The sequence below is a fragment of the Pseudomonas citronellolis genome, assembly GCF_001586155.1.
Classification (GTDB): domain Bacteria; phylum Pseudomonadota; class Gammaproteobacteria; order Pseudomonadales; family Pseudomonadaceae; genus Pseudomonas; species Pseudomonas citronellolis.
Genome location: NZ_CP014158.1, coordinates 2,760,787 through 2,816,835 on the forward strand (window position 1 = coordinate 2,760,787; position 56,049 = coordinate 2,816,835).

Annotated in this window: 49 protein-coding genes, 1 tRNA gene and 1 pseudogene (2 of these 51 cut by a window edge); 21 read left to right on the plus strand and 30 right to left on the minus strand. The window is 67.0% G+C overall.

From position 1 onward, the window contains the following. The 17 genes from PcP3B5_RS12250 to PcP3B5_RS12325 all read right to left on the minus strand — a co-directional run. A protein-coding gene (locus PcP3B5_RS12250) for an ABC transporter ATP-binding protein (protein ID WP_061561380.1) crosses the window boundary here: on the minus strand, positions 1-53 show its 5' end (the start). The gene continues 1,765 nt to the left of window position 1, outside the view; 53 of the gene's 1,818 nt are visible here — the first part of the coding sequence; it begins with the start codon at positions 51-53; its stop codon lies off the left edge, out of view. 15 nt (positions 54-68) lie between these two features. Further along, entirely contained in the window at positions 69-200 is a 132-nt protein-coding gene (locus PcP3B5_RS32320) for a hypothetical protein (RefSeq protein ID WP_256204820.1), read from the minus strand. 16 nt (positions 201-216) lie between these two features. Further along, a complete protein-coding gene (locus PcP3B5_RS12255) occupies positions 217-1,656 on the minus strand; it encodes an MFS transporter (RefSeq protein WP_061563241.1) in 1,440 nt (479 codons plus the stop codon). 11 nt (positions 1,657-1,667) lie between these two features. Beyond that, positions 1,668-2,870, minus strand: a complete 1,203-nt coding sequence (locus PcP3B5_RS12260) for an acyl-CoA dehydrogenase family protein (protein ID WP_061563242.1) — start codon at positions 2,868-2,870, stop codon at positions 1,668-1,670. A gap of 25 nt (positions 2,871-2,895) precedes the next feature. Further along, on the minus strand, positions 2,896-4,296 hold the full coding sequence (locus tag PcP3B5_RS12265; protein WP_203228546.1) for an LLM class flavin-dependent oxidoreductase: 1,401 nt from the start codon (positions 4,294-4,296) through the stop codon (positions 2,896-2,898). Beyond that, positions 4,274-5,935: a dipeptide ABC transporter ATP-binding protein gene (locus tag PcP3B5_RS12270; protein ID WP_061561382.1), complete on the minus strand. Its 1,662-nt coding sequence runs from the start codon at positions 5,933-5,935 to the stop codon at positions 4,274-4,276. Before PcP3B5_RS12270 ends, PcP3B5_RS12265 begins: the two co-directional genes overlap by 23 nt. Beyond that, positions 5,932-6,819 (minus strand): ABC transporter permease, encoded by an 888-nt coding sequence (locus tag PcP3B5_RS12275; RefSeq protein ID WP_145923890.1) that lies wholly within the window; start codon positions 6,817-6,819, stop codon positions 5,932-5,934. The genes PcP3B5_RS12270 and PcP3B5_RS12275 overlap by 4 nt, the downstream gene beginning before the upstream one ends. 13 nt (positions 6,820-6,832) lie before the next feature. Beyond that, positions 6,833-7,891, minus strand: a complete 1,059-nt coding sequence (locus tag PcP3B5_RS12280) for an NADP(H)-dependent aldo-keto reductase (protein WP_061561383.1) — start codon at positions 7,889-7,891, stop codon at positions 6,833-6,835. A 20-nt stretch (positions 7,892-7,911) separates the two neighbouring features. Next, on the minus strand, positions 7,912-9,258 hold the full coding sequence (locus PcP3B5_RS12285; protein WP_061561384.1) for an LLM class flavin-dependent oxidoreductase: 1,347 nt from the start codon (positions 9,256-9,258) through the stop codon (positions 7,912-7,914). Beyond that, a complete protein-coding gene (locus PcP3B5_RS12290) occupies positions 9,255-10,631 on the minus strand; it encodes an acyl-CoA dehydrogenase family protein (RefSeq protein ID WP_082816295.1) in 1,377 nt (458 codons plus the stop codon). The genes PcP3B5_RS12285 and PcP3B5_RS12290 overlap by 4 nt, the downstream gene beginning before the upstream one ends. Positions 10,632-10,633: 2 nt before the next feature. Further along, positions 10,634-11,566 carry an ABC transporter permease gene (locus tag PcP3B5_RS12295; protein ID WP_061561385.1) on the minus strand — a complete coding sequence of 311 codons (933 nt, stop codon included), beginning with the start codon at positions 11,564-11,566 and terminating at the stop codon, positions 10,634-10,636. Then, positions 11,563-13,335, minus strand: coding sequence for an ABC transporter substrate-binding protein (locus PcP3B5_RS12300; protein ID WP_061561386.1), 1,773 nt, complete (start codon positions 13,333-13,335; stop codon positions 11,563-11,565). The genes PcP3B5_RS12295 and PcP3B5_RS12300 overlap by 4 nt, the downstream gene beginning before the upstream one ends. Before the next feature lie 62 nt (positions 13,336-13,397). After that, positions 13,398-15,461: a TonB-dependent receptor family protein gene (locus PcP3B5_RS12305; protein WP_237143085.1), complete on the minus strand. Its 2,064-nt coding sequence runs from the start codon at positions 15,459-15,461 to the stop codon at positions 13,398-13,400. A gap of 676 nt (positions 15,462-16,137) precedes the next feature. Further along, complete coding sequence (locus PcP3B5_RS12310) at positions 16,138-17,850, minus strand: dipeptide ABC transporter ATP-binding protein (RefSeq protein WP_061561387.1); 1,713 nt, start codon at positions 17,848-17,850, stop codon at positions 16,138-16,140. Then, positions 17,850-18,707, minus strand: coding sequence for an ABC transporter permease (locus tag PcP3B5_RS12315; protein WP_061561388.1), 858 nt, complete (start codon positions 18,705-18,707; stop codon positions 17,850-17,852). Before PcP3B5_RS12315 ends, PcP3B5_RS12310 begins: the two co-directional genes overlap by 1 nt. After that, complete coding sequence (locus tag PcP3B5_RS12320; RefSeq protein WP_061561389.1) at positions 18,704-19,687, minus strand: ABC transporter permease; 984 nt, start codon at positions 19,685-19,687, stop codon at positions 18,704-18,706. Before PcP3B5_RS12320 ends, PcP3B5_RS12315 begins: the two co-directional genes overlap by 4 nt. Continuing rightward, complete coding sequence (locus PcP3B5_RS12325; RefSeq protein ID WP_203228547.1) at positions 19,684-21,336, minus strand: ABC transporter substrate-binding protein; 1,653 nt, start codon at positions 21,334-21,336, stop codon at positions 19,684-19,686. Before PcP3B5_RS12325 ends, PcP3B5_RS12320 begins: the two co-directional genes overlap by 4 nt. A 367-nt stretch (positions 21,337-21,703) precedes the next feature. Between PcP3B5_RS12325 and PcP3B5_RS12330 the strand changes: the two genes are divergently transcribed. Further along, complete coding sequence (locus PcP3B5_RS12330) at positions 21,704-23,821, plus strand: TonB-dependent receptor family protein (RefSeq protein WP_082816297.1); 2,118 nt, start codon at positions 21,704-21,706, stop codon at positions 23,819-23,821. A 37-nt stretch (positions 23,822-23,858) separates the two neighbouring features. Here the strand turns inward: PcP3B5_RS12330 and PcP3B5_RS12335 are convergent, their stop codons facing one another. Together PcP3B5_RS12335 and PcP3B5_RS12340 are read right to left on the minus strand one after the other, a co-directional pair. Further along, on the minus strand, positions 23,859-24,419 hold the full coding sequence (locus tag PcP3B5_RS12335; RefSeq protein WP_009619641.1) for a TetR/AcrR family transcriptional regulator: 561 nt from the start codon (positions 24,417-24,419) through the stop codon (positions 23,859-23,861). Positions 24,420-24,532: 113 nt separating this feature from the next. Next, positions 24,533-25,717, minus strand: coding sequence for an acetyl-CoA C-acyltransferase family protein (locus tag PcP3B5_RS12340; protein ID WP_043318908.1), 1,185 nt, complete (start codon positions 25,715-25,717; stop codon positions 24,533-24,535). A 101-nt stretch (positions 25,718-25,818) separates the two neighbouring features. Here PcP3B5_RS12340 and PcP3B5_RS12345 point away from each other — a divergent pair, with 101 nt between their 5' ends. The 3 genes and pseudogenes from PcP3B5_RS12345 to PcP3B5_RS32330 all read left to right on the plus strand — a co-directional run bounded on the left by PcP3B5_RS12345 (position 25,819) and on the right by PcP3B5_RS32330 (position 28,062). Next, positions 25,819-26,877: an AraC family transcriptional regulator gene (locus tag PcP3B5_RS12345; protein WP_061561392.1), complete on the plus strand. Its 1,059-nt coding sequence runs from the start codon at positions 25,819-25,821 to the stop codon at positions 26,875-26,877. A 423-nt stretch (positions 26,878-27,300) separates the two neighbouring features. Next, positions 27,301-27,645 (plus strand): annotated as a pseudogene (locus PcP3B5_RS32325) (AraC family transcriptional regulator ligand-binding domain-containing protein); the annotation flags it as partial. Further along, complete coding sequence (locus tag PcP3B5_RS32330) at positions 27,625-28,062, plus strand: helix-turn-helix domain-containing protein (protein WP_256204832.1); 438 nt, start codon at positions 27,625-27,627, stop codon at positions 28,060-28,062. The pseudogene PcP3B5_RS32325 and the gene PcP3B5_RS32330, both read left to right, overlap by 21 nt. A gap of 245 nt (positions 28,063-28,307) precedes the next feature. On the opposite strand, the gene catA is transcribed toward PcP3B5_RS32330, so the two are convergent. Continuing rightward, positions 28,308-29,231: a catechol 1,2-dioxygenase gene (catA, locus tag PcP3B5_RS12355; RefSeq protein WP_024128350.1), complete on the minus strand. Its 924-nt coding sequence runs from the start codon at positions 29,229-29,231 to the stop codon at positions 28,308-28,310. Between the two features lie 170 nt (positions 29,232-29,401). Continuing rightward, positions 29,402-31,099, minus strand: a complete 1,698-nt coding sequence (locus PcP3B5_RS12360) for a sigma-54-dependent Fis family transcriptional regulator (protein WP_009619650.1) — start codon at positions 31,097-31,099, stop codon at positions 29,402-29,404. Between the two features lie 384 nt (positions 31,100-31,483). Here PcP3B5_RS12360 and PcP3B5_RS12365 point away from each other — a divergent pair, with 384 nt between their 5' ends. The 7 genes from PcP3B5_RS12365 (at position 31,484) to PcP3B5_RS12395 (ending at position 37,046) form a co-directional block, all read left to right on the plus strand. Further along, on the plus strand, positions 31,484-31,735 hold the full coding sequence (locus PcP3B5_RS12365) for a phenol hydroxylase subunit (RefSeq protein WP_009619653.1): 252 nt from the start codon (positions 31,484-31,486) through the stop codon (positions 31,733-31,735). 49 nt (positions 31,736-31,784) lie between these two features. Continuing rightward, positions 31,785-32,780: an aromatic/alkene monooxygenase hydroxylase subunit beta gene (locus tag PcP3B5_RS12370; RefSeq protein WP_009619655.1), complete on the plus strand. Its 996-nt coding sequence runs from the start codon at positions 31,785-31,787 to the stop codon at positions 32,778-32,780. Further along, positions 32,777-33,046, plus strand: a complete 270-nt coding sequence (locus tag PcP3B5_RS12375; protein ID WP_009619657.1) for an MmoB/DmpM family protein — start codon at positions 32,777-32,779, stop codon at positions 33,044-33,046. Before PcP3B5_RS12370 ends, PcP3B5_RS12375 begins: the two co-directional genes overlap by 4 nt. A gap of 34 nt (positions 33,047-33,080) precedes the next feature. Continuing rightward, on the plus strand, positions 33,081-34,580 hold the full coding sequence (locus PcP3B5_RS12380; RefSeq protein WP_009619659.1) for an aromatic/alkene/methane monooxygenase hydroxylase/oxygenase subunit alpha: 1,500 nt from the start codon (positions 33,081-33,083) through the stop codon (positions 34,578-34,580). A 56-nt stretch (positions 34,581-34,636) separates the two neighbouring features. Beyond that, complete coding sequence (locus tag PcP3B5_RS12385; protein WP_058489763.1) at positions 34,637-34,996, plus strand: phenol hydroxylase subunit P4; 360 nt, start codon at positions 34,637-34,639, stop codon at positions 34,994-34,996. Between the two features lie 10 nt (positions 34,997-35,006). Continuing rightward, on the plus strand, positions 35,007-36,068 hold the full coding sequence (locus PcP3B5_RS12390; RefSeq protein WP_009619663.1) for an NADH:ubiquinone reductase (Na(+)-transporting) subunit F: 1,062 nt from the start codon (positions 35,007-35,009) through the stop codon (positions 36,066-36,068). Between the two features lie 78 nt (positions 36,069-36,146). Beyond that, on the plus strand, positions 36,147-37,046 hold the full coding sequence (locus PcP3B5_RS12395; protein ID WP_009619665.1) for a SphA family protein: 900 nt from the start codon (positions 36,147-36,149) through the stop codon (positions 37,044-37,046). Positions 37,047-37,064: 18 nt separating this feature from the next. Here the strand turns inward: PcP3B5_RS12395 and PcP3B5_RS12400 are convergent, their stop codons facing one another. From PcP3B5_RS12400 to PcP3B5_RS12425, 6 genes are all read right to left on the minus strand, one after another. Continuing rightward, positions 37,065-37,442, minus strand: a complete 378-nt coding sequence (locus tag PcP3B5_RS12400) for an NUDIX hydrolase (protein WP_009619666.1) — start codon at positions 37,440-37,442, stop codon at positions 37,065-37,067. A 404-nt stretch (positions 37,443-37,846) separates the two neighbouring features. Then, entirely contained in the window at positions 37,847-39,463 is a 1,617-nt protein-coding gene (locus tag PcP3B5_RS12405; protein WP_061561393.1) for a gamma-glutamyltransferase family protein, read from the minus strand. Between the two features lie 16 nt (positions 39,464-39,479). After that, positions 39,480-40,259 (minus strand): amino acid ABC transporter ATP-binding protein, encoded by a 780-nt coding sequence (locus PcP3B5_RS12410; RefSeq protein ID WP_043318903.1) that lies wholly within the window; start codon positions 40,257-40,259, stop codon positions 39,480-39,482. 1 nt (position 40,260) lies between these two features. Next, positions 40,261-41,031, minus strand: a complete 771-nt coding sequence (locus PcP3B5_RS12415; RefSeq protein ID WP_009619669.1) for an amino acid ABC transporter permease — start codon at positions 41,029-41,031, stop codon at positions 40,261-40,263. A 16-nt stretch (positions 41,032-41,047) separates the two neighbouring features. Continuing rightward, positions 41,048-41,857, minus strand: a complete 810-nt coding sequence (locus PcP3B5_RS12420) for an ABC transporter substrate-binding protein (protein ID WP_061561394.1) — start codon at positions 41,855-41,857, stop codon at positions 41,048-41,050. Positions 41,858-41,917: 60 nt separating this feature from the next. After that, positions 41,918-42,586: a GntR family transcriptional regulator gene (locus tag PcP3B5_RS12425; protein ID WP_043318899.1), complete on the minus strand. Its 669-nt coding sequence runs from the start codon at positions 42,584-42,586 to the stop codon at positions 41,918-41,920. 538 nt (positions 42,587-43,124) lie between these two features. On the opposite strand from PcP3B5_RS12425, the gene gacA reads away from it, so the two are divergent. The 6 genes from gacA (at position 43,125) to PcP3B5_RS31815 (ending at position 49,013) form a co-directional block, all read left to right on the plus strand. Then, positions 43,125-43,769, plus strand: coding sequence for a response regulator transcription factor GacA (gene gacA / locus PcP3B5_RS12430; protein ID WP_009619673.1), 645 nt, complete (start codon positions 43,125-43,127; stop codon positions 43,767-43,769). Further along, entirely contained in the window at positions 43,770-45,596 is a 1,827-nt protein-coding gene (gene uvrC, locus PcP3B5_RS12435; protein WP_061561395.1) for an excinuclease ABC subunit UvrC, read from the plus strand. A 34-nt stretch (positions 45,597-45,630) separates the two neighbouring features. Next, entirely contained in the window at positions 45,631-46,191 is a 561-nt protein-coding gene (pgsA, locus tag PcP3B5_RS12440; protein ID WP_009619678.1) for a CDP-diacylglycerol--glycerol-3-phosphate 3-phosphatidyltransferase, read from the plus strand. Between the two features lie 65 nt (positions 46,192-46,256). Further along, positions 46,257-46,332, plus strand: a tRNA-Gly gene (locus PcP3B5_RS12445). 223 nt (positions 46,333-46,555) lie between these two features. Beyond that, positions 46,556-48,382: a tyrosine-type recombinase/integrase gene (locus tag PcP3B5_RS12450; RefSeq protein WP_061561396.1), complete on the plus strand. Its 1,827-nt coding sequence runs from the start codon at positions 46,556-46,558 to the stop codon at positions 48,380-48,382. 250 nt (positions 48,383-48,632) lie between these two features. Next, positions 48,633-49,013: a hypothetical protein gene (locus PcP3B5_RS31815; RefSeq protein ID WP_061561397.1), complete on the plus strand. Its 381-nt coding sequence runs from the start codon at positions 48,633-48,635 to the stop codon at positions 49,011-49,013. A 92-nt stretch (positions 49,014-49,105) separates the two neighbouring features. Here the strand turns inward: PcP3B5_RS31815 and PcP3B5_RS31390 are convergent, their stop codons facing one another. The 3 genes from PcP3B5_RS31390 to PcP3B5_RS31400 all read right to left on the minus strand — a co-directional run bounded on the left by PcP3B5_RS31390 (position 49,106) and on the right by PcP3B5_RS31400 (position 52,117). Next, positions 49,106-49,996: a DUF6602 domain-containing protein gene (locus PcP3B5_RS31390; RefSeq protein WP_145923891.1), complete on the minus strand. Its 891-nt coding sequence runs from the start codon at positions 49,994-49,996 to the stop codon at positions 49,106-49,108. Positions 49,997-50,140: 144 nt separating this feature from the next. Next, on the minus strand, positions 50,141-50,833 hold the full coding sequence (locus PcP3B5_RS31395; RefSeq protein ID WP_145923892.1) for a hypothetical protein: 693 nt from the start codon (positions 50,831-50,833) through the stop codon (positions 50,141-50,143). Positions 50,834-51,145: 312 nt separating this feature from the next. Then, positions 51,146-52,117 carry an HNH endonuclease gene (locus PcP3B5_RS31400; protein ID WP_145923893.1) on the minus strand — a complete coding sequence of 324 codons (972 nt, stop codon included), beginning with the start codon at positions 52,115-52,117 and terminating at the stop codon, positions 51,146-51,148. A gap of 187 nt (positions 52,118-52,304) precedes the next feature. Between PcP3B5_RS31400 and PcP3B5_RS12460 the strand changes: the two genes are divergently transcribed. The 4 genes from PcP3B5_RS12460 to PcP3B5_RS12475 form a co-directional block, all read left to right on the plus strand. Further along, entirely contained in the window at positions 52,305-52,703 is a 399-nt protein-coding gene (locus tag PcP3B5_RS12460; RefSeq protein ID WP_061561398.1) for a calcium-binding protein, read from the plus strand. A 444-nt stretch (positions 52,704-53,147) separates the two neighbouring features. Continuing rightward, the gene (locus PcP3B5_RS12465; protein ID WP_061561399.1) at positions 53,148-53,969 is read left to right on the plus strand and encodes an aspartate/glutamate racemase family protein; all 822 of its coding nucleotides are present in this window, start codon (positions 53,148-53,150) and stop codon (positions 53,967-53,969) included. Next, positions 53,966-55,336 carry an FAD-dependent oxidoreductase gene (locus tag PcP3B5_RS12470; protein ID WP_061561400.1) on the plus strand — a complete coding sequence of 457 codons (1,371 nt, stop codon included), beginning with the start codon at positions 53,966-53,968 and terminating at the stop codon, positions 55,334-55,336. Before PcP3B5_RS12465 ends, PcP3B5_RS12470 begins: the two co-directional genes overlap by 4 nt. 10 nt (positions 55,337-55,346) lie before the next feature. After that, a protein-coding gene (locus PcP3B5_RS12475; RefSeq protein WP_061561401.1) for an electron transfer flavoprotein subunit beta/FixA family protein crosses the window boundary here: on the plus strand, positions 55,347-56,049 show its 5' portion. Its footprint extends 80 nt past the window's final position; 703 of the gene's 783 nt are visible here — the first part of the coding sequence; the start codon lies at positions 55,347-55,349; its stop codon lies beyond the right edge, outside the window.

The window sequence follows — 56,049 nt, forward strand, 5'->3', positions numbered from 1 at the left end:
TTCCAGGCGTGGGCCTGGCGTTCGCCGGCGGTGTCGTCCGGGGTGTGGCTCATGGCGGGTAGGGTCCTTCAGGCATGGGTCAGGGGCAGCAGGTAGCGGGTCACCGGGAAGGCCGTGCCGTCCTCCCCGAAGACCCGCGAGGCGTTGCTTTGCGGGGTGAAGCGAACGGCGTGGATCAGCGCGGGAATGGGCTCAGCCATGGGCGGTCTCCTTGGGTCATGGGTTATCGGCGAGCGAGGGCCTGGCGTGGCCGCTGATGGAGGCTCCGGCGGTCTCGCCCAGGCGACGGAACGACAGCGCCGAGGCGGCGCACAGCACAGCCCCGGCGAGCATCGCCAGGGACAGGTCGGCGACCTGCGGCTGGGCATGGCCCTGGGCGTGCATGACCAGCCCCAGCAGGCTGGCGGCCAGGCCCACCGCCAGGCTCATGGCCAGTTGCATGGACATCGCCGACAGGCTGCTGGCGCGGCTGGCCAGCTCGCGCGGCACCTCGCAGAAGGTCAGGGCGCCCAGGGTGCTGAACTGCAGCGAGCGCAGCAGGCCGCTCAGGTACAGCAGCCCCAGCAGCAGCCACAGGGGTGTGTCGGCGCGCAGTAGGGCGCAGCCGACGATGGACAGGGCGCAGAGCAGCGCGTTGCCGACCAGGGTGCGGCGGAAACCCAGGCGCTGGACGATGCGCACCGAGAGGAACTTCACGCTCAGCGCGCCGGCGCCGCCGGCGAGGGTCAGCAGCCCGGCGTCCAGCGCCCCCAGGCCGAAGCCCAGCTGCAGCATCAGCACCATCAGGAACGGCTGCGCGGCGCTGCCCAGGCGGAACAGGTTGCCACCCCAGATCGCTGTGGCGAAGGTGGGGATGCGCAGCAGGCCGAGGTCGATCAGCGGCGCTGCGTGGCGCCGGGCATGGCGCCAGTAGGCCAGCGCGGCGCAGGTGCCGGCGGCCAGCAGCGCGGCCACCGCCGGCAGCGGCAGCAGGCGGTGGCCCAGGGCCTCGAAGCCGAACACCAGCGCCGCCAGGGCGCAGCCGCTGAGCAGGAAGCCGCGGCGGTCCAGGCGCCGCTGCGGATCGCCCGGGAAGTCCGGGATGAAGCGCAGGATCAGGACGATGCCCAGTGCGCCTATGGGCAGGTTGACCAGGAAGATCCAGTGCCACGACAGCAGGTCCACCAGCAGCCCGCCCAGCGGCGGGCCGAGCAGCGGCCCGACCAGCGCCGGGATGGCCAGCGCGGCCATGTTGCGCAGCAGGGTGTCGGGCGTCGACCAGCGCAACAGCAGCACCTGGCCCACCGGCGCCATCAGCGCCCCGGCGGCGCCCTGGGCCAGGCGCGCCAGGGACAGCTGCAGCAGCGAGGTGGAGGCCGCGCAGGCCAGCGAGGCGAGCATGAACAGGCCGATGGCCGCCAGCAGCACCCGGCGCGGGCCGAAGCGGTCGGCCACCCAGCCGCTGACCGGCACGAACAGCGCCACCGCCAGCAGGTACAGCGACACCACCAGGTTCATGCGCACCGCGGCCTCGCCGAAGTCGGCGGCCATCTGCGGTAGCGCGGTGAGCACCGCGGTGCTGTCCAGCAGCTCCATGAACAGCGCGGCGCCGGTGATCATCGGCACCAGGCGGCCGCCGCGCGCCGGGGCGTCGGTAGCGGGGAACAGGGGGCGCATGGCTGCGCCCATCAGAACAGCCCCGAGGTCGGCGGCTCGCTGCCCTTCAGGCGCCAGGCGCCGACCACCGCGGCCTTCCAGTGGCGCGGGTTGTGGTTGGCCAGGGTGCGGGCGTTGCGCCAGTGGCGGTCGAGGTTGTGCTGGCGGCCGGTGGTGGAGGCGCCGCCGACGTCGAACAGCAGTTCGGCGGCCTTGAGCGCCGATTCCACGGCGATGTACTGGGCCTGGGCCACTTCCACGGCGGCGAGGTTCACCGCGTCGTGGTCGAGGCCCGCCGCCCAGGCTTCGTCGAGGCGCTCGGCGGCGCGCAGGATCACCGCCTCGGCAGCCAGGGCGCGGGCGGAAATCTCGCCCACGGCGAATTCCACGTAGGGGTCGTCCACCGAGCGTTGCGCGCTGCTGTGCTTGATCGGCCGGGCGTGGTCGCGGGCGAAGGCCACGGCGTCGGTCAGGGCGTTGCGGGCGATGCCGGCCTCCACCGCGCCGAGGAACAGCTGCAGGAAGGGTGTGACGATGGAGCGCTGGCCTTCCTCCACCACCCGCGGGCGGATTTCCCCCGGCTGCACCAGCAGGTCGTTCAGGCGCGTGGTGCCGCTGGCGGTGAGGCGCTGGCCCATGGCGTCGAAGTCGTCCAGCAGTTCCAGGCCCTCGCGGTCGCGCGGGACCACGAAGGACACCGGCCTGTCGTCCTCGTCCAGGGCCACCGCGCTGACCCAGTCGGCGTACAGCGAGCCGGTGCTGTAGAACTTGCTGCCGCTGGCGCGGAAGGCCTCGCCGTCGCGGCGCAGGCGCGCGCTCACCGCGCCGTTGGCGCCGCCGACCTCCCAGCCGGCGTTGCCGAACACCTCGCCGGCGAGGAAGCGCGGGAACCAGCGCTGCTGCTCGGCCTGGTCGCCGCGGGCGAGCAGGCCCTCGATGAAGGCGAAGCTGGGGCGCAGCGACTGGGCGACGTTGGAGTCCACCGCGGCCAGGTCGATGACGAACTGCACGGTGTCGCGCACGCTGGCGCCGCCGCCGCCGTATTCGGCGGGGATACGGAAGCACAGCAGGCGGTCGGCGGCCAGGGCGCGCACCTGTTCGTGGGGCAGCTGGCGCAGGCGCTCGCGTTCGGCGGCGCCCTCGGCGATGGCGGCCAGGCGCGGCACGGCGCGGCGGCGCAGCTCGGCCAGGTCGAGGGTTGCGGGGGGCAGGGCGGTTGCGGCGGATGTGGGCATCTTCAGGTCCATCTCTGGAAAGGGATCAGGCTGGCGCCTGGGCGAAGCGCAGCGGCGCGCTGGCCTGGCGCAGGGCCGCCGGGTCGCGGTAGCGGGCACCATGGTGGTCGGCGGGCAGGCGCGCGTGGCCGGCGCCGAACAGCCGTTCGCGCAGGGTCTCGCCGTTGTAGGCCTCGCGGAAGCGCCCGCGGCGGCGCAGCTCGGGCACCACCAGTTCGATGAAGTCGCGCGCTGTGTGCGGGGTGAGGAACTGGCGCAGGTTGATGCCGTCGATACCGTCCTCGTCGAGCCATTTCTCGATCTCGTCGGCCACCACCTTCGGCGTGCCGGCGACGAAGAAGCGGCCCTCGTCGAAGCCGCCCAGGCGCTTCACCAGCTGGCCCACGGTGGCCTGCGGGTCGCTGGCCAGCAGCGCCGCCCAGGGCCCGCCGCCGGGCAGCTCGGCCAGCGGCGTGTGCGCCGGGAAGGCGGCCAGGTCGACGCCCGACTGCATGTGCGCCAGGGCGCCGTCGAGGCTCTGCAGGCGCCGGTAGTCTTCCAGCTTGGCCTGCACTTCCAGGTCGTTGCGGCCGACGATCACCGCTGCCTGGACGATGAACTTGATACCCGCCGGATCGCGCCCGTGGGCGCGGGCGCGTTCGCGCATGTGGGCGATGTTGCGGCGCACCGCTGCCGGGGTGGGGCCGCCGGTGAACACCACTTCGGCGTGGCGTCCGGCGAACTCGGTGCCGGCCGGCGAGCCGGTGGCCTGGAACAGCACCGGGGTGCGCTGCCGCGAGGGCTGGCAGAGGTGCGGCCCGGCGACCCTGAAGTGCTCGCCGACGTGGTCGATGTAGCGCACCTTGGCCGGGTCGGTGTAGATGCGCCGCTGGCGGTCGGCGATCACCGCGTCGTCGTCCCAGGAGCCTTCCCAGAGCTTGTAGAGCACGTCCAGGTATTCGTCGGCGATCTCGTAGCGGCGGTCGTGGGGCACCTCGTCGTCCAGGCCGAAGTTGCGCGCGGCGTTGGGCAGGTAGGAGGTGACGATGTTCCAGCCGACGCGGCCGCGGGTCAGGTGGTCGAGGGTGCTCATGCGCCGGGCGAAGGCGAAGGGCGGCTCGTAGGTGGTGGAGAAGGTGGCGCCGAAGCCCAGGTTGCGGGTCACCGCGGCCATCGCCGGGATGACCAGCAGCGGGTCGTTGCTGGGCACCTGCACGGCTTCGCGCAGGGCCGTCTCGGGGCTGCCGCGGAAGCGGTCGTAGACGCCCACCACGTCGGCCAGGAAGACGCCGTCGAAGGTGCCGTGCTCCAGCAGTTGCGCCAGTTCCGTCCAGTAGTCGATGTCGTTGAAGCGGTGCCGCTGGTTTTCCGGGTGGGCCCAGAGGCCGTGGACGATGTGGCTGACGCAGTTCATCTCGAACAGGTTAACGTGCAATGGCTTCGACACGGATGCGGCGCTCCCGGGGTTGCGGCAGGTGGGGGATGGCGCCCAGCAGGGCGCGGGTGTAGTCGTGCTGCGGGCGGGCGAAGACCTCGCGCACCGGGCCGCTCTCGACGATGTGGCCGTCCTTCATCACCAGCACGCGGTCGCTGACGTGGCGCACCACGCCCAGGTCGTGGGAGATGAACAGGCAGGCCAGGCCCAGGCGCTGCTTGAGGTCGGCCAGCAGGTCGAGGATCTGCGCCTGCACCGAGACGTCCAGCGCCGACACCGGCTCGTCGCACACCAGGATTTCCGGCTGCGCCGCCAGGGCGCGGGCGATGGCGATGCGCTGGCGCTGGCCGCCGGACAGCTCGATGGGCCGGCGCTGCAGCATGCCCGCCGGCAGGCGCACCAGTTCCAGCAGTTCGCGCGCCCGCTGCTGGCGCTCGGCGCGGCTGCCGCCGGCCCGGGCCAGGGCCTCGTCGAGGACGCGGGCCACGCTGTAGCGCGGGTCGAAGGAGGCCAGCGGGTCCTGGAACACCACTTGGATGCGGCGCCTCTCGCGGCGCTGGGCGAGGGCGTCGAGGGCGCTCCAGGCCTGGCCGCGCAGGTACACCTCGCCGCTGTCGGGGCGCTCCAGGCCGAGGATCATGCGGGTGAGGGTGGTCTTGCCCGAGCCGGATTCGCCGACGATGCCCAGGGTCTCACCGGCGCGCAGGGTGAAGGAGGCGTTGGCCACCGCCTGCTGCGCCGCGCCGTTCGGGCCGCGGAAGTGCTTGGCCAACTGCCGCGCCTCCAGCACCACCGGCTGGGTGCCGAGGCTGGCCGGCGGCGGCTCGCTGGCGGCGGGCTGCGGCGCATGGCTGAGGTGCACCGCGGAGGCGGCGCGCAGCAGCGAGCGGGTGTAGGGGTGGCGCGGGTCTTCCAGCACCTGGTCGACCGGGCCTTCCTCGACTATCACGCCGTGCTGCATCACCGCCACGCGGTGCGCCAGGCGCGCCACCACCGCCAGGTCGTGGCTCACCACCAGCATGGCGCGGTTGCGCTGGCGCAGGCTTTCCAGCAGGTCGAGGACCTGCGCCTGGACGGTGGCGTCCAGCGCCGTGGTGGGTTCGTCGGCGATCAGCAGGTCGGGGTCGCAGGCGATGGCCGAGGCGATCAGCGCGCGCTGGCGCAGCCCGCCGGAGAGCTGGTGCGGGTACTGGCGGGCGCGCAGCTCGGCCTCGGGCACGCCCACCGCGCGTAGCAGGTCGAGCACCTTCTGCTGGCGCCGCTCGCGGTCCAGGGACGTATGCAGGCGCAGCGGCTCGTCGATCTCGCGGCCCACCTGGCGCAGCGGGTCGAGCGAGCCGAGGGCGTCCTGCATCACGAAGCCGATGCGCGAGCCGCGCAGCTCGCGCCACTGGCGGCCGCCTAGGTTCAGCAGGTCCTGGCCGTCGAAGGCCAGGCGCCGCGCGCGGATCTGCGCGCCGGCGCCGGTGAGCCCGGCCAGGGTGCGCGAGGTGACGCTCTTGCCCGAGCCGGACTCGCCGACCAGGGCCAGGCATTCGCCGGGGAAGAGGCTGAAGGACACCTGCTGCAGTACCGGCTGGGCGCGGCCGAAGGCGACGTCGAGGTCGGCCACTTCCAGCAGCGGGCGGAACGGGTTGATCAGGGTGGTCATGGGCGTTTGCCCTCGCTGTAGCGCAGCAGGGCGCGGCCGAGCACGGTCACGGCGACCACGGTGAGGGTCACCGCCGTGCCCGGTGCCGCGACCAGCCACCAGGCGTTGGAGAGGAAGTTGCGGCCGACCGAGAGCATCGAGCCCCATTCGGGCGCCGGCGGCGGCGCGCCGAAGCCGAGGAAGCTCAGCGAGGCGCCGGCGGCGATGTTGGCGCCAATGCCCAGGGTGGCCAGGATCAGCACCGGTCGGATGGCGTTGGGCAGCAGGTGGCGCCAGATCACCGCCGGCCGCGACAGGCCCAGGGTGACCGCCGCCTCGACGTAGGCGGCGCCGCGCACCACCTTGGCCTGGGCCCGCACCAGGCGGGCGTAGCGCGGGATGCCGGCGATGCCCACGGCGAGCATGGCGTTGACCAGCCCCTGGCCCCAGAAGGTGATGATGACCAGGGCCAGCAGCAGTTCCGGGAAGGCCAGCAGCACGTCGATGCCGCGCATGGCCGCGGCGTCCAGCCAGCGCGGCCCGAGCCCGGCGGCCAGGCCCACGGCGATGCCGCCGAGCAGGCCGATGGCGGTGGCCGCCAGGCCCATCAGCAGCGACGGCCGGGCGCCGTGCACCAGGCGTGCGAGCACGTCGCGGCCGTTCTCGTCGGTGCCCAGCCAGTGCGCCGCGCTGGGCGCCTGGAAGGCGTGGCGGGCGCTGGCCAGCAGCGGGTCGGTGGCCGCCAGCCAGGTCGGCGCCAGGCTGGCGAGCACCAGCAGCGCCAGGAACACCCCGGCCAGCGTCAGGCCCGGGCGGGCCAGGGCCGCGCCGAGGAAGGCGGGCAGCTGGCGGCGCCGCGACGGCGCGGGCAGCAGGCGGGGCAGTGCGGTCGACGGACCGGCCATGGGCGTTCTCCTCTCAGGGCGCCGGGTTCGGCAGGCGCGCGTGGATGGCGTCGATGGCGGCGAGCGCCTCCGGCGTCAGCTGCAGCTCGGCGGCGTCGAGGTTCTGCGCCAGTTGCTCCAGGCTGGTGGCGCCGTTCAGCGCGCTGGCCACGAAGGGCTTGGCGATGACGAAGGCCAGGGCCAGTTGCGCCGGCGCCAGGCCCAGCTCGCGGGCCAGCTCGACGTAGGCGCGGGTGGCTTGCTGCGCCTCGGCGCTGGCGTAGCGGGCGAAGCGGCCGTAGGCGGAGCCGGCACTCAGGCGCGCGCCGGCCGGCTGGGCGCCGTCCAGGTATTTGCCGCTGAGTACGCCGAAGGCCAGCGGCGAATAGGCCAGCAAGCCGATGCGCTCGCGGTGGCTGAACTCCGCAAGTCCCGTTTCGTACTGGCGGTTGAGCAGGCTGTAGGGGTTCTGCACGCTGAGGATGCGCGGCAGGCCCAGGCGCTCGGACTGTTTGAGGAACTCGGCCACGCCCCAGGGCGTTTCGTTGGACAGGCCGATGTGGCGCACCCGCCCGGACTTCACCAGTTCGGCCAGGGCGGCGAGGGTTTCGCCGATGTCGTCGCTCTGCTCATCGTCCACCCAGGGGTAGTCGCGGGTGCCGAAGAAGTTCGTGCTGCGGCTGGGCCAGTGCAGCTGGTAGAGGTCCAGGTAGTCGGTCTGCAGGCGGTCGAGGCTGCCGTCCAGGGCGCTGCGCAGGGTGGCCGGGTCGAAGCGCGTGGCGCCGCCGCGGATGTGCTGCATGTGTCCGCTCTGGCGCGGCGGGCCGACGATCTTGCTGGTCAGGACGATGTCCTGGCGGCGTTTGCTGCGCGAAAGCCAAGTGCCGATGAAGCGCTCGGTGTCGCCCCAGGTGTCGGCCCGGGACGGGGTGGGGTACATCTCGGCGGCGTCCACCAGGTTGACCCCGCGTGAGAGCGCGTAGTCGAGCTGGCGGTGGGCGTCGGCCTCGCTGTTCTGGTGGCCCCAGGTCATGCTGCCGAGGCCGATGACGCTGACCTTGAGGTCGCTGTTGCCGAGTGGGCGGTAGTTCATGCCAGTGGTCTCTCGCAGGTTCAGGCCGAGGCGGCCGCGGGTTGTTCGTAGCGGCTGGCCGGGTAGGGCAGGCCGAGGTGTTCGCGCAGGGTGCTGCCCTGGTATTCGTGGCGGAACAGCCCGCGCTTGCGCAGGCGCGGCACCACTTCGTCGACGAAGCTCTCCACGCCCGAGGGGAAGCTGTCGGGCATGATGTTGAAGCCGTCGGCGGCGCCGGCGAGGAACCATTCCTCCAGGCTGGCGGCGACCTGCTCGGGGGTGCCCACCAGCAGCCGGTGGCCGACCAGGATGCGCCGCGACAGCTGGCGCACGCTGAGGTTCTCGGCGCGGGCCAGGTTCAGCTGGGCCTCGAGGAAGCCGTGGGAGCCCTTCTCGAATTCGTTGACCGGGCCGATGCGCTGCCAGGGCAGCGGCGCGTCCGGGTCCAGCTCGCTGGCGTCGATGCCGATGCGCTGGGCGATCTGCCGCAGCAGGCCGCCTTCGCCCAGGTAGCCGTTCAGCCGCTCGAAGCGCTCCAGGGCCTCGGCCTCGGTGCTGCCGATCACCGTGGACAGGCCGGGCATGATCTTCAGGTGCTCGGGGTTGCGTCCCCACTGGCGGGCGCGCTGCTTCATCTCGCGGTAGAAGGCCTGGCCGTCGGCGAGGGTGGTCTGGGTGGTGAAGATGGCGTCGGCGAAGCGCGAGCCCAGGGCCTTGCCGCCCTCCGAGGAGCCGGCCTGGAACAGCACCGGGCGGCCCTGGGGCGAGCGCGGCACGTTGAGCGGGCCCTTGACCGAGAAGTAGCGGCCGACGTGGTCGATGGCGTGCACCCGGGCCGGGTCGGCGAAGCGCCCGGAGGCGGCGTCGCCGAGGATGGCGCCGTCTTCCCAGCTGTCCCACAGCTTGAGGGTGACGTCGACGAACTCCTCGGCGCGGGCGTAGCGGTCCTCGTGCAGCGGCGCGCCGGCCAGGCCGAAGTTCTGCGCGGCGGCGTCGCCGGCGTTGGTCACCACGTTCCAGGCCGCGCGGCCGCCGCTGATGTGGTCGACCGAGGCGATGCGCCGGGCCAGGTTGAAGGGTTCGTTGTAGGAGCTGGAGGCGGTGGAGATCACGCCGATGCGCTGGGTGGCCAGGGCCACCGCGGTGAGCAGCACGGTGGGCTCCAGGCGCCCGGCCGGCTGGCGGCCGACGTCGCCGGCCAGGGCCGGGCCGTCGGCGAGGAAGATGGCGTCCAGGGTGCCGCGCTCGGAGATGCGCGCGATGTTCTGGTAGTAGCCCACGTCCAGGTAGGCGGTGGGCGGCGCCTCGCCGGTGCGCCAGGCCGCGGCGTGGGCGCCGAAGCCGAGGATGTTCATGCCGATGCTCATTTGCCGCTGTGCGTTGCTCATGCCGGGGTCTCCTCGGTGCTAGGGGCTTGCTGTTGCGCGGCCTTGGCGGCGGCGAAACGCTCGCTCCAGGCCTCGCTGGGAAGGGTGCCGTTGAGGTGGTAGTCGCCCAGGTAGGCCTCGCGCAGAATCGCCGGGTTGTGCGAGGCCAGGGTGCGGGCGTTGCGCCAGTGCCGGTCGAGCCGGCGGCCGCTGCTGGTGGCCGAGGCGCCGCCGACCTCGAAGAGCAGGGTGGCGGCCTCCAGCACCTGGGGCAGGACGATCTGCTGCGCCTGGTAGGCGTGGATGTCGGCCTCGGCGTACAGCTCGCGGCTGGCTTGGCCTGCGCGGTGCGCCTGCCAGGTGCGTTCGAGGGTGGCCGAGACGGCTTCCACCAGCGCCTCGGCGGAGAACGCCAGGCTGCCCAGGCGGCCCACCACGCGCTGCACCAGCGGGTCCTGGCGCGGCTCGGAGCGGCCAGGAATGCCGAAGGCGCGGGTGCGGCCCTGGACGAAGGCGACGGCGTCGCGCAGCACCGCCCGGGCAATGCCGGCCAGGGTGGCCAGGTGCACCTGCTGGTAGAAGGCGGTGATGTAGCTGTCGCTGCGCCCTTCGCCGAGCTTGAAGCGGCGGAACAACTGGTGTTCCTCGACGCGGACCTTGTCGAAGCGGGTGGTGCCGCTGCCGGTCAGGCGCTGGCCGAAGCCGTCCCAGTCGTCCAGGCGGGTGACGCCGGGCGCGTCGGTGGCCACAGCCACGGCGACGTGCTCGTCGCCGTCGCTGGCCGACACGGCGATCCAGTCGGCGTAGAGGGTGCCGGTGCAGTAGTACTTCTCGCCGTCGAGCAGCCAGTGGTCGTCCTCGCGGGTAAGGGTGACGCTGTTGCCGGTGACTTCGCTGCGCTCGGCCATGGCCGCGCCGAACAGCTCGCCGCCGACGATGCGCGGGAACCAGTGCTGGCGGTTGGCTTCGTCGTCGTCGTTGAGGCGGCCTTCGACGAAGCCGAAGTGCGCGCGGAAGATCTGCGGCAGGTTGGAGTCGGCCTCGCCGAGGCGGCGGACCAGGCGGAACAGCTGCGGCAGGCTGGCGCCCAGGCCGCCGTAGGCCAGGGGGATGCGCAGCGCGCCGAAGCCGGCCTCGCGCAGCCAGGCCACCGGCTCGTAGGCCAGCTCGCGCTGCTGCTCGCGCTCGATGGCGCCGGCGGCGATGCGCTGGAACACCGCTTCGAAGCGTTGCAGCAGGGCGTTGTCGTCGGGGTGCGCCGGCGCACTCGCGGCGGCGGGAAGGTCGTCGGGGAAGATCATCGCGGTGTCCTCGGGGCGGGCGATGGAAGGGGGCGGCGCCTGGTGGGCGTCGAACAGTTGGCGCAGCTGGGCCAGGGCGATGCTCGCGGTCATGCTCATGCCTCGCTCACCCGCGGGTCGACCAGGGCGTTGAGCAGGTCCACGGCCAGGTTCACCAGCACGTAGATCGCCGCCGCCAGCAGGGTGATGCCGAGCACTACGGGCACGTCCTTGTCGTTCACCGCGTTGAGCATCAGGCGGCCGATGCCCTGGCGGGCGAACAGGTTCTCGGTGATCACCGCGCCGCCCAGCAGCGCGGCGAAGACGAAGCCGGACAGGGTGATCAGCGGCGTCAGCGCATGGCGCAGGGCGTGGCCCAGGCGCACGCCGGCCTCGGACAGGCCGCGGGCGCGGGCCATGGCGATGAAGGGCTGTTCGAGGATTTCCTCCAGCTCCTGGCGCAGCACCTGGGCCAGCACCGCGGCCACCGGCAGGGCCAGGGTGAGGATCGGCAGCACCAGGCTCTTCCAGCCGCGCGAGCCGGTGGGCGGCAGCCAGTGCAGCTGGAAGGAGAACACCAGCAGCAGGAGGATGCCGAGCACGAAGCTGGGCATGGACGACAGCAGCAGCTCGCCGCCGGAGGCCAGGCCGCGGGCCCAGGGCGCGCGGTTGGCGGTCAGCACCGCCGCGCTCACCGCCAGCAGCACCGCGGCCAGCGCCGCCCACAGGGCCAGCTGGGCGGTGGCGCCGACCTGCCCGGCGATGGCCTGTGCCACCGGGATGCGCAGGCGGTACGACTCGCCCAGGTCGCCCTGGACCAGGCGCCCCAGGTAGTGGGCGTACTGCACCGGCAGCGGCTGGTCCAGGCCGTAGTCGCGGCGCACCTGGGCGATGGCCTCGGCGGTGGGCATGGCGTCCGGCCCGCCGAGGATGGCCAGGGCCGGGTCGCCGCCGCTGACGTTGAGGGCGACGAAGGTCAGGCTGGCGGCGCCCCAGAGCACCGCCAGGCCGCCGAGGAAACGCCAGAACACGCGGCGCAGGGCTTTCATGGTTGCGGCTCCCGGTCCAGCCAGACGCTGGTGAAGAAGGGCACGTTGTGCGAGCTGTCGAACACCACACCCTTGACGTCGCGGCGGTAGGCGATGGTCAACTGGCTTTCGTACACCGGCACCGCCGGCACCACTTCGGTGAGGCGTTGCTGGGCGGCGCTGTACAGGCGCTGCTGCTCGGCCGCGTCGGTGCTGCGGCGGGCGCGGGCGAGCAGGTCGTCCAACTGGGCGTCGCGCAGGCGCGCGCTGTTCTGCCCGATCAGCTTCGGCGTGGCGATGGAGTTGCTGTGGTAGAGGATGTACAGCCCGTCCGGGGTGTTGGTGTGCCAGTAGCCGCCGACCAGCGCCTGGTAGTCGCCGGCGTAGCGCAGGTCGTTGACCTGGGCCTGGGACAGCACGCGCAGGCCCAGGTCGATGCCGATCTTCTTCGCGTCGGCCTGCATGGCCACCGCCACGTTGGCCGGCAGCGCCGGGCTGTCGATCATCAGCAGGGTGGCGGCCAGGCGCTTGCCGTCGCGGCTGCGGTAGCCCTCGGCGTCGCGCGCGGTCCAGCCGGCCTCGTCGAGCAGGGCGTTGGCCGCGGCCACGTCGTAGCCCAGGGCGTTGCGCCAGGCCGGGTCGTAGAAGCGGGTGTTGGCGGCGAGGAAGTCGGCCTTGACCTGGAATTCACCGAAGCCGCTGATCCAGGCCAGGCCCTCGCGGTCGATGGCGCGGGCCAGGGCCTTGCGCACGCGCACGTCGTCGAAGGGGAAGCGCTCGACGTTGAAGGTCAGGCTGCGCACCGGGTTGCCCTTGCGGATGCGGCTGCGCAGCACCAGTTGCGGGTCCTTGCGGATGGCCTGGGCGTTCTGCGTCGGCGCGTCCAGGGTGAAGTCGTACTGCCCGGAGACCAGCGAGCTGTAGCGGATCAGCGCCTCGGGCACGAAGCTCAGCTCCAGGCGCTCCAGGTAGGCCGGGCCCTGGTGGCGCAGCACCGGCGGCGCCCAGTGGTAGCCGGCACGGCGCACGAAGCTGGCGCCCTGGTCGCGGGTGTAGCTTTCCAGCACGAAGGGCCCGGAGCCCACCGGATGGGCGGCGATGGATTTCGGGTCTTCGAGGATCTGCTTCGGCGAGATCATGCCCAGCCAGGACTGCGCCAGCACGTCGAGGAAGGGCGAGTAGGGCTCGCGCAGGGTGGCCTGGAAGGTGTACTCGTCGAGCACCTTGCCCGACTGGTAGGGCGCGATGTAGGCCGCGGCCAGCGGCGACTTGGTGGCCGGGTCGCGCATGTGTTCGAGGTTGACGCGCACGGCCTCGGCGTTGAACTTGCTGCCGTCGCTGAAGGTGACGTCGTCGCGCAGATGGAAGGTGTAGGTCAGGCCGTCCGCGGAAATCTCCCAGGATTTGGCCAGCCAGGGCGAGACCTTGCCCTGTTCGTCCTGGTACACCAGGCAGTCGTAGAGGATGCGCCCCAGCCACTGCACGTTGCCGTGGGACAGGGCGTGGATGTCGAAGGAATAGGTGTCCAGCGCCGCGCTGGCGCGCAGCGTGCCGCCGGGCTTGCCGGGGGCCTGCTCGTGGAAGTCCGCGGCGGGGTAGCTGAGCTGGCCGTCCTTGAGGGTGCCGGTGTCGAGGGCGGCGGACTGCGCCGGCGCCACGGCGGCGTCGGCCTTGCCGGCGGCCGGGTCGTCGGGCCCCGAGCAGCCGGCGAGGGCCAGCAGGGCGCACAGCGCCAGGCCCAGCCGGCGTATGCCGGGGCGGGAGTGCTGGGCGCTTCGGATTGGTTGCATGGAAGGCTTCCTGGGTAGGCAAGGGAACGGGGCGCGGGGCCTGGCATCCGCGCCCCTCGGGGCTAGAGCCTGAACTCCACGCCGGCGAAGACGCCGAAGCCGTCGCCGGGGTAGAAGCTCGCGGTGTTCTTGTTGCCTACGGCGTTGTAGACGGGGGACACGGTGGTCACGTAGTCCTTGTCCGCCAGGTTCTTCAGGTCCAGGTACACCTGCCATTTCTTGCTCGGTGCTTCGAAACCGGTGGTCGCGCCGAAGATGGTGTAGGAGGGGGCATACAGGGTGTTGGTGTAATCCACCGCCGTGCGCGCCACCGACTGCACGTTGACGCCGCCGTAGAAGCCGGAGGGGTGCTGGTATTCCAGCTTGGCCTGGTAGACGTGCTCGGGGATGCCGGGCAGGTGGTTGTCGCCCAGGCGCGGGTCGTCGCGGTAGCGGAAGTCGTTGTAGGTGTAGGCCTGGCGCAGCACCACTTTCTCGCCCTGGGGGTTGCCCCAGAGCAGGGTGTCCAGCCCCAGCTCGACGCCCTGGTGGGTGGTCGGCGTGCTGCTGTTGTAGGTGGCGGTGACGATGCTGCCCTGCTTGGCGGTTTCCGCCTCGTCCACCACGGTGAGCAGTTCGTCGCGCACCCAGGAGCGGTACAGCGACAGGCTGCCGTCGAAGCGGTCGTAATGGCCCTTGATGCCGACTTCCAGGGTGTTGGCCTTCTGCTCCACCAGCGGGGTGATCTGGTCCTTGCTGTTGGCGTAGCGCCAGTCCAGCGGCGCGTCCACCGAGCGGGTGAAGTTGCCGAACAGTTGCAGGTCGGGGGTCAGCTCGTAGCGCAGGCCGATGCGCGGCGCCAGGCTCCAGTTGTTGTAGTTGGTTTCCCCCGGCGCGTTGGTCTGGTTGCTGTAGTGGATTTCCACGTTGCGCCGCACGTTGACCGCGGACAGGCCGGTGGTCAGCCACAGGCGGTCCAGCAGCTCCAGATCGTTGCCCAGGGAAACGGTACGGTCCGCCGAGCCTTTGAAGGACTTCTTGTTCACCACCTGGCTGCGGTTGTTGCCCTTGAGGGTTTTGACCCGGCCGAGGATGTGTTCGGTGGAGGTCAGCGAGACGTTGGAGCGGCTCTCGTGGCCGGCCAGGAAGTCGGTGCGCGCGTAGCGCAGGGTCAGGTTCAGGTCATGCCAATCCCAGAAGCCGGGGTTGCCGACGGTGTTGTCCTTGTTGTTGGCGTGGGGGTAGTCGTAGTAGCCCAGGCCCACCTCGACGTTCGAGCCGTCGTCGAAGGTGTAGTTGGTCTTGTTGCCCAGCCACACGGACCCGGGACGGCGGCCGCTGGCGCGGCTGGCCAGGTTGGTCGGGCCGGGCTGGGACGAGTCGTGCTTGAGCTGTGGCAGCGTGAGGGCGCCGGGGTCCTGGTGGAATTCGTCGCGGTAGCGCACCAGGAAGCGGGACTCCAGCTGTGGGCTGAAGCGGTAGCCGACGTTGATCACCGCGCCGGAGCTCTTGGACAGGCTGTAGTCGCTGCGGTAGCCCCGGCTGCGGTAGTTGTCCACGTTGACGTAGTAGTCGAGCGCGCTCTGCACGCCGCCGGTGCTCAGCACGGTCTTCTGCAGTCCCCAGCTGCCGGTCTCGTAGCGGATGCGCTCGCCGGGCGCGGTGTAGCCGGTATGGGTGACGAAGTTCACCGCGCCACCCAGGGCCACGGCGCCATAGTCGAAGGCGTTGCCGCCACGGAGGATTTCCGTGTGGTCCACGCCTATGGCGTTGAGGAACTCATAGGGCGTACCGCCGGCGCCGGTGATGGGCAGGCCGTCGTACATGAACTTGATGCCTTCGCGGAAGTAGCCGGGCGTGTTGACGATCCCGGAGCCGCGAATGGAAATCTTCAGGGCGTCGTTGCCGCCGACCGATTGCACGAATACGCCGGGCTGGTAGGCGAGCACGTCGCCCAGGGTGGTGTTGCGCCCCCGGGATACTTCCTCGCTGGACACCACGCTGGTGCCGCCGGGCACTTCGGCGAGCTGTTTGCGCGCCGCTTCCACTGGGGTTTCCTTCTGCGCCTGCACCACTACCGTTTGCAGGCGGGTACCGCTGTTTTCCTTATTGCTGTCGCTGGCATCGCTGCCTGCGGTTTCGGCCATTGCCTGGGTCCCCACCAGCAATACCGCCGAACCGAAACTTGCCGACCAGAATGTTGCCCGGCGAATAGCCACGGCAAGTTTCCCCCACTCACCCCCAGAATAATTAACCACCAACTTCGAATCCTCATGGAATAGATAAAGTAATTGGCTTTCTATTCGTATAGTCATGCTCCGTCTGTACTTGAGCAGGACTCGTGCCAAGTGGTTAATTCCTTTTAAATCAATGTGTTGGTGGTTTTTATGGGTTTTTGTCTGCTTGCGCTGGATCAGCAGGTGCTGATGTTCTGTTGGTTTGTGCGCAGTGTTTGGGTTATATGCAAATAACGGGGTGTTGGGTGGCGGGAAGTTGTATTGCGGGGGCGGGGAAAGTTGTGGTGGTTTTTGTAGGAGCGGGCTTGCTCGCGGACGGGGTCAGCCGGTGAGACTGGTGTGGGAGGCTGACTCCGTACCCTCTCCCCAGCCCTCTCCCTGAAGGGAGAGGGGGCCGTTCGGTGTGCTCTGGTGGTCTGGCTTAAGCCGGAAGTTGCAGGAGTGTGCTGATGCCGCGATTGGCAGAGGACAGTCCCCTCTCCCTTCAGGGAGAGGGTTAGGGAGAGGGTGCTCTTCAGGACAGGCACCTCCGACCGGCAAACCCCCGTTCGCGAGCAAGCTCGCTCCTACAACAGCAGCGCCCCCCTCAAACCGCCAACCCCCACAACCAGCGCTCTTCGAACGGCGGTGCCAGGTCGACGCTGGCCGGTGCCAGTTGCGCCACCTTCGGTCGGCCCTCCGCCGGCAGTTGCGGCACCGAGGCCAGCAGGCGTTGGGTGTAGGGATGCTGCGGGTTCCGCAGCACTGCCTCGGTGGGGCCGGCCTCGACCACCTTGCCCTGCAGCATCACCAGGACTTCGTCGCTGAGGTGGCGGATCACCCCCAGGTCGTGGGAGATGAACAGGTAGGCCAGGCCCAGTTCGTCCTGCAGGTCGGCCAGCAGGTCGAGCACCTGGGCCTGCACCGAGACGTCCAGCGCCGACACCGGTTCGTCGCAGATGATCACCTTCGGCTGGCTGGCCAGGGCGCGGGCGATGGCCACGCGCTGCCGCTGCCCACCGGAGAGTTGCAACGGGCGGCGCTGCGCCAGTTCCGCCGGCAGGCGCACCTGGCGCAGCAGCTCGGTGATGCGCGCCGGGCGCCGAGCGGCTTCCAGGCCGCCGGCCTGGAGGGTGTCGTCGAGCACCTGGCCGACGCTCCAGCGCGGGTCGAAGGAGCTCAGCGGGTCCTGGTAGATCACGCTGATGTCGCGCCGCCGCGGGCGCCGTTCACGCTCGGCGATGCGCTGCGCGGCGGCGGCATTCCAGGGCTGGCCGGCGAATGCCACGCTGCCGGCGTCCGGCTCCAGCAGGCCGAGGGCGATGCGCGCGGCGGTGCTCTTGCCCGAGCCGGATTCGCCGACGATGCCCAGGGTGCGCCCGGCGTGCAGGCGGAAGCTGACGTCGTCGAGCACCTGCCGCCATTGCTGGTCGGGGCCGCGGTAGCGCTTGCCGAGGCCGCGGGCTTCCAGCAGCACCTGTGGCTGTGCGACCTCCGCGCGTCGCACCGCGGGCGCCGCGCCGGGCGTCAGCCGCGTGCCGCGCGGGCGGTTGGCGGGGATCGCTTCCAGCAGGCTGCGGGTGTAGGGGTGGCGCGGCGCGTGGAGAATCTGTTCGATCGGCCCCTGTTCCACCACCTCGCCGTGGCGCAGCACCAGCACCTCGTCGGCGAGCTGGGCGACCACCGCCAGGTCGTGGCTGATCAGCAGCAGTGAGTCGCCGCGCGCCTTCACCTGCTGCAGCACGCCGAGAATCTGCGCCTGCACGGTGGCGTCCAGCGCGGTGGTCGGCTCGTCGGCGATCACCAGGCCCGGGTCCAGGGCCAGGGCGCTGGCGATCAATGCGCGTTGGCGCAGGCCGCCGGAGAGTTGTTCGGAGCGTTGCCGGGCACGCAATGCCGGTTCCGGCACGCCGACCTTCTCCAGCAGCTCCAGCACGCGCTGCTGGCGGCTGTGGCGGTCGCCCCAGCGGTGGGTGGCGAGCACTTCGAGGATTTCCTGGCCCACTGGGCGTAGCGGGTCCAGGGACACCAGGGCGTCCTGCAGCACGAAGCCGATCTCGCGGCCGCGCAGTTCGCGCCAGCGCCGCTCGTCCAGGGCCAGCAGGTCGCGCCCGGCGTATTCCAGGCGCCGCGCCTGCACCTGTGCGCCGGCGCCGGCCAGGCCCACCAGGCTGCGCGCCAGCACGCTCTTGCCCGAGCCGGATTCGCCCACCAGCGCCAGTGCGCGGCCCGGCTGCAGGGTGAAGGACAGGCGGTCGAGCACGCGGTGCTCGCCGAAATGCACGGACAGGTCTTCGACTATCAGCGGTTGGCGCGGCATCAGCGGCGGCCCTCCAGGCGTTGTTGCAGGTAGCGCCCGGCGACCGTGGTCGACAGGGTGGTGAGGACGATGAACAGGCCGGGGAAGAAGGTCAGCCACCAGGCGTTGACGATGAAGTCGCGGCCCATCGACAGCATGGTCCCCCATTCCGGCGCCGGCGGCCGCGCGCCCAGGCCGAGGAAGCTCAGCGCCGAGGCCCAGACGATGGCGTGGCCCACGCCCATGGTCAGGGTAACGATCAGCGGGCGCATGGCGTTGGGCAGTATCTGCCGGGCGATGGTGCGCCATGGGCCGTGGCCCAGGGCGCGGGCGGCCTCAATGTAGCTGGCGTGGCGCACCGCCAGCACCTGGCCGCGGACCATGCGCGCGTAGCCCGGCGCGCTGCCGATGCCGGTGGCGATGATCAGCGGGCCGATGCCGCTGCCGAAGATGGCGACGAAGAGCAGGGCGAGGATCAGGCTGGGGAAGGCGAACAGCACTTCCAGCAGCCAGCCGATGCCGCGGTCCATGGCGCCGCCGGCCAGGCCCGCGGCGAGCCCCAGGCCGATGGCGATGCTCATCGCCAGGGCGGTGGCGGCCAGGCCGATGGTCAGCGACTGGCGCGCGCCGTAGATGACCCGCGCGTAGATGTCGCGGCCGGACTGGTCGGTGCCGAACCAGTGGGCCCAGCTCGGCGCGCTGAACGCCTCGCGCGGCTGGATGGCCAGCGGGTCGCCGTGGGCGAACAGCTGCGGGAACAGCGCGGCGGCCACCAGTGCGGCGAGGAAGGTCGTCGCCAGCAGCGCCGGCCAGGGCAGCGCGCGGGCCTGCCGGCGCGGCGCCAGGGGCAGTTCGAGGGTCGGGGCCAGTTCGCTCATGGGGCGCTCCTTTGCAGGCGGGGGTCGACCAACTCGTAGAGCAGGTCGACCAGGATGTTGGCCAGCACGTAGCCGGCGGCGACCACCAGGGTGATGCCCAGCACCAGCGGCAGGTCCTGGCTCTGCACGGCCTGGAACAGCTGGCGGCCCAGGCCCTTGCGGGAAAAGATCACCTCCACCACCACTGAGCCGCTGAGCAGCGCGCCCAGCGCCCAGCCCGACAGCGAGATGGCCGGCAGCACCGAGTGGCGCAGGGCGTGGCGGTAGCGTACGGCGCGGTCGCTGAGGCCGCGGGTGCGCGCGGAGAGGATGAAGGGCTGCTCCAGGGTGATCTCCAGGGCCTCGCGGGTGACCTGGCCGATGAACCCGGCCAGCGGCACTGCCAGCGCCAGGGCCGGCAGCGCCAGGCTGCGCAGGCCGTCGCTGCCGGCCGGCGGGAACAGCTGCAGGCCGAAGGCGAAGGCGGCCAGCAGCAGGATCGCCAGCCAGAACTGCGGCAGCGCCGCGGCGAGGGTCTCCAGCAGCGAGGCCAGGCCGCCGAACCAGTGGCGGCGGCCGGCGCTGAGCAGCGTCCAGCCCAGCACCATGAGCCAGGCCAGGGCCAGGGCGGCGAAGGTCAGCTGCAGGGTGGGGCCGGTCTGCTCGGCGAGGATGCGCGTCACCGGCAGGTGCTGCGAGTAGGACACCCCGAGGTCGCCGCGCAGCAGGTGGCCCAGGTGGATGGCGTACTGCACCGCCAGCGGCCGGTCCAGGCCGTATTCGCGGGTGGCCTCGGCGATGGTTTCCGGGGTGGGGTTGCCGCTGGGGCCGCCGAGGATGGCCAGCACCGGGTCGCCGGGCATCAGGCGCAGGGCGAAGAAGGTCAGGCTGGCGGCGGCCCACAGCACCAGCAGGCCGCCGAGCAGGCGCCAGGCGGCGTGACGGGCCAGGCGCAGCAGGCGTTCGCGGCGCGGGTCGGGTGCGGTAAGGGTCTGGCTCATGGGTTCACCCAGGCGTCGTAGAGGGAGGTGACCGCCAGCGACGGCTCCAGGCGCACGCCGTGGGCGCGCTTGTAGATGCCCAGGCGGGTGCTCTGCGGGTAGGTGGTCAGCTGCAGGTACTGGCTGGAGGCGAGGGCCTGGGCCTGGTGGTACAGCTCGCGGCGGCGCTCGCCGTCCTGGGTGGCCAGGGCCTGTTCCACCAGGGCGTCGAAGCGCGGGTCGTCGAAGCCGGCGGTGTTCTGGTGGTAGCCGCGCACCCCGGCCGGGCGCAGGAAGGCCGAGCCGAAGATGATCCGTAGCACGTCCGGGGTGTTGGTGTTCCAGTAGCCCAGGCGGATGTCGTAGTCCCAGTCGGCCTGGCGCTGCTGGGCGAGCACGTCGCTCATCTGCTCGATGATCACCTCGAAGCCGGCGCGGCGGGCGGTGGCCTGCACCTGCTCCCACAGGCTGAACTCCGAGGGCGGCGTGCGGTTGCCCATGATCACGTGGACCTGCAGGCGCTTGCCGCCGCGGCTGCGGTAGCCCTCGGCGTCGCGCCCGGTCCAGCCGGCGGCGTCGAGCAGTTGCTCGGCGCGCAGTGGGTCGTAGTCCTGGGCGTGCTCGAAGTCCGCGCTGTAGAAGGGCGTGGCCGGGCTGAGCGGGCCGCCGGCGCGGGGGAATTCGCCGAAGTACACGCTCTTCAGCGCCGCGTCTATGTCGGCCGAGCGGATGAAGGCCTCGCGCACGCGGATGTCGTCGAAGGGCGCGCGGGTCATGTTGAGGGTGCCGTTGGTGGGGTTGCCGGGGCGCTGGGCGACCAGCAGCGACACCTCCGGGTTGGCCCGCGCGGCGGCGTGGGATTCCGGCGGCACGCTCTCGATCACGTCCACCTCGCCGGCCTGCAGCGAGGCGAAGCGCACCGAGGGCTCCTGGATGAACTTCCAGACGATGCGTTCCAGGTACGCCGGCCCCTGGTGCGCCGCGGTGGGCGGCGCCCAGTGGTAGTCGGGATTGCGTTCCAGCACCACCTGGCTCTGCCGGTCCCAGCGCACCACCTTGAACGGGCCGCTGCCCACCGGGCTTTCGCAGTTCTCGTCGCGCGGGCGGCGCAGCGCGGCGGGCGACTGGATGCCGAGGAAGCCCTGGGCCAGCACTTCGAGGAAGGCCGCGTAGGGCGTGGCCAGGTGCACCACCGCGGTGTGCGCGTCGGGCACGTCGGTGCTGCGGTACTGGCGCACGTAGCCGCCGGCGGTGCTGGACTGGGTGCGCGGGTCGACCATGTGGTCGAGGTTGGCCTTCACCGCGTTGGCGTCGAACGGCGTGCCGTCGCTGAAGCGCACGTCGTCGCGCAGGTGGAAGGTGTAGCTCAGGCCGTCGGCGGAGACCTCCCAGCTTTTCGCCAGCCAGGGGCCGATGCGGCCTTGTGCGTCCATGGACACCAGCGAGTCGAGGAACTGCCGGCCGAGGAACACCTGGGGCATGTCGCCGGCGACGTGGGGGTCGAGGCAGATGGGTTCGCGGTCGGTGGCGTAGGTCAGGGTGCCGCCGCTGACCGGGGTGTCGCTGTGGGCCTGGTGGTCCTGCGCGTCGCGGCAGCCGCCGAGCGCGGCGGCGAGCAGCAAGGGCAGGGCGAGGGCCAGGGGCTGTGGGGGTGTTCGTCTGGGCTTCAAGCGTGGGCAGCCTTCTGCAGGTGGAAGACGGGGCGGCGTGCGCTCCGGGAGCGGCCGCCCAGGCTGCGTTGCACAAGCCATGCCCGGCCTGGAAGGCCCGTTTCAGCGGGGTTGCGCCGCGATTCCGCGCTGCTGCGCGGGCAGTTTGTCGATTCGCTGTTGCTGGCTGAGCAGCGGGCGGTTGGCGGAGGGTTGTGAAGCGATCAACAGTGCGGCAACAGATGTTCCTTCGAGTACAGCGTGCTTTTTCTCAACTGATTGATTCATAAGGAATTAATGCTTGGCATGGATTCTGCGAAAGCGCTGTCGAGCACGACTATGCGCATAGAGGCTCGCCCACTCATTGGAGGACCTAAGGAGCCTTGCCGTGCATTTGAAAAAACCTATAACCCGTACAACCCGCGCCGGCCTGGGGGGCCGGCTGCTGAGCCTCGGCGCCGGCCTGTGCCTGGCCGGCGGCCCGCTGTGGGCGGCCCAGCAGGAGGACGGCGATACCCGCCTGGCCACCGTGGTGGTGGAGGGCGCCGCCCGCAGCGAGGCGCAGAAGGCCGAGGAGCGCTTGAAGAAGGTTCCCGGCGCGGCCGTGGTGGTGGACAACAAGGAAGTGGAGAAGGGCCGCGCGACCAACGCCGAGGACGTGTTCGCGCTGCAGCCGGGGATTTTCGCCCAGGCCACCAGCGGCAGCGGGGCGAACAAGATCTCCATCCGCGGCTCGGGCCTGAACACCTTCTACCAGGGCTACGCGCTGGGCATCAGATACCTGTTCGACGGCCTGCCCATCACCGGCCCGGGCGGCACCCAGGAAGACTACCTGAGCATGAACGGCATCGATCACACCGAGGTGCTCTACGGTGCCAACGCCTTCGACTACGCGGCCACCAGCCTGGGCGGCGCCATCAACTTCGTCACCCACAGCGGCTACACCGCGCCGGGCAACTACCTGCGCCTGGAGGCCGGCAGCTTCGGCTACCGCAAGCAGCAACTGAGCACCGGCGGGGTGGTGGACGACAGCGACTACTACGTGTCGATCTTCCACAACGAGCGCGACGGCTACCAGCACGACACCCCGAACAAGGGCCAGGAGCTGGTGGCCAACCTCGGCCACCGCTTCAACGAGCGCCTGGATACCCGGCTGATCGTGCGCTACCGCAAGGAGACGCTGACCCAGGGCAACACCCTGACCCGCGCGCAGATCAAGCACGACTCCAATTCCAACAAGGTGCCCACCGGGCGCAAGAAGGATGGCTCCACCTGGGTCGGCAGCACTACCACCTACCGCTTCGACGACGACTCGCGGCTGCAGGTGGGCCTGAGCGTCAACGACTACCCGCTGCTCAACGGCTGGCGTTACTCGGCCACGCCGCAGGACTGGCGCTCCACCGACACCAACCTGACGCTGCGCTACCTGCGCAGCCAGGACCGCCTGTTCGGCCTGCCCAGCGACACCACCCTGACCTTCAGCAGCACCCGCTCGCAGTTCGCCGACGTGAAGTCCCGCAGCCGCGCCACCGGCCAACTGCTGCAGCACACCGACTACACCGGCTCGCGGGATACCGTGTTCGCCTTCGGCAACGAGCTGCAGCTGGACCCGCGCCTGTGGCTGGTGAGCGGGCTCTCGGCGATCAACATCGACCGCGACGTGAGCATCGAGTACAGCACCAGCGCCAACACCAGCGAGTTCCCCAGCGCGGTCAGCTACAACAAGTGGTACGCCGCGCCGCGCATCGGCCTGCGCTACCAGCTGACGCCGGACGTCCAGCTGTTCGGCAACGCCAGCCGCTCCATCGACCCGCCGGTGACCTGGCAACTGGGCAGCACCGGCGTGCCCTACATCCGCCCGCTCACCCCGCAGAAGGCCGACACCCTGGAGGTGGGCATCCGCGGCAGCGTCGGGGTGGTGGACGGCAGCCTGACGCTGTACCGCTCATGGGTGAAGGACGAACTGCTCTCGGTGGTGGTGCGCCAGGCCACGGCCACGGCGGACGCACTGGTGGCCAACGCCAACGCCAGCCCGACCATCCACCAGGGCATCGAGGCGGGGCTGGGCATCCAGCTCTGGGAAGGCGCCAACGGCGACCGCCTGGACCTGCGCCAGGCCTGGACGCTGAACGACTTCCACTACCGCGGCGACAGCACCTTCGGCGACAACGAACTGCCCAGCCTGCCGCGCCAGGTGTACCAGGCGCAGCTGAACTACCAGCGGCACGACGGCTACTACGCCGAACTCAACGCGCGGGCGGCCTCCAGCTACTATGTGGACTACGCCAACAGCCTGGGCGCGCCTTCGTACACGCTGTGGGGCGCCAAGCTGGGCTACCAGGCGCCGGGCCGGCGCTGGGAGGTGTTCCTCGACCTGCGCAACCTGACCAACGAGCACTACGCCACCGCGGCCAACACCGCCTACGACGCCAAGGGCCGGGACTCGGCCAACTTCTACCCGGGCGATCCGTTCAACGTCACCGCCGGGGTGGCCGTGCGCTTCTGAGCCGCCGCGGGGCCGGCGCCGTGCCGGCCCCGCCGCTTCAGGCGCCAGGCGCCAGCGCGGCGGTCAGCGAGCGCAGCAGGGCGGCGCAGCGCTGCTGCTGGTCCAGCGGGTAGCGGGCCAGCCATAGGGGCAGGTGCTCGAACAGCTCCAGGGTGGGCTGGCAGGCCTGGCCGGGGCTGGCGTAGCCGGCGGCGCCCAGCTGCGCATCGAGTTTCTGGCCGAGCTGCCGGCGCAGCCGTTCGACGCATTGGCGCTGTTCGTCGTTGAGGCAGCCGGCGTCGCGGGTCGCCAGCTGGAAGTGCAGGGGATTGCTTTCGTACAACGCCACCAGGCCCTCGACCACCCGCTGCAGGGCGGCCTTGGGGCAGCCGCGTAGCCGGCGCTGGTCGAACAGCGAAAGCAGCGCCAGGTAGTGTTCCTCGATGAACTCCAGCAGCAGCTCTTCCTTGCTTGCGCAATGGCTGTAGAGCGAGCCCGCGGTCAGCTCCAGGTGGCGCGCCAGTTCGCGCAGGCTGACCTGGGCGAAGCCGCGCCGGGCGAAGAGCTCCAGGGCCTTGGGGCGGTTGCGCGCAAAACGCGAGCCGGGGGAGGCGGTCATCTGGGCACCTGTACGTCGTATCGGGCTGCTTGCCGGGAAGGCGCGCCGAAAGGGCGGCCGGCCGCGGCGCGCCCGTTTCGTGGGTTGGGCGCCTCCGGGGCCGGCCGGCCCGATCAGACGCGTTCGAAGATCACGGCGATGCCCTGGCCGCCGCCGATGCACATGGTGGCCAGTGCGTAGCGGCCCTGGATGCGCTGCAGCTCGTGGATGGCCTTGGTGGCGATGATCGCGCCGGAGGCGCCGATGGGGTGGCCCAGGGAGATGCCGGAGCCGTTGGGGTTGACCTTCTGCGGGTCGAAGCCCAGCTCGCGGCTGACCGCGCAGGCCTGGGCGGCGAAGGCCTCGTTGGACTCGATCACGTCCAGGTCGGCCACGCTCAGGCCGGCGCGCTGCAGGGCCAGGCGGGTGGCCGGGATCGGGCCGAGGCCCATCAGGGTGGGCTCGACGCCGGCGTGGGCGTAGGCCACCACCCGCGCGATAGGCTGCAGGTTCTCGCTCTTCACCGCCTCGGCACTGGCCAGCAGCAGGGCGCTGGCGCCGTCGTTCAGGCCCGAGGCGTTGCCGGCGGTGACGCTGCCGTCTTCGAGGAAGGCCGGCTTCATCTTGGCCAGTTGCTCGAGGCTGGCCTCGGCGCGCACGTGCTCGTCCACCTCGAATAGGCTGGTGCCTTTGCGGCTGCGGATTTCCACCGGCACGATCTGCCCGGCGAAGCGCCCTTCGGCGATGGCGCGGGCGGCGCGCTGCTGGCTCTGCAGGGCCAGGGCGTCCTGGTCCTGGCGGGTGATGCCGTGCTGCTTGGCGATGTTCTCGGCGGTGATGCCCATGTGGATGCCGTGCAGCGGGTCCTGCAGGGCGCCGAGCATGTAGTCGAGCATCTTCACGTCGCCCATGCGTGCGCCCCAGCGGGCGCTGGGTACCAGGTAGCCGGACTGGCTCATGCACTCGGCGCCGCCGGCGATGGCGATGCGCGAGTCGCCCAGCATCAGGCCCTGGGCGGCGCTGACGATGGCCTGCAGGCCCGAGCCGCACAGGCGGTTGACGGTGAAGGCCGGGGCCTCCTTGGGAATGCCCGCCTGCAGCGCCGCCACGCGGCTGATGTAGGCGTCCTTGGGCGTGGTGGGGATGACGTGGCCGAACACCACGTGCTCGACGCGCTGCGCGTCGCAGTTGGCGCGGGCCAGCGCGGCCTGGGTGACCAGGGTGGCGAGCTGGGCGGGCGGGGTGTCCTTGAGGGTGCCGCCGAAGGTACCGATGGCGGTGCGCACCGCGCTGACGACGAAGACTTCTGGTCTGTGCATGGGAAGGGCTCCTGGCAGAATGGCGAGCAGTCTAGAAGGCGATGCGGCGGCGTCCTATGCCAGAATTGCGCAGCCCCGGCTGACGAATTTGGACATATCGGATGATGAAACCCGCCCTGGGCCCCGAGGAACGGACGGCCACCCCGCGCCGGCGCGACTCGGTGGCGGCCTATTTCGTGAAGGCCGCGCTGCACCGCCTGGCCGACCGCCCGCAGCGCGCCGCCGAGTTGCTGGCGCAGGCCGGCATCGAGCCGCGCTGGCTGGACGAGCCGCTGCACCGGGTGCCGGCGGAGGCGGTGACGCGCCTGTGGCTGCTGCTGACCGAGGAGCTGGGCGACGAGTTCTTCGCCTTCGACTCCGCCGGCCTGCCGCGCGGCGCCTTCGCCATGGTCTGCCGCAGCGTGCTGCACGAGCCGGACCTGGGCCGCGCCCTGCGCCAGTGCCTGGCCGGCTTCAACCTGTTCCTGCGCGATATCCGCGCGCACCTGGAGCTGCGCGGCAACCGCGCGGCCATCGTGCTGCACACGCGCATCGACGACGCCACCCTGCGTTGCGTCGCCGAGGAAATCTACCTGAGCATGGTCATCGGCGTGGCCTGCTGGCTGGTGGGGCGGCGCATCAACCCCGACCGCGCCCGCTTCGGCCACCCGCAGCCGCCCCACGGCGCCGAGCCGCTGCTGTGGGGGCCGTGGATCCGCTTCGACTCGGATCACACCGAGCTGGAATTCAACGCCCAGCAACTGGCGCTGCCGGTGATCCGCAACTTCGCCAGCCTCAAGCAGTTCCTGCGCCAGGCCCCGGAGGGCGTGGTGGTGCGCTTCCGCAACCGTTCCGGGTTGTCGGCCAAGGTCTACCGCCGGCTGAAGGCCGGCGGCGACCTCGACTGGCCGTCCCAGGCGCAGATGGCCGCGCAGCTGGCGCTGAGCGAATCGGCCTTCCGCCGCCAGTTGGAGCGCGAGGGCTTTTCCTACCAGATGATCAAGCACGAGGTGCGCCGGGCGCTGGCCTTCGAGTGCCTGGATGATGCCAGCCTGAGCATCGCCGAGATCGCCGCGCGCTGCGGCTTCCAGGAGCCTAGCGCGTTCCACCGCGCCTTCCGCCAGTGGACCGGCATGAGCCCCGGACGCTACCGCGCGGCCCGCGCCCAGGGCGGGGATTGAGCGGCCAGGGAGTGTATTGGGCCCCGCCCTGAGGCGGCGGGGCCTGCCCGTGAATCGCGCGCAGGGCGCGCTCCTACATGGGGAGGGTGCGGGTGGGGTGGATAACGCTTGGAGTGTTATGCGCCCTACGGACTGTCTTGCCGGCTGTGCTCAGCCCCGTAGGATGGGTTGAGCGAAGCGATACCCATCACCCCGGCCACATGGTTTTCGCAAGCTCAACCCATCCTACGAAAAGCACCTCGGCGCAGCCGGCAAGACGGTTGCTCCTACGACCGCGATGCTTGGGGTGTTATGCACCCAACATGGCTGCGTTGAGCCAGGGAGCTTCGTGATTCCGCATCATGCCGAACGGTTCCCTCTCCCGCTTGCGGGGGAGGGTTAGGGAGGGGGTGCGGAGTTAGGGTTGGCAGAGGTGCGGCGAGCAGCGCCCTGGCCCTGGCCGGCAACCTGCAGGAGGCGCTGGACCTGCTGCTGCAGCACCGCGCGCGCTTCTGCCCGCTGCTGGCGCCGCGCCTGCTGCTGGAGGAGCGCTACGCCTGCCTGTACTGGGTGGACGCCTGCGGCCTGGGCGGCACCCGGCGCTTCCTGGTGGAGAGCAGCATGACGGCCGTCACCGCGCTGTGCCGCTGGCTGGCCGGCGAGCACCTGCCCTGGCGCTACCTGTTCGCCCATGCCCAGCCGGGCTACCTGGAGCAGTACCAGGCGCACCTGGGCCTGCAACTGCAGTTCGACAGCCACGTGGACGCCATGCTGATCCCCCGCGAATACCTGGTGAAACCCTGGCCACGGGCCGCCGCCACCGCCGGCCAGGCGGCCCGGCGCGACGCCCAGCGCGAACGCCAGGCGCTGGGTCTGCGCGAGGGCTTCCTCGAACACCTGTACCGCCTGCTGCAACGCGAGGCCCACGACCCGCTGAGCCTGGAGCAACTGGCCGCACGCCTGGGCATGAGCCCGGCGACCTGCAAGCGCAAGCTGCAGAAGCACCACACGCACTTCCAGGCCCTGCACGACGAAGTGCGCAAGCACGTCGCCCTGTACCTGTACTGGTCACGCGGCTACGGCAACGACGAGGTGGCGCAGTACCTGCGCTTCACCGACACTACCAACTTCCGCCGCTCGTTCAAGCGCTGGACGGGGTTGGTGCCCAGCGCGATCCGTGGGCTGCAGCCGGACGGCTTCTCGTAGGAGCGAGCACCCCGGCGCGGCCGGCAAGACCGTTGCTCAATACATCCCAGCTACCTGTAGCGGGGCCTGCCCGCGATTTCGCACGCAGGGCTCGCTCCTGCAGGGGCACGGTGCGGGTGGGACGGCCGGTGCCCGGTCGGGCAGGGGCGATGGGCGCCTCGGCGCTGTCGGCAGTTGTCCCTCCGGGAAATGCCGTACCTCAAGGTGCGCGCCGTGCCTTGCCCGGCAATGGGTACGAAGGAGCCCTACGCGCCCTGGACCTGCAGGGCGCGTGGGCGTTGGCTGCGTCGCTCATCGGTGGCTTCGCTGGCGGGCTGCAACTGGAAGTCGAAGACGACCTCGGCGCAACGGCCTGCGATGCCGTGGGCATTCTCGACGAAGTTGACCTCGCCGATCAGCCCGTCGCGGGTGGCGTAGGCGAAGTCGTCCCACAGGTACCGGTCGCCGGCCAGGTTGATCTGGGTGGTCAGGTGGCGATGGCCGGGCGCCGAGATGAAGAAGTGGATGTGCGCCGGGCGCTGGCCGTGGCGGCCGAGCTGGTCCAGGCATTGCTGGGTCGGGCCGTCGGCCGGGCAGCCGTAGCCGCTGGGCACGATGCTGCGGGCGCGGTAGCGACCCTCGGCGTCGGTGCGGATACGCCGGCGCAGGTTGTACTCGGCCTGGCTCGGGTCGAAGTAGGAGTAAAGGCCCTTGGTGTTGGCGTGCCACACGTCGACGGTGGCGCCGGCGATGGGCTGGCCGCGCAGGTCCAGCACGCGGCCGGCCAGGAACATCGGGATGCCGGCGTCGCTGCCGTCGTCCATGCGCGCCTCGCCTTCGCTGAGCGGGGCGCCGGCCACGTACAGCGGGCCCTCGATGGTGCGCGGGGTACCGCCGGTCCTGCCGGCTTCGGCGTCGCGGGCATCGCTGAGCAGGTCGAGGAAATGCTCGATGCCAAGGCCCGCCACCAGCAGGCCGGCTTCGCCGCGGTTGCCCAGGCGGTTGAGGTAGTCGACGGCGGTCCAGAATTCGTCGTCGGTGATTTCCAGGTCTTCGACGAGCCTGGCGGTGTCCTGCAGGATGCGCAGCACGATTTGTTTCAGGCGTGGGTTGCCCTGTTCGTTGCGCAGGCCGGCGGCCTCTTCGAAGAAGGTCTGGATTTCGGCAGTCCGGGAAATCTTCACGGTCATGGGGTTCACCTTGTTGGTCTTGTCGTCAGGTACCGCGAAGGTGGCTGAGCAAAGACGGTGCCAATCTTTCAACTTGTTGATATAAAAGGAGTTCTGTTTTTTCTGGACGGCGAAAGGGGCAGGCCGGTCGAGCATTTGGTGAAGTGCCCGGTCGGCCTTCGTCCAAATGCTCAAGCCCGCCCGGGGGCGCCTTCGCCCGGCGACTTCTTCAGCCGGTAGGCCAGCGCCGGGCGGGTCATGCCCAGCAGGCGAGCGGCCTCGGAGACATTCTGCTGGCTGCGGGCCATGGCTTCCTGCATCAGTGCTTCCTCCAGCGCGTCGAGGCCGATGCCGCTGTCGATGATCTGCCCGACCCACGGCGCCTGCCCGGCGCTGGCCACCAGGCGCCCGTCGCTGGCCAGGCCGATGCTCTCGGCTTCCGGCGGGGCGTGGGGGAAGAGGGCGTCCAGGCCGATGCTCTGGTTCTCGTCGGTGATGATCACGCCGCGCTCCATGAGGTTCTCCAACTCGCGCACGTTGCCCGGCCAGTCGTACTGCAGGCAGGCCTGCAGGGCGCGGTCGCTGAGGCCGAGGGTCTTCTTGCCGTAGCTTTCGTGCAGGCGCGCGAGGAAGTGCTCGATCAGCAGCGGGATGTCTTCGCGGCGCTCGCGCAGGGCGGGGATGCGCACCGGGAACACGTTCAGCCGGTAGAACAGGTCGGCGCGGAAGCGGCCTTGCTTCACCGCCTGCTCCAGGTCCTCGTGGGTGGCGGCGATGACGCGCACGTCCACCTGGCGCGTGCGGCTGTCGCCGACGCGCTCCAGTTCCTCTTCCTGCAGCACCCGCAGCAGGCTGGCCTGCGCGCGCGGGGTCAGCTCGACGATCTCGTCGAGGAACAGGGTGCCGCCGTTGGCCCGCTCGAAGCGGCCCATGCGCGACTGCTGGGCGCCGGTGTAGGCGCCTTTCTCGACGCCGAACAGCTCGGCCTCGATCAGGTCCGGTGGGATGGTCGCGCAGTTCAGCGCCACGAAGGGGCTGCCGGCGCGTTCGCTGCGCAGGTGCAGGCTACGGGCGATGACTTCCTTGCCGGTGCCGGTCTCGCCCAGCAGCAGCACCGAGGCCTTGCCGGGGGCAACCTTGTCGATCAGCGCGCAGCAACGCTTGTAGGCCGGGGCCTGGCCGATGCCGTAGAACTGCCCGGCCTGCAGTTGCAGGCGCTGGCGCATGTTCGCCACCTGCACCTGCAGGGCCTGCAGTTCGTCGATGATGGGGTCGCTCTGGAAGTAGCGCAGGAAGTCGTTGGCGTCTTCCCATTGCTCCACCGGCTTGCCGACGATGCGGCACTGCGCACCGCCGCAGCCACGGCAGCTGACTTCCTTGTAGAGCACCTGGCGGCCGAGGAAGAACGAGCTGTAGCTGATCGCGTAGCCCAGCAGCATCCAGCACACCGGTTGCTCGGAGTGCAGGTTTTCGGCCTGGCAGTTCTCCACCTCGAAGCTGTCCTGCCATTCGATGTCGGCATAGAAATGGCCGCTGTCCAGGTCGATCTCCAACTGCAGCGGGCACACCTTGACCATGCCCTTGAGCGAATGCAGCTGCGGGCCGATGAAGAACATCTCCACCGGGTTGCCCTGCGGGCGCAGCTTGCGCGCCAGCTCGGCGTCCTTCAGCCCGGACTGGTAGCCCATGCGCAGGAAGAAGCCCTTGGCCCGCTCCACACCGAGCATCTCGATCAGCTCGCGGCGCATGCTGGCCATCATCGCTGCCTGGACCAGCAACATGCGCTGTTCGTCCAGCCAGACCTTGCCCTCGGTGCCGAGGAAGCGGACCCGCTCGGTAAGGTCCTTGAGCGCCGGAGCGGGGTCCGGCGCCTTGTATTGGGTAATCATCGATCGCGCCCCTGAATTGTCGTTGTACGGGGTGGTGGCGCGTCCCGCCCAGGCTGTGGCGGGGTGGCTCGCGCCGGCGACGCCGCCGCGGTTCAGGCAAGGCGGAGGGGCGTCGCTCTTTTTCCAAATCGCCTGAAGGGGCGGGAAAAGTCAATCCGGCCCCGGCCTTCGCCATTTGCTGCAATGGCCCCCGCCGGCTTGAGCAAATGATCAATCGCAGTAGCCGTCCGGGCCAGGCTGCAACCCTTCGGCGGGCCTCTTCGCAAGTCGCGATATTTCTAAAAAAACCTTTTGTTTCAGTTGGTTAAATTTATTTTTCGAGCGTCTTCCACGGTCCTGGCACAGGCGTTGCTCAAGCCCCTTCGACGCCACCGGAGCCCGAGCATGAACGCCACCCCCTTCGACCAGATGCCCCGCTACGTGCGGGTTCGCAGCGAGCCGGACGCGGCCTTCGTCGAGTTCGACTTCGCCATCGGCTACCCGGACCTCTTCGTCGAGCTGGTGTTGCCGCGTGCGGCCTTCGCCAGCTTCTGCCGGAGCAACCGGGTGCATCACATGGACGCGCAGATGGCCGCCGCCATCGACGCCGACATGCAGAAATGGCGCTACGGCGAAAGCCGTGGCCAGGACGACTGACGCGCCTTCCGCTGCGTCGCCCCACAACAACAACTACGGGACGCCTTGCATGAGTATCGAGATCAAGACGGCCACGGTGGAGCCCATCCGCCAGACCTTCAGCCACACCCGCCGGCGCTTCGGCGACAAGCCGGCCAGCCGCTACCAGGAGGCCAGCTTCGACATCGAGGCGGCGACCAACTTCCACTACCGCCCGCTGTGGCAGCCGGACAAGCTGCTCAACGACCCCACCCGCACTGCCGTGCGCATGGCCGACTGGTACGCCGTCAGTGACCCGCGCCAGTACTACTACGGCGCCTACGTGCAGGCCCGGGCGCGGATGCAGGAGAACGCCGAGCACGACTTTGCCTTCTGCGAGAAGCGCGAACTGCTGGCCCAGCTGCCCGGGGAAAAGCGTGCGCTGATCGCCCAGCTTCTGCTGCCGCTGCGCCACGCCGAACTGGGCGCGAACATGAACAACAGCGGCATTGCCGCCGACGCCTTTGGCACCAGCGTCACCCAGATGCACATGTTCCAGGCCATGGACCGCCTGGCTATCGCCCAGTACCTGTCGCGTATCGGCCTGCTGCTGGAGGACGACGGCCTGGCGCTGCTGGCCGAGGCCAAGCGGTGCTGGCTGGACGAGCCGGCCTGGCAGGGCCTGCGCCGCTACGTGGAGGACACGCTGGTGGTACGCGATTGGTTCGAGTTGAGCCTGGCGCAGAACCTGGTCAGCGACGGCCTGCTGTATCCGCTGCTGTTCGAGCGTTTCGACGCCCAACTGGTGGCCGCCGGGGCGGGACAGGTGGGCATGCTCACCGAGTTCATGCGCCTGTGGTTCGCCGAGAGCCAGCGCTGGGTCGACGCGCTGGTGAAGACGGTGGTCGCCGAGAGCGACGCCAATCGCGCGCTGGTCGAGGGCTGGGTCGCCCACTGGCGCGAGCGCGCCTTGCAGGCCCTGGCGCCGCTGGCCGAGATCGGCCCCGGCCACGAGGCGCTGGACGCCGTCGACGGCGCCTTCGGCGCACGCCTGAAGAAACTCGGCCTCAGTGGAGCAGCAGCATGACTTCCCTCGTCTACATCGCCTTCCAGGACAACGACGCCGCCCGCTACATCGTCGAAGCCATCGTCCAGGACAACCCCCACGCCGAGGTCCAGCACCGGCCGGCGATGATCCGCGTGCAGGCCGAAGGCCGCCTGGACATCCACCGCGCCACGGTGGAGGAGAAGCTCGGTCGCGAGTGGGACGTGCAGGAAATGCTGATCGACGTGATCACCCTCGGTGGCAACGTCGAGGAGGACGAGGACCGCTTCGCCCTGCACTGGAACTGATCCGCACAACGACAAGAATCCGGAGAGAGCCGCCATGGCCGCCAAACGCCTGAACCAGAAAGACAAGTACCGCTGCCTGACCCGCGACCTGGGCTGGGAGCCGAGCTACCAGCGCAAGGAAGACATCTACCCCTACGAGCGCTTCGAGGGGATCAAGATCACCGACTGGGACAAGTGGGAGGACCCCTTCCGCCTGACCATGGACGCCTACTGGAAGTACCAGGCCGAGAAGGAGAAGAAGCTCTACGCCATCTTCGACGCCTTCGCCCAGAACAACGGCCACCAGAACATCTCCGACGCCCGCTACGTCAACGCCCTGAAGCTGTTCCTGTGCGGCGTCACGCCCCTGGAATACCAGGCCTACCAGGGCTTCGCGCGGGTCGGCCGGCACTTCGGCGGGGCAGGGGCGCGGGTCGCCTGCCAGATGCAGGCGATCGACGAGTTGCGCCACGTGCAGACCCAGGTGCACGCGATGAGCCACTACAACAAGCACTTCAACGGCCTGCACGACTTCGCCCACATGCACGACCGCGTGTGGTTCCTCTCAGTGCCCAAGTCGTTCTTCGAGGACGCCCGCACCGCCGGCCCGTTCGAGTTCCTCACGGCCATCTCGTTCTCCTTCGAGTACGTGCTGACCAACCTGCTGTTCGTGCCCTTCATGTCCGGCGCCGCCTACAACGGCGACATGGCCACGGTCACCTTCGGCTTCTCGGCGCAGTCCGACGAGGCGCGGCACATGACCCTGGGCCTGGAGGTGATCAAGTTCCTGCTGGAGCAGCACGAGGACAACGTGCCCATCGTCCAGCGCTGGATCGACAAGTGGTTCTGGCGCGGCTACCGCCTGCTGACCCTGGTCGGGATGATGATGGACTACATGCTGCCGAACAAAGTCATGTCCTGGGCCGAGGCCTGGGAGGTGTACTTCGAGCAGGCCGGCGGCGCGCTGTTCAAGGACCTGGAACGCTATGGCATCCGCCCGCCCAAATACGTCGAGCAGACCGCCATCGGCAAGGAGCACATCAGCCACCAGGCCTGGTCGATCTTCTACCAGTACAGCCAGGCCACCAACTTCCACACCTGGATACCCACCGACGAGGAGCTGGACTGGCTCTCGGCCAAGTACCCGGAGACCTTCGACAAGTACTACCGGCCGCGCTACGAGCACTGGCGCGAACTGCAGGCGCGCGGCGAGCGCTTCTACAACCCGACGCTGCCGATGCTCTGCCAGATCTGCCAGATCCCCCTGGCCTTCACCGAGCCGGACGACGCCACGCGCCTGAGCCACCGCAGCCTGGTGCACGGGGGCGAGCGCTATCACTTCTGCTCCGACGGCTGCTGCGACATCTTCGCCCATGAACCGGAGAAGTACGTGCAGGCCTGGCTGCCGGTGCACCAGATTCTCCAGGGCAACTGCGGCGGCGGCGACGTCGAGGCGGTGGTGCGCGACTACTACAACATCGCCCCCGGGCAGGACAACTTCGAGTACCAGGGCTCCCCCGAGCAACAGCGCTGGCAGGCGCAGAAAGCCGGTTGAAGCACAAGGCGGGCGCGCCCGCCGCGCCCCTCGACAAGAACAAGAGGAACACCACCATGTCCGTGACCGCCATCGGCACCTATATCTCCGAGCCCCTGGACCGCCAGGCCAATTTCCACGGCGCCCAACTGGTCTACCTGTGCTGGGAGCACCACCTGCTGTTCTGCGCGCCCTTCACCCTGCCGGTGGACCCGGCGCAGCCCTTCGCCGAGTTCGTCGAGCAGGTGGTCAAGCCGGCCATCGCCCTGCATCCGGACGCCGCCCGGGTGGACTTCGCCGCCGCCCAGTGGCGCCTGGACGATGCGCCTTTCGCACCCGACCCGGCCCGCGGCCTGGCCGCCAACGGCGTGGGCCACAAGAGCCTGCTGCACCTGCATACCCCGGGCCTGGAAGGCCTGGGCGGCAGCCGTAACTGAGGGCGCCGCCATGAGCTATCAAGTGACCATCGAACCCACCGGCGAGCAGATCGAGGTGGAGGAGGGCCAGACCATCCTCCAGGCCGCCCTGCGCCAGGGCGTGTGGCTGCCCTTCGCCTGCGGCCATGGCACCTGCGCCACCTGCAAATGCCAGGTACTGGAAGGCGAGGTGGACCTGGGCGCCGCCTCGTCCTTCGCGCTGATGGACATGGAGCGCGACGAGGGCAAGGTCCTGGCCTGCTGCGCCATTCCGCAGAGCGACTTGGTGATCGAGGCCGACATCGACGTCGACCCCGACTTTGCCGGCCACCCGGTGCGCGACTACCACGCGGTGGTCAGCCGCCTGGTGGACCTGTCGCCGACCATCAAGGGCGTGCACCTGAAGCTGGACCGGCCCATGGCCTTCCAGGCTGGGCAGTACGTCAACCTGCAACTGCCGGGCATTGAGGGCACCCGTGCCTTTTCCCTGGCCAATCCGCCGAGCCGCCCCGATGAGGTCGAGCTGCATGTGCGCCTGGTCGAGGGCGGCGCCGCCACCGGCTTCATCCACGACGGCCTGCGCGAGGGCGACGCGGTGGAAGTCTCCGGTCCCTACGGGCAGTTCTTCGTGCGCGGCTCCCAGGCCGGCGACCTGATCTTCATCGCCGGCGGCTCGGGACTGTCCAGCCCGCAATCGATGATCCTCGACCTGCTGGAGCAGGGCGATGCCCGGCGCATCACCCTGTTCCAGGGCGCGCGCACCCGCGCCGAGCTGTACAACCGCGAGCTGTTCGAGGAACTGGCCACGCGATACGCCAACTTCACCTATGTGCCGGCGCTCAGCCAGGCCGCCGAGGACGGCCAGTGGAGTGGCTTTCGCGGCTACGTCCACGACGCGGCGAAGAAGCACTTCGATGGTCGCTTCGGCGGCCACAAGGCCTACCTGTGCGGCCCGCCGCCGATGATCGACGCGGCCATCACCTGTCTGATGCAGGGCCGACTGTTCGAGCGCGACATCTTCATGGAGCGTTTCTACAGCGCCGCCGACGGTGCCGCCGAGGGCCAGCGCTCGGCCCTGTTCAAGCGCATCTGAAACCTTGCTGCCCGGCACCTCGCTCCTGCGCGGGGGCCGGGGTGCGCCCGACCGATAACAACAACAAAGGTTGCCCCGATGAAAAAGCCCCTTGCGTACCTGCTCCGCTTCGCCGCCTGCGCCCTGCTGTTCGGCGTCGCCAACCTGTCCCGCGCCACCGAGGGTGGCGGTACTTCCTACCCGTTGGGCGCGGAGAATTACATGTCCGGCGCCATGCCGCCGCCGGGCTTCTACGGCCAACTGTTCGTCAACCACTACGAGGCCGACAACCTTCGTGGCAACGACGGCCGCAAGCTGCCGGTGGACTTCCGCGTGCGCGCCAACGCCATCGTTCCCCGGCTGATCTGGGTGAGCGACTACAGCTTGCTCGGCGGCAGCTTCGCGCTGCACGCGATAGTCCCGCTGGTGGACCTGAAGGTCGACCTCAACGGCCAGTCGCAGCACAACCGCGGCCTGGGCGACATGATCTTCGGCCCGGCGCTGGGCTTCCATCACAGCGAGAAGTTACACAGCATCCTGGCCTTCGACATGATCGCCCCCACCGGCCGCTACGATAAGGACGACCTGGCCAACCCCGGGCGCAATTACTGGGTGTTCGAGCCGGTGTACGCGATGAGCTACGTCGACCCGAACGGGCCGAACCTGGATGCCAAGGTGATGTACGACTTTAACCGCAAGAACCCCGACACCGACTACCGCTCCGGGCAGGAATTCCACGTCGACTACGCGGTGGGCTGGGGCTTCGGCAACGGCTGGGTGGCCGGGGTGGGCGGCTACTATTACCGGCAGACCACCGATGACCGCCAGGACGGCGAGCGCATCGAGGACAACAAGGGCCGCAGCTTCGCCATCGGCCCGTCGCTGAAGTACAGCGGCAAGGACGGCTGGTTCGTCACCGCCAAGTGGTCGAAGGAAACCGACGTGCGCAACCGCGCCCAGGGTGACGCCTATTGGCTGAAACTGACGCTGCCATTCTGAGCGGAGGGGCCCGCCGCCTCACTGCGGCGGGCGCTGGCAGTCCTTGAGCAGGCGCTTGATGGCCTTGTTGACGTTGCGCTTGGCCAGTTCGTCCAGGGAGAACCAGCGGCAGTCGGCGATTTCGTTCTGCGGCTGGGGGTTCTGCGGCTCGGGCAGGGCCGTTTCGAACACGTAGTGGAGGGTCTGGTACAGCTCCAGCGGGGCGAGGTAGGCCATGGCCTCCACCTGCAGGCCGGTTTCTTCGGCCAGCTCGCGCTGGGCCGCCTGGCGCGGGGCCTCGTTGGCCTCGATGCGGCCGCCGGGCAGGTTCCATTTGCGCCGGGCCTTGCGCACGAAAAGGATCTTGTCGTCCTGACGGCAGATCACTGTCGCCCGTTCCTTGATCGCACTACCCATGGGCACCCCCTGATACTGCTTGCCACATACATCTGTAATAGCAGACAACGCTTGTCATGAATTTGTCACAAAAAATAAGCAAGAACGGCGCCAGCCGGCGCGGCGCGCAGGATACGCAGGGGGGAAGGCAGCGTTCCATTTGAAACCGCTGATTCGGGCAATGGAAATTTCTGATCGGTCGGCGGGGGATGGGCGGTTTTGGGGCGCGGTGTTCCGGCTTGCGCCGAGGTGCCTTTCGTAGGATGGGTTGAGCTTGCGAAACCCATGCGGTCCCGGTGATGGGTATCGCTTCGCTCAACCCATCCTACGGGAATGACCGAGCGCCGGCCTTGCCGGCGAAGTCGCGGATAAATCCGCCCCTACATGGGAATGGCATGGCGCGTAGGAGCGGACTCCGTCCGCGATCAGCACACCGCGATATGCGAATCCGCCCGCGGTTCGGTGCCGCCGCAGAGCACGCCGGTCTGCGGGTCGCGGACGATGATCTGGCCGCGGCCGTAGTCGGTCAGGTCGCAGGCCACTTCCACCTCGTGGCCGCGGCGGGCCAGGGCGAAGGCGAGGTCGCGCGGGGCGCTCTGTTCGATGCCCACCTTCATCCCGCCCAGCCACTGCCAGCGCGGGGCGTCCAGCGCGGCTTGCGGGTTGAGGCCGAAGTCCACCAGGTTCATCACCACCTGCACGTGGCCCTGGGGCTGCATGTAGCCGCCCATCACGCCGAAGGGGCCGACCGCCACGCCGTCCTTGCTGAGGAAGCCGGGGATGATGGTGTGGAAGGTCTGCTTGCCCGGGGCCAGGGCGTTGGCGTGGCCGGGGTCGAGGCTGAACTCCGAGCCGCGGTTCTGCAGGGCGATGCCGCTGTCGGGCAGCACCACGCCGGAGCCGAAGCCGTGGTAGGCGCTCTGGATGAAGGAGACCATGTTGCCTTCGCCGTCGGCGGTGGCGATGTACACGGTGCCGCTGGCGTGCGGGTCGCCGTGTTGCGGCGCCTGGGCGCGCTCGCCGATCTCGGCGCGGCGGCGCGCGGCGTAGTCTTCGCTCAGCAGGGCGCTGGCGGCCACGCGCATGTGCTCGGGGTCGGTGATGTAGTGCAGGCCGTCGGCGTAGGCCTTCTTCATCGCTTCCAGCTGGCGGTGCCAGGTCAGTTGGCTGTCGCGCTGGTCGAAGTCGAAGCCCTGGAGGATGTTCAGTGTCATCAGGGCGATCAGGCCCTGGCCGCTGGGCGGGATTTCCCAGACGTCGTAGCCGCGGTAGTTGGCCTTGATCGGCTCGACCCATTTCGGCCGGTAGCCGGCCAGGTCCGCCGCGCCCAGGTGGCCGCCGCTGGCCGCGGCGTGCGCGGCCAGGCGCTGGGCGATGGCGCCGCGGTAGAAGCTCTCGCACTTGGTCTCGGCCAGTTCGGCCAGGGTCCGCGCCTGGGCCGGGTTGCGGAACAGCTGGCCGGCGCGCGGCGCTTCGCCGTCGAGGGTGAAGGTGTTGAACCAGGTTTCCAGCAGCGGCTCAGCGGCGCGGCTGGCCTGGTACTCGCGGCGGGCGATCTCCCACTGGTGGGCCACCACCGGCGATACCGGGAAGCCGTCGCGGGCCAGGGCGATGGCCGGTTGCAGCAGCTCGGCGAAGGGCAGCTTGCCGAAGCGCGCGGACAGCTCGGCCCAGGCCGAGGGTATGCCCGGCACCGTGACCGGCAGCCAGCCGTGCACCGGCATTGTCGCGTGGCCGGCGGCCTTCACCGCGTCGATGGACAGCGAGGCGGGTGCGTGGCCGCTGGCGTCCAGGCCGTGCAGCTGGTCCTTGACCCAGACCAGGGCGAAGGCGTCGCCGCCGATGGCGCAGCCGGTGGGCTCGACCACCGTCAGCGCCGCAGCGGTGGCGATGGCGGCGTCGATGGCGTTGCCGCCGGCGCGCAGCATGGCGATGCCGGCCTCGGCGGCCAGCGGCTGCGAGGTGGCGACCATGCCGTTGCGGGCGAAGACGCTCTGGCGCTGGGAGGCATAGGGGTATTCGTGGGCGGAGAAACGCAGCATGGAGGGCGTCCTTGAATCAGAGTACGCGGCTGAGGAATTCCCGCGTGCGCGGGTGATGGGGGTTGCCGAACACCTGGGCCGGAGGGCCTTCTTCGATGAGTTCGCCCTGGTGCAGCACCACCACGCGGTCGGCCACTTCGCGGGCGAAGCCCATCTCGTGGGTGACCACCACCATGGTCATGCCTTCCTCGGCCAGCTCCTTCATCACCTGCAGCACTTCGCCCACGGTTTCCGGGTCCAGCGCGCTGGTGGGTTCGTCGAAGAGCATCGCCTGGGGCTTCATCGCCAGGGCGCGGGCGATGGCCACGCGCTGCTGCTGGCCGCCGGAGAGCTGCGCCGGGTAGTGCTCGGCCTTGTCTGCCAGGCGCACCCGGGCGAGCAGGCGGCGCGCCTGTTCGAGGGCTTCGCCGCGGGGCACGCCGAGCACCTGCACCGGCGCCTCGATGATGTTCTCCAGCACCGTCATGTGCGGGAACAGGTTGAAGCGCTGGAACACCATGCCGATGTCGCGGCGGCGGCGGGCGATGTTGCTTTCCGAGTCGCGCACCAGCTTGCCGTCGGCGCGCTCGCGGTAGCCCATCAGCGCGCCGTTGACGCGGATGCTGCCGCCCTGGATGTCTTCCAGGTGGTTGATGCAGCGGATGAAGGTGGTCTTGCCCGAGCCGGAGGCGCCGATCAGCACCACCACCTCGCCGCGGTGCACGTCCAGGGACACGCCCTTGAGGATCTCCAGCTCGCCGAAGGCCTTGTGCACGTCGCGGGCCTGGATCACCACGTCTTTCGCGGTCGGGATCATCTCAGCGCCCCCTCAACAGTTTCATGGCCTGCTGGCCGAACATCCGGCTCGGCGCCGCCGGGGTGTTGCCCTCGGACTTGCCGAAGCGTTTCTCCAGCCAGCGCTGGAAGAAGCCCCAGAGGGTGGTCAGCAGCAGGAAGTAGATGGCCACCACCAGGTACAGCTCGAACACGCGGAAGGTCGCCGAGGTGACCATCTGGGTGCTCAGCAGCAGCTCCTGCACGCCGATCACGCTGACCAGGGTGGTGTTCTTCAGCATCACGTTGAACTCGTTGCCCAGCGGCGGGACGATGACGCGGAAGGCCTGGGGCAGGACGATGCGCCGCATCAGCTTGGCGAAGGTCATGCCCAGGGACTTGCCGGCCTCGTACTGGCCCTTGTCCACCGCGCCGATGCCGGCGCGGATGATCTCGGCCATGTAGGCGCCCTCGTTGAGGCCCAGGGCGATGATCGCCGCCTGGATGTTGCCGGGCAGGACGAACAGCCCCAGGTCCAGGTCCTCGAAACGGAACACCCCGCCGGCGGCCAGCGCCGTGTAGAGGAAGACGATCTGCACCAGCAGCGGGGTGCCGCGCATCAGCCACACGTAGAAGCGCACCGGGTATTGCAGCAGAGGGTTGGACGACAGCCGCATCAGCGCCGCCAGCAGCCCGAGCACGCAGCCCAGGAGCATGGCGCTGACGGCGATCACGCAGGTCAGCCAGAGCCCGTACAGGTAGATGTCGCTCGGCTTGAGCAGGTATTGCCAGAACACGTCCCAACTGAAGTTCATGGTCGGTCACCTCGGCTCAGTCGAGCTTGTCGCCTTCGATGTGCCACTTGGCGAGCAGCGCCTGGTAGCTGCCGTCGGCCTGCATGTCCTGGATGATCTGCTGCACTGCCGCGCTGAGCTGCTTGTCTTCCTTGCGGATGCCCAGGCCGGTGAGGATGCGGGCGAAGGCCGGCACGCCGGTCTCGAACAGGTCCGGGGCCATGCCCTGGTAGTAGCCGGCGGTTTCCACGGTGGTGCCGTAGGCGTCGGCCTGCTGGATGCGCAGGGCCTGGAAGGCGTCGGTGTCGGTGTTGTAGACGACGACCTTCATCGGCGCCTTGCCGGCCTGCTTCAGCTTCTCGTTGTGGGCGTCGAGCAGGGTGCGGATGGTCGAGCCGTTGAGCACCGCCACCTTCTTCCCGGACAGGTCGTCGAAGGTGTGGATGCCCTTGGGGTTGCCCTTGGCGACCACCACGGCCTGGCTGGAATACATGTAGTTGACCATGTCGATTACTTCGCGCCGCTCGGGCTTGTCGAACAGCTGGTCCACCAGCATGTCGCACTGCCGGGCCAGCAGCGCCGGGATCAGCCCGGAGAAGGGCGTCACCCGCCATTCGATCTTCTTGTCGCCCAGACGCCTGGCGATGGCCTCGCCGAGGTCGACGGTGACCCCGGTGAGTTTCTGCGAGGCGTCGTAGAAGCCCATGGGCGGGGAGTCCATGCCGCCGCAGAACACCACCTTGTCGGCGGTTTTCAGGCGGTCGGGGATTTTCACCGCGTCGGCGTACGCCAGCGGGGCGGCCAGGCAGAGGGCGAGAAGGCACTGCGGGATCCTGCGTACGAACATGTTCAGCTCCAGTGGGCGAGGTTGCCGGGGCAGTTCAACGGGACAGGCGAAGCGTGGGTCTCAGGCGCCCTTTGCTTCGAGGAACTTCAGCAGCGAGGGCACCGTGCCCTCGATGTGCTCGCAGAGCACCCGCTCGGCTTCGCGGGCGTCGCCGCTGCGCAGGGCGTCGAGGATCACCGCGTGCTCCTCGCGGGCGCTCATGGGCTTGTCGACGTGCTGCAGCCACAGGCGCATGTGCGGCTCGATCACCGAGTACAGGGCGTTGATCTGGCGCAGCAGGCGTGGGCGCTCGGCAAGGCTGCAGAGGTATTCGTGGAAGACGCGGTGGCGGCTGACCCACTCGGCGCTGTCGTCGCGGTAGTCGTCCATCTCGTCGAGCAGGCGTTCCAGGCGCGCCAGCTGACGTTCGCCCAGCTTCGGCACGGCGAGGCGGATGGCCAGGCCTTCGAGGGCGCTGCGCATCTCGAAGACTTCGCGCATCTCCTCGATGTTCAGCCCGCTGACGATGGCGCCGCGGTTCGGCCGCAGCGTCACCAGGCCCTCGGCGGCCAGGCGGCGGAAGGCTTCGCGCACCGGCATGCGGCTCATGCCGATGTCGTTGGCGATGTCTTCGGCGATCAGGCGGTCGCCGGTGCGGTACTGGCCCTTGCAGATGGCGTCCAGCAGGTAGCTGTAGGCCTCTTCTTCGGCGGTCACGGGTTGGCGGTCGTAGTTGGGTACCAGGCGCATGGGGCGCTCCTTTTGGATTTCTGTATCCAATTATCCATGAATGCAATTAAGCAGATGCCGTGCCAGGATCGGTGATCGCGACACAAGCCGTTGATTCGCTGGCGATTTGGTTGGGATGGAGGCGGGCGGCGGGGGCTGGATGGGCATCGAACGGTAACGTCCGGCGCTCGTCGTGCGTCATGTTGATGCACGGCGGGCACTTTTGTAACGCGGGCGGACGTTCGTCAGGGCGGCGTCGGGGGGATGTGCCGTGGCCGCGGCGGCGTGCGTCGATGCCTGGGTTGGCACTGTCAGCTCCGCTTCGCCCCGCGACAACCGGTCTCAGCCGAAAGAATGGTCGTGATGCCCATCCTTGACGCTTCGCTCGGCGCCTGGTCAGCTTGGCGCGGGCGCTTCGGGGGTGCTTGCTGGTTCGTTGGCGCTTGCAATTTGACGGCTGTGTTCCAAGCTAGGTCAGGGCATCGCTTTCTGTTAAGGTTCGCGGATTCGATGGCGCGCACAGCGCCGGATTCCACTCTAGTTATGCATGAGGTGCTGTGTGATCAAGGTGCTGGTGGTCGATGACCACGATCTGGTGCGCACCGGAATTACCCGCATGCTGGCCGACATCGAGGGCCTGCAGGTGGTGGGCCAGGCCGAATCCGGCGAGGACGCCCTGCGCCTGGCCCGGGAACTCAAGCCCGACGTCGTCCTGATGGACGTGAAGATGCCCGGCATCGGCGGCCTGGAGGCCACCCGCAAGCTGATGCGCAGCCAGCCGGACGTGCGCGTGCTGGCCGTGACCGTCTGCGAGGAAGACCCGTTCCCCACCCGCCTCATGCAGGCTGGCGCCTCCGGCTACCTGACCAAGGGCGCGGCGCTGGAGGAAATGGTCCAGGCCATCCGCCAGGTCTTCGCCGGGCAGCGCTACATCAGCCCGCAGATCGCCCAGAGCCTGGCGCTGAAGTCCTTCGAGCCGGAGAAGGGCGGTTCGCCGTTCGACTCGCTGTCCGAGCGCGAAATCCAGATCGCCCTGATGATCGCCAACTGCCACAAGGTGCAGAGCATCTCCGACAAGCTCTGTCTGTCGCCCAAGACGGTGAACACCTACCGCTACCGCATCTACGAGAAGCTCTCCATCACCAGCGACGTCGAGCTGGCGCTGCTGGCGGTGCGCCACGGCATGGTGGATGCCAGCAACTAGATGAGCGCGGTGTTCGATCCGGCGGCCTTCCTCGCCACCTGCAGCGGCCGCCCCGGTGTCTACCGGATGTTCGACGAGCAGGCCAAGCTGCTCTACGTCGGCAAGGCGAAGAACCTCAAGAAGCGCCTGGCCAGCTACTTCCGCAAGACCGGCCTGGCGCCCAAGACCGCCGCCCTGGTGGCGCGCATCGCCCAGGTCGAGACCACCATCACCGCCAACGAGACCGAGGCGCTGCTGCTGGAGCAGACGCTGATCAAGGAATGGCGGCCGCCGTACAACATCCTCCTGCGCGACGACAAGTCCTACCCCTACGTCTACCTGTCCAGCGAGGACGAATACCCGCGCCTGGCCCTGCACCGCGGAGCCAAGAAGGCCAAGGGCCGCTACTTCGGGCCCTACCCGAGCGCCGGCGCCATCCGCGAGAGCCTGGCCCTGCTGCAGAAGGCCTTCCTGGTGCGGCAGTGCGAGGACAGCTACTTCCGCAACCGCACCCGGCCCTGCCTGCAGTACCAGATCAAGCGCTGCAAGGGGCCCTGCGTCGGCCTGGTCGGCCCCGAGGAATACGCCCAGGACGTGCGCCATTCGGTGATGTTCCTCGAAGGCCGCAGCAACCAGCTGGCCGATGAGCTGAGCGCCGACATGGAGCAGGCGGCCATGCGCCTGGAGTTCGAGCGCGCCGCCGAGCTGCGCGACCAGGTGGCCATCCTGCGCCGCGTGCAGGACCAGCAGAGCATGGAGGGCGGCAACGGCGACGTCGACGTCATCGCCGCCATGGTCAACCCCGGCGGCGCCTGCGTGCACCTGATCAGCGTGCGCGGCGGGCGCGTGCTGGGCAGCAAGAACTTCTTCCCCCAGGTGGGCATAGAAGAGGAGGTCGACGAGGTGCTGCTGGCCTTCCTCGGCCAGTACTACCTGAGCCACCACGAGCGCGAGCTGCCGGCGGAGCTGATCGTCAACGCCGTGCACGAGGACTTCCCGGTGCTGATCGAGGCCATCGCCAGCGCCCGTGGCCGCGAACTGGAGATCAGCCACCGGGTGCGCGGCACCCGCGCGCGCTGGCAGCAACTGGCGATCACCAACGCCGAGCAGGCCCTGGCCGCGCGCCTGGCCAACCGCCAGCACGTCGCCGCGCGCTTCGAGGCCCTGGCCGAGGCGCTGGACCTGGACGAGCCGCCGCAACGCCTGGAGTGCTTCGACATCAGCCATTCCAGCGGCGAGGCCACGGTGGCCTCCTGCGTGGTGTTCGGCCCCGAGGGCCCGCTGAAGTCCGACTACCGGCGCTTCAACATCGAGGGCATCACCGGCGGCGACGACTACGCCGCCATGCACCAGGCCCTGACGCGGCGCTTCAGCCGCCTGAAGGAGGGGGAGGGCAAGATGCCCGACATTCTCCTGGTGGACGGCGGCAAGGGCCAGTTGGCCATGGCCCGGGAAGTGCTCCAGGAGCTGGCGGTGAGCGGGCTGATCCTGCTCGGCGTGGCCAAGGGCGTGACGCGCAAGCCGGGCCTGGAGACCCTCTACCTCAACGATGCCGAGCACGAATTCACCCTGCCGGCGAATTCCCCGGCGCTGCACCTGATCCAGCAGATCCGCGACGAATCGCACCGCTTCGCCATCACCGGCCACCGGGCCCGTCGCGGCAAGGCCCGGCGCACCTCGACCCTGGAAGAAGTGCCGGGGGTAGGGCCCAAGCGCCGCCGCGAGTTGCTCAAGCATTTCGGTGGGTTGCAGGAACTGGGCCGCGCCAGTATCGATGAGATCGCCAAGGCCCCGGGCATCAGCAAAAAGCTGGCCGAGCAGATTTATGCTGCCCTGCACAGCGAGTAGAATGCCGGGCTCAACTCACCGGCCAGTGGTCCCGATGAATATTCCGAACCTGCTCACACTGCTACGCGTCCTGCTCATCCCGATCTTCATCCTGCTGTTCTACATGCCGTTCCCGGGCAGCCACCTGGCCTCTAGCGCCGTCTTTGCCCTGGCCGCGGCGACCGACTGGCTGGACGGCTACCTGGCGCGCAAGCTGGGGCAGAGCACGCCCTTCGGCGCCTTCCTCGACCCGGTGGCGGACAAGCTGATGGTGGCGGTGGCGCTGGTGCTGCTGGTGGAAGAGCACGCCAACCTCTGGCTGACGCTGCCGGCGGTGATCATCATCGGCCGCGAGATCGTGGTCTCGGCGCTGCGCGAATGGATGGCCGAACTGGGCGCCCGCGCCCACGTCGCGGTATCCAACCTGGGCAAGTGGAAGACCGCCGCGCAGATGGCCGCGCTGGTGATCCTGCTGGCCAACGCCCCGGTGTTCACCTTCTGGGTGCTGCTGGGCTACGGGCTGCTGATCGTCGCCGCGGCCCTGACGCTGTGGTCCATGCTGCACTACCTGCTGGCCGCCTGGCCGCACCTGAGCACCACCCCGAAAGAGAAATAACTTTTTTTGAATCAAAGGGTTGACGAGGCTCCAGAAAAAGATAGAATGGCGCCCGTCAACACGACGCGGGAATAGCTCAGTTGGTAGAGCACGACCTTGCCAAGGTCGGGGTCGCGAGTTCGAGTCTCGTTTCCCGCTCCAGATCTTGATCTACAGACATCCACTGAAGTCTGTAAGTCATTGAAAAAAGGGCCGAAAGGCCCTTTTTTCATTCCAGCGAAAACCACTGGAATCCACCCGAAGCCAGGACTTTTAAGTCCATTTTTAAGTCCAGTTTTACGGGTGGTGTGGTTTCCGGATTCTTGCTGGAGGAGCGAGGTAAACGGGGAAAGTCTTCGGCTCTGATTCGTTCAGGATCAGGATCATGACTCTTACAGATCTCTCCGTCCGGCGCGCCCGGAGTACTGGCAAGCACTACACCCTCCCTGATTTCGATGGCCTGTCCCTGGCGGTTTCCGCCAAAGGGGGCAAGTGCTGGCATTTTCGCTACTACTGGGCTGCCCAGCAGAAGCGGATGTCCCTGGGCACTTACCCAGAAGTCAGCCTTCGAGAGGCTCGTGCGCTGCGCGACGAGGCGCGCGCGCTGCTGGCGAAAGGCATCAATCCCAAGATCGATCGCAAGCAGAAGTTCCGGGCTGTGTGCCTGGCTGCGGAAAACAGCTTCGAGTCGGTGTATCGGCAGTGGCTCGGCCACCGTGAATTGGAGCTCAAGGAAGGGCGCCAGAGCACACTGTCGCAGATCCGACGTATTTTTCAGAGAGATGTGCTGCCCGCTTTGGGCACTATGTCCATCTACAACGTCCGTCGCCCCGACTTGCTGGACGTCATCGCGCGCATTGAACGGCGCAAGGCATTGACCACTGCCGAGAAAGTGCGTACCTGGTTCAGGCAGCTGTTCCGCTACGCCATGGTGAAGGTCGAAGGGCTGGAAGGTAATCCCGCCTCGGACCTGGACGTGGTTGCTGTGCCTAAGCCTCCCGTCGTGAACAACCCTTTCCTGCGACTGGAGGATCTGCCTGATCTGCTGCGCAAGCTGCGCGCTTATAGGGGAATGGTCACTACGCAGTTGGGGATTCGCCTGCTGTTGCTGACCGGAGTACGTACCGGCGAGTTGCGGCTGGCGACGCCGGGCCAGTTCGACCTCGAGCGTGGTCTTTGGATCATTCCGCCCGAGGTGGTCAAGCAACTACAGGAGGGCATGCGCAGGCGCCGCAAGCGTGTCCAGGATATTCCGCCCTACGTCGTGCCCCTGCCTGTTCAGGCGCTTGAAATCGTTCGCTACCTGCTGGACCAGGTCAAGCCGGTACAGCGCTACCTACTAGCCCATCGTAGCGACCTGAAGGCGCGCATCAGTGAAAACACGTTGAATGCGGCACTCAAGCGTATGGGTTACGAAGGACTACTCACGGGGCACGGTATCCGGGCCACGCTCTCCACGGCGCTCAACGAGATCGGCTACCCCAAGATTTGGGTAGATGCCCAGCTTTCCCACGCCGATCCCAACAAGGTCAGCGCCACCTACAACCATGCCCTGTATGTGGAGCCCCGCCGGAAGATGATGCAGGACTGGGCCGATCGGCTCGACCTGTTGGAACAGGGCAAGGTAGCCGCTGCGAGTGCACACCTGGTCATTCGCATCGATGGCATGCCAGTACTGGACGAAGGTATCGAAGCAACTGGATATCCGATGGAGCACGCCACATCTCCGATTCGGGTGTCATCGGTGACTGCTTCACCACCCCAACGCCTATCGGCCGTGCCAGCGTGTCCAGAACCGGTGGAAGTAACTGTCTCAGACTTCCAGCGCGAACGGTGGGAAATGCTCGAAATCTATGAAGCTCCCAACAACCTGCCGGTCGTTCAATTCGCCAAGCTGGCCGGCAAATCACGCGACCAGATCAACCGCGAGATCAAGGCGGGTAAGCTGCTGACCTTGAGCATGGGCAACCGCGGTCAGCGGATTCCCGACTGGCAGCTTGACCCGCTCAAGCAGGAGTTGGTGTATAGGGTGCTACAGCAGAAGAAGGGCGTTGATTCGTGGCGGCTTTACCGGGTGCTGTTGCAGCCCCGCGATGAACTGGAAGGGCGCTCCGCCATTGACGCAGTCACCCATGCCAACCTCCGAGACCTGATGCTGGTGGTCAACTATTCCCTTGTTAAGGAAGGTGATTCTGCTGGAGAGGTTGCATAGTCGTTCTTTGGTGCGAGAAGCTGGAGGGTGTCGCTTCACACATCCTCCAGTGATGTAGCTTCAACGACTCTAGGTGGTGCGATATTCTCACGAAATTGGATCAAAAACAGTCTGTACTAACTTGACTCTGGCCTATGACGACTCACAGTAGTTGATCCATTAATACCGCTGGTGACAGACTGAAGCCGGCCAATGCCGATAACGAAATTGTGTCCGAACTGCGAGCGCAGATGAACTTGTTCACGAAGGTGTGCAGGCGATCAAGTCCTCCATCTGGCTGGTTCTTCTCGATGGCTTCACGGACATGCTAGGCCACTACTTAGAAGTCACGTTCGTCAGCTATCGCAGTCAGCGCATCGATATTAGAATCAGGCTTCTCACTGAGAAGGTACTGCGCGATCTTGCGGCAATCCTTGATCAGCTAAGGATTACTATCGCCCAAGCAGTCCAACTCCAAGCCGTAGACAATGCGTCCTTCAAGGACCTCCCCGGTGGTATGATTCGGAGCGATATCCCAGAAGGTTCGCATCCTCTTGGCTTTGGCGTCTCCAACTACACGGTATTGAGCCGAATCTATGTCAATCTGGAAGTCGATGAAGAACTCCGTATAGGCGCGATCCGAGAAATTTAGAATGAATCCCTCTCCCATCCGCAGAAAATTATCCAGCTTCCACCGCTCACACGTTCCAATCTCAGTCATAGTGCTAACTCTCCAGCGAATTTCTAGGCACCCCCGGTTTCTCGATAATCGAGTTTTCCATCGTGAGTGAAGGGAATGATTGAGCCAAGCTGATCGTCCACATAGCTGCGGATGTTGAAGCCGGGGTGCCTTGGGGATTGTTCGAGCATTGTCCAAAGAGTTTCAAGGAACAAAAATAGTGCTTTGGCAGGATCAATCTCGAAACGCTGTCCATCCCCGGTCGCAGTGAAATTTCTTTCGTTATTCAGCTCATCGGCAACTGCCAGCCATCGTGGAATATGTCCGTCACCCCGACAGAAGACAAGCCCCTTATCCAACGAGCAGGCAATGAAGTGATTGAAGGGGGCGGGGTAGGGAAATGACTCATCACCATACGCTTGAGTTGGCAACTTATTGAACCAGCCCGTGAAAGTTCCAAAGTCCTCTGTAGATGATCTATACCCAAAAATGCAGTGAACTGGCGGGGCGTGAGGGATTTTCTCTTTGTCGGTTCTGGTTCTCCAGTACGGAGTTAACAATGGCTGGAAGCGCAGCGCCCTCAAAGATGCCTCATTTTGTAGTGCGCTATCAACTTGCTGCTTAGTCAGTTCAGTTTTGACCTCAACGACTGCCAGTACCGTTTCAATTGGATAGACCTTGCGCAAGTATTTTGGGAACTGCACATCGTCGTAGATAATGATGTCACACTGCCTACTCGAATTTCCTTCTCTATCTATTACAAGTGCATTTACTTCCAATCCATATTTTGATGGCAAAAATGAGCGCAGCACGTCGGCGAGAGCTTGTTCATTTTCACTCCCCTTTAGCCCCTCATGTGGCAAGCGTCTATTAAATAGAAGAGCGTCAGCTTCGAGCTTATTAAAAACGCTTCGAAAATAACGATTCAGAAATTTTCGGTCTGCATCTCTGGCCATAATCTCTCACAGTATATTCGGGAAGGTATTTTGTTGCAGGTCTCTGCTCGTTGCTTTGGCCGGCCCCTGAGGCTTGCAGCATATCTGGGAGAAGCTTTTCGCATAGATATGACTGAAGCTCTGCTCTATCTTCCAAAGTCAAAGTTAGTTTGCATGCGAAAATGCTCGATAACTCATACCGCCGCGTCGTAGTACGAAACCATACTTTCGTAATACTCTAGCCCATTTTGAATGCCCCAGCTCTTTACCAATTTTGGTTTTGAATCCTTTAGTAAAAGTGCGGAGGCTGGACTTAGAACGATCTACGTTGTCCGCATATTTATGTAGATACATGAGCGACTCAAAGTCGCCAATGTGATGCTGAACTAGGTGTCTGTCAAACTCGCGTGTAATTCCAGATATCTGACCTAGCCACTTCTTGAATTTTTCTTCTGTTAGCGGAGTGATTTCATCTATCCCGCGGTGGAGTAAATTAGGCTTGTCATCATGCTCTCGCCCAAACGCATGTCCTACGCCGTTCCTAAATACTCGGATTTTATCAAGATCATTCACATTCTCTCGAATATCAGGAAGCTCACCAAAAAGCGATTTCAACTTTGAGTATCTCGAGCCCCATGAACCTTTGGTGATGGCCTTCAGTATTTCCGAATAATCTGGATCAATACCAATTTTTAACCATTGGACGCCATCAATGGCTCTGGGCCTACCATGCAGGAGCGCTGGATCAGACTTCAGAGCAACAAGAACAGCCCGTTGAAAGTAGTTTTCCATGGCGCCGGTTGCGGCCATGATGAAACTGGCCCGCTTCCAATCCCCCATATCTTTCACATGTTTCAAAGAACGCTTCTACCTGCATCAAATCTGGCAGCGTTGCGGCCCGAGGCTTTTAGGATTGCTTTTATGTCTTCCTCTGGTGATTTTCTGATGTGGTACATCGAGTACTGCTCGAGCGCAACTGAGGATCAGTACATATTGTTCAGTTGAGCTTCATACTCACTGAACTGCCATAGAGCCCAACTGGTCTGTTCCGGCTTTACCCGGCGATAAAATATATATGCCACTTTATATCATTTGTGATATTCATAACGGTTGCTCATAATATCAGCTAGACTCACCCGGACGCCTAATGATTTAAGGTCGCATTAGTGTCTATCTCTTGTAACCAAGCTCCTCTAGACTTTTACCTACATATTCATCCATGAGCTCCATTCTGTTGAAGCTGAAAGTAATTGGAATTGTCATGTCTTTAACGGTATGGATGTCGTCCAATTTTATCAGCTCTAATTCTAATTTTCCATATGGCCATCCCATTTCGAAAGGAAGCGGGATAGGTATCAGCTTAGAGCTGGTATTTTGTAAAACACCATCAAAATCCGAAGGTAATACAATTTGATAGACCAGATTTCCAAATGCCAGCAGAAGAAAGTAATGAGGCCTAAGAGAGACCAAGTCCTTTTTTCTATATATCTTTATTTCTAGATTCTTATTCGGTCGCGGCCCTGGGATAAAGGTTCTTAATAACACTAAGGGGCTGAAGTAGCCGCGACTGTGCACAGGCTCGCTTATCCAGCGTAGAGAATGCGAAAAATTTTCAAGCTCTTCCTTGCTTATTATCGATAGTCCTATTTTTACTAGGCACTTATATACAGCAACAGGTACATGAGGCTCTATTTGAAATAGATAAGTTAAGGTTTTATTTTGATAGTCAAAGCTGATGTGTGGTTCGTCGCGACGGGCTAATATTGCTGGAGGCTTATGAGGTTTGACGTCAAACCTCGCTCTAGCATCCCTGGACTTGTAGCTTGGTACTTTCGTCTTTCCTTTTATTTGAGCAATTGTACGATATGGCTTGGTGTACTTATCTAAGTGATCTTCAAGGTTTCGAGAAAAAAAAGTATTGCAAGCATCACATTCATAATTCGATATTAATTGGTGGTTGCCTAAAAATTCTGGAACTGCATGAGAGTCATTTTTGAAAGTAGCCCTTGGCTCACTCAAGCCGCAGAAACGGCATTCCTCACCTTTGACTCCTAAGTGACTCTTACTACCCGCTCCCAAATGAAAGTTGTTCAAAAGCTCGTAGCCATTATCGTAATAATTTATTCTATCTTCGAAATTCATAAAATGGTCTTTCCAGTTGAGTGCATGAAGTGTAATTAGTAACTACTCCATAGTTAAAAATAATAAGAAACGGGTCGTTTCGTCAACAACGATTTTGCTCTTGTCACTACACTGCAACATGGCGAACGATCATCTAAAAAATCATGTTTACTTTCTTCTGGGGACACCTTGCGAGGCAACAAGGGCAATGACTACCATCATTGATGGGGATGGTAGCGATACCTACCGTTTCGCTGCGGGAGATGGCCTGGACACGATCAACAATCTGTCCAACACGCCCGCGGACAACGACGTTCTGAGCATCGAGGGGATTACCAGGGAAAGCCTGTGGCTGTCTCGTCAAGACGACAACCTGGTGATCGATGTAACCGGCTCGGCCGATAGCATTACGGTACAGGACTGGTACGCCAACTCGGCGCAGAAACTGGACGCCATTCAGGCTGGCAGTTCTACGCTCTATGCCAACCAGGTGGACAACCTCGTCAATGCCATGGCTGCTTTTGGGGCTCCGGCGGGTGTTGAGGTGAGTCTGAGCCAGGCGCAGCGTGACCAGTTGAATGTGGTCATCGCCGCTAATTGGCAGTAACAGTTGAAGTACGGAAACAGCCCGCCGTTCGGCGGGCTGTTTCTATTCGGCTCAATTCAGCCTTTTCCTCGGGGCGTAACGTCAGGACCCGCATGCCATTTCCGGTCACGGCTACGGTGTGCTTGAACTGTGCGGAGAGTCGCCCATCACGAGTCGCCTGGCTGGTACTGACAACGTCTGCGGCTGATCTTCAGTTGCTTGCAGATAGGAATTCAGGCGTTCTGTTGAGCGAGAAGCTGGGACCGACGCAATCTGTTAGTGCTCAATTCGAACGTGGACTCTGGTTGGAGCGCTTCGCAGGGGGCTGTTCGCATCCTATCTTGCAGTTTTGTCGAAAGGCCTGTTCGGCCGCCGTTTCTCCATTTCGCTGGATCGCGTTCGGATAATCCTCGCCACAGTCGAGCACCGCCGGTGCGTCGATCAACGGTGGATATGAGGAGCGGCATGACTATTCGCATCTGGCATCAAAGCTTCACGGTACTGAGTGATCTCGGTGCCTACGACGAAGCCCTGCGGGGGCACTTTCGCAAGGTGGCACGCCCTGACACTGAAATTCACATGCATGGCATGCGCCCGGGCACTTATCGCAGCAACTACCCTGGCGACGACATCAAGCACGCCGCGCTACAGACCCTGCACAGCCTGCAGTTCATGACTGCTGGCCTGAATGCCGAGGCGCAGGGCTTCGATGCCTATGCCATCAGTACGCTGCCTGAGCCGGGTCTGCGTGACATCCGCAGCCTGCTGGACATCCCGGTGGTCGGCTATGGCGAGTCGGCGATGCTGACGGCCTGCACGCTTGGCCGCCGCTTTGGTGTATTGGTGTTTATCGACGAACTGGCCGAGTTGGTCGCCGACAATGCAACGCGCCATGGTCTCGCTGAGCGCCTGGCTGGAGTGCGCCACGTCGGCTTCCGCTTTGCCGACGTGCTGGCCGCCTTTGCCGATCCGACTGCGCTGATCGACCGCTTCCGCACCGCTGCGCGCGCGCTGATCGCCGATGGTGCCGAGGTCATCATTCCCGGCGAGGCGCCGCTCAATGTACTACTCGCCACCCATGGCATCTCCGAGGTTGATGGCGTGCCGGTGCTCGATTCGCTTGGCGCCTGGATCAAACAAGCTGAGGCGATGGTCGATCTGCGTCGCGCCAACGGCACGCGCACCTGTGACCGTGGTTACTTCTCGGCCCGGCCGGAGCCGGCGCGGGTGCGCGAGATATTCGCGTTCTACGGCCTTGACCGTTTTCTCGAGGAGGTGCCGGCATGAGCCGTCATGACTGCGATCTGCTGGTGATCGGTGGTGGGCTGGCCGGGTTTGCGGCGGCGCTCAGCGCGGTCGAGGCCGGGCTTGAGGTGATCCTGCTGGAGAAGACTTCGCAGACTGGCGGCTCTTCGGCAATGAGCGGCGGTTGCCTGGCCTTTGCCGGCACCGACCTGCAGGCCGGCCACGACATCCAGGATTCGTCCGAACTGCTGTTCGACGACCTGGTGCAGGTAGGCAAGGGCGAGTGCGACGAGCGCCTGGTGCGTCTCTATACCGACAACCAGTTGGCCACCTACGAGTGGCTGCGCGGCCACGGCGTGCAGTTCTCGCCGGTGATCGAGGCTGCCTCCGGGCAATCAGTGCCGCGGGTGCACAACGTCGATCCGGCTGATCTGGTACGTCGTCTGGAGCAGGCGGCGCGAGCCACCGGCAAGGTCGAAGTGCGTCTGGACAGCCGCGCGCGCCGCCTATTGCGTGATGGCAACGGGCGAGTCAGCGGCGCGAGCGTCGAGAGTGCCGGCGAGACCTACGACCTGCACGCGCGCCGTGCCGTGCTGCTGGCTTCTGGCGGTTTCGTCCAGGACCGGGCGCTGATCCACCGCTTCGTGCCGCAGTACGACAACGCGGTGTTCATCGGCGGCGCCGGCAACGAGGGCGACGGTCTGCGTATGGCCTGGGCCCTCGGCGCTGACGTGCGCGACCTGCCGTACATCAAAGGCACCTTCGGCAAGCACCCGATGGATGAGCACAACCACCATGCCTGCCTCGCTGTGTACAAGGGCGCCATCGCGGTAAATCAGGAGGGCCGGCGCTTCGTCGACGAGTCGCTGTCGTACAAGCTGCTCGGCGACGCGGTGATGGCGCAGAGTTACGGCGTCGCCTACCAGATCCTTGATCGCGACATCATGGACAGCGGTGACAACCAGGTGCGCATCCTAGACTTCACCCGGCGCCTGGAGGAGGGTCTGTTCGTCGAAGCGGAGAGTCTGGAGCAACTGGCGAGGCTGATCGAAGTACCGGAAGACGTGCTGCTCGCCGAGGTTGCCGCCTACAACGCCGCAGTGAGGGCAGGGGAGTTGCCGGCCTTTGACCGCCGCCACCTAGTCCACCAGCACGGCGCGCTGCGGCCGATTGAGCGCGCGCCGTTCTACGCCTATCCGTCCACCGCAGCGGTGTTCGGTACGTACTGCGGCGTGGTGGTCGACACCGCATTGCGGGTCCACGACGTGTTCGGTGCGCCTATCGATGGTCTGCTGGCCGCTGGCGAGATGATCGGCGGCTTCCACGGCGCTGCCTACATGACCGGCTCGGCGCTCGGCAAGGCGGCGGTGTTCGGCCGGCTCGCCGCAGCCAGCGCGGCGGCGTGGTAAGGAGCGAGCGATGAAGATTCTGATCCTACTTGCCGGGGTGGCGGACATCCGCTTTCCCCTGCACCCGTTGAGCCTCGATGACGGCGCCGTGGTCGAGGGGGCTGGTGCCCGGCGTTTGCTCAGCCCGTTCGACGAGGCGGCGCTGGAGGTTGCGCTGAAGCTACGCGATGCCCATCCGGAAACTCGCCTGGAAGTGCTGGTACTGGGCGGCGCGAATGCCGACAACCTGATGCGTGTGGTAGCGGCCTTCAAGCCTGACCGCTTGCAGCGGCTCGACCTGCTGCCCGCCTGCCTCTGGGACGCACCGCTGACCGCCAGCCAGCTCGCCAGCGTACTCGTTCGTGAGGGGAGCGACGCCGAACTGGTGCTGATTGGCCGCGAGTTCGGCGATCTCGATGACGGCGGCGTGCCGGTGCTGCTCGCCAGTCGGCTGGGGCGCCCGCTGTTTGCTCTGGCCCAGCATGCGGAATGGGTTGGTGAGCGTGTGCGCCTGCTGCGCGAGCGCGGAGCCCGCGAAGAGTGGCTGACCGTCGCGGCACCGCTGCTTGCCAGCGTGACCAACGACAAGCGCAACAAGCTGCGTCATCCACTGATGAAGAACGTTATGGAGGCCAAGCGCTTGAGTTTCGACGGCGTTACGGCGGAGGTGCCCGCGGTTCCGCTGGCCTTGATCGAACTGGCTGCCGCACGCGCGGTGCAACGCGGCGGCGATT

Bases quoted from the DNA above. Each gene is read 5' to 3' on its own strand.
- PcP3B5_RS31390 (WP_145923891.1), bottom strand. From the start codon at position 49,996: ATGGCCAGAGATGCAGACCGAAAATTTCTGAATCGTTATTTTCGAAGC.
- PcP3B5_RS12320 (WP_061561389.1), bottom strand. From the start codon at position 19,687: ATGAGCCAGACCCTTACCGCACCCGACCCGCGCCGCGAACGCCTGCTG.
- PcP3B5_RS12370 (WP_009619655.1), top strand. From the start codon at position 31,785: ATGAGTATCGAGATCAAGACGGCCACGGTGGAGCCCATCCGCCAGACC.
- PcP3B5_RS12365 (WP_009619653.1), top strand. From the start codon at position 31,484: ATGAACGCCACCCCCTTCGACCAGATGCCCCGCTACGTGCGGGTTCGC.
- PcP3B5_RS12400 (WP_009619666.1), bottom strand. From the start codon at position 37,442: ATGGGTAGTGCGATCAAGGAACGGGCGACAGTGATCTGCCGTCAGGAC.
- PcP3B5_RS12395 (WP_009619665.1), top strand. From the start codon at position 36,147: ATGAAAAAGCCCCTTGCGTACCTGCTCCGCTTCGCCGCCTGCGCCCTG.
- PcP3B5_RS12305 (WP_237143085.1), bottom strand. From the start codon at position 15,461: ATGGCCGAAACCGCAGGCAGCGATGCCAGCGACAGCAATAAGGAAAAC.
- PcP3B5_RS12470 (WP_061561400.1), top strand. From the start codon at position 53,966: ATGAGCCGTCATGACTGCGATCTGCTGGTGATCGGTGGTGGGCTGGCC.
- PcP3B5_RS12360 (WP_009619650.1), bottom strand. From the start codon at position 31,099: ATGATTACCCAATACAAGGCGCCGGACCCCGCTCCGGCGCTCAAGGAC.
- PcP3B5_RS12285 (WP_061561384.1), bottom strand. From the start codon at position 9,258: ATGAGCAACGCACAGCGGCAAATGAGCATCGGCATGAACATCCTCGGC.
- catA (WP_024128350.1), bottom strand. From the start codon at position 29,231: ATGACCGTGAAGATTTCCCGGACTGCCGAAATCCAGACCTTCTTCGAA.
- PcP3B5_RS12415 (WP_009619669.1), bottom strand. From the start codon at position 41,031: ATGAACTTCAGTTGGGACGTGTTCTGGCAATACCTGCTCAAGCCGAGC.
- PcP3B5_RS12425 (WP_043318899.1), bottom strand. From the start codon at position 42,586: ATGCGCCTGGTACCCAACTACGACCGCCAACCCGTGACCGCCGAAGAA.
- PcP3B5_RS12450 (WP_061561396.1), top strand. From the start codon at position 46,556: ATGACTCTTACAGATCTCTCCGTCCGGCGCGCCCGGAGTACTGGCAAG.
- PcP3B5_RS12300 (WP_061561386.1), bottom strand. From the start codon at position 13,335: ATGCAACCAATCCGAAGCGCCCAGCACTCCCGCCCCGGCATACGCCGG.
- PcP3B5_RS12345 (WP_061561392.1), top strand. From the start codon at position 25,819: ATGATGAAACCCGCCCTGGGCCCCGAGGAACGGACGGCCACCCCGCGC.
- pgsA (WP_009619678.1), top strand. From the start codon at position 45,631: ATGAATATTCCGAACCTGCTCACACTGCTACGCGTCCTGCTCATCCCG.
- PcP3B5_RS12255 (WP_061563241.1), bottom strand. From the start codon at position 1,656: ATGCGCCCCCTGTTCCCCGCTACCGACGCCCCGGCGCGCGGCGGCCGC.
- PcP3B5_RS32320 (WP_256204820.1), bottom strand. From the start codon at position 200: ATGGCTGAGCCCATTCCCGCGCTGATCCACGCCGTTCGCTTCACCCCG.
- PcP3B5_RS12270 (WP_061561382.1), bottom strand. From the start codon at position 5,935: ATGACCACCCTGATCAACCCGTTCCGCCCGCTGCTGGAAGTGGCCGAC.
- uvrC (WP_061561395.1), top strand. From the start codon at position 43,770: ATGAGCGCGGTGTTCGATCCGGCGGCCTTCCTCGCCACCTGCAGCGGC.
- PcP3B5_RS12465 (WP_061561399.1), top strand. From the start codon at position 53,148: ATGACTATTCGCATCTGGCATCAAAGCTTCACGGTACTGAGTGATCTC.
- PcP3B5_RS12390 (WP_009619663.1), top strand. From the start codon at position 35,007: ATGAGCTATCAAGTGACCATCGAACCCACCGGCGAGCAGATCGAGGTG.
- PcP3B5_RS12295 (WP_061561385.1), bottom strand. From the start codon at position 11,566: ATGAAAGCCCTGCGCCGCGTGTTCTGGCGTTTCCTCGGCGGCCTGGCG.
- PcP3B5_RS12315 (WP_061561388.1), bottom strand. From the start codon at position 18,707: ATGAGCGAACTGGCCCCGACCCTCGAACTGCCCCTGGCGCCGCGCCGG.
- PcP3B5_RS12380 (WP_009619659.1), top strand. From the start codon at position 33,081: ATGGCCGCCAAACGCCTGAACCAGAAAGACAAGTACCGCTGCCTGACC.
- PcP3B5_RS12385 (WP_058489763.1), top strand. From the start codon at position 34,637: ATGTCCGTGACCGCCATCGGCACCTATATCTCCGAGCCCCTGGACCGC.
- PcP3B5_RS12280 (WP_061561383.1), bottom strand. From the start codon at position 7,891: ATGAACTACCGCCCACTCGGCAACAGCGACCTCAAGGTCAGCGTCATC.
- PcP3B5_RS12260 (WP_061563242.1), bottom strand. From the start codon at position 2,870: ATGCCCACATCCGCCGCAACCGCCCTGCCCCCCGCAACCCTCGACCTG.
- PcP3B5_RS12335 (WP_009619641.1), bottom strand. From the start codon at position 24,419: ATGACCGCCTCCCCCGGCTCGCGTTTTGCGCGCAACCGCCCCAAGGCC.
- PcP3B5_RS12460 (WP_061561398.1), top strand. From the start codon at position 52,305: ATGACTACCATCATTGATGGGGATGGTAGCGATACCTACCGTTTCGCT.
- PcP3B5_RS32330 (WP_256204832.1), top strand. From the start codon at position 27,625: ATGCTGATCCCCCGCGAATACCTGGTGAAACCCTGGCCACGGGCCGCC.
- PcP3B5_RS31400 (WP_145923893.1), bottom strand. From the start codon at position 52,117: ATGAATTTCGAAGATAGAATAAATTATTACGATAATGGCTACGAGCTT.
- PcP3B5_RS12290 (WP_082816295.1), bottom strand. From the start codon at position 10,631: ATGACCGCGAGCATCGCCCTGGCCCAGCTGCGCCAACTGTTCGACGCC.
- PcP3B5_RS12410 (WP_043318903.1), bottom strand. From the start codon at position 40,259: ATGATCCCGACCGCGAAAGACGTGGTGATCCAGGCCCGCGACGTGCAC.
- PcP3B5_RS12275 (WP_145923890.1), bottom strand. From the start codon at position 6,819: ATGGCCGGTCCGTCGACCGCACTGCCCCGCCTGCTGCCCGCGCCGTCG.
- PcP3B5_RS12405 (WP_061561393.1), bottom strand. From the start codon at position 39,463: ATGCTGCGTTTCTCCGCCCACGAATACCCCTATGCCTCCCAGCGCCAG.
- PcP3B5_RS12375 (WP_009619657.1), top strand. From the start codon at position 32,777: ATGACTTCCCTCGTCTACATCGCCTTCCAGGACAACGACGCCGCCCGC.
- PcP3B5_RS12420 (WP_061561394.1), bottom strand. From the start codon at position 41,857: ATGTTCGTACGCAGGATCCCGCAGTGCCTTCTCGCCCTCTGCCTGGCC.
- PcP3B5_RS12340 (WP_043318908.1), bottom strand. From the start codon at position 25,717: ATGCACAGACCAGAAGTCTTCGTCGTCAGCGCGGTGCGCACCGCCATC.
- PcP3B5_RS12310 (WP_061561387.1), bottom strand. From the start codon at position 17,850: ATGCCGCGCCAACCGCTGATAGTCGAAGACCTGTCCGTGCATTTCGGC.